Below are 55,394 nucleotides of genomic sequence, written 5' to 3' on the forward strand. Positions count from 1 at the left end.
CCGCCAGCGCCGAGCGCAGGGCGGTGCCGAGCGCCATCGGGCCGCGCAGCCCGCTGTCCTCGCGGGTGCCCGCGATCACGAGCAGGTTGTCGGCGGTGCGCCGCAGCCGGGTGGAGAGGTGGTCGAGCTGGTAGAGGCTGGCGAGCAGCCGCTCGTTCTGCTCGTCGCGCTCCAGCTCGTCGACGAGGGCGAGCTGCCTGCCGACGAGACTGCGCGTGCGCTTGGCGACGTTGGCGAACATCAGGCTCACGTTGTTCCGCGTGATCGCCTGCCGTTCCACGAGCTGCGCCGCGACGCCCTGCACGCGGTTGAACGCCTCGGCGAGCCTGCCCAGCTCGTTGCCGGACGACGCGTCGATCGCGCTGAGCCGCGGCACCTGCTCGTCGGGTCGCTCGGTGTCGGTGACGCGCACCAGCTCCCGGCCGGCGAGATCGGCCACCGCGCCCGCCGCGGCGGTGAGGTTGCGCAACGGGTTGGCGATCGAGCGGCGGACGGCGATCACGAGCCACACGACCAGGACGAACAGGGCGGCACCGCCGGCACCCACGATCCACGCGACGGCGTTGGCGCGGCTCGCCCGTGCCGCCGCCGCGGCGGCGATCTCGTCGGTGACCTCGTCCTGCGCGACCTTGCGCAGCTCGCCCTGCGCGGCCACCGCGCCGAGGGCCTCCGCCGCGAACGACGGGCTCGGTTCCTTCGGCAGCCGGGTGGCGAGCTCGTCGACCCGGCGAGCCTCCGTTCCCTCCTCCACCGTCACGACCAGTGCCGCGTGTTCCGCGTCGGCCTGCTGCACGAACCGCTCGGTGAACGCGCGGGCCTGCATGACGGCGTCGTTCAGCAGATCCTGTCCGGTCTGCCGTCTCGTCGCGGCGATGATCAGGGCGGTGTCGCCCAGCGAGTGCTGCTCGGTGGCGCGCAGCAGGGCTTCGAGCGCGGTGAGCTGTCGCGTGCCCTCCGCGTCGCCGGTCTGTTGCGGGACGAGACGCAGCGAGTCGATGACCGCGGTGATGACGGCGTGGTACGTCCGCGCGACGCCGTCGGACGACGCGCCGCCGCGCAGGGCGTTCTGCCGCAGTCCGGTCAGCGAACCCAGTCGCACCAACGCGTTCGTGAGCTCGTCGGACATGGCGGACTCGAGCGCGGCCCGCACGCCCTCCGCCGCCCGGTCCACCTCGCCGTGCTGGCGCTTCAGGCTCTCGGCGTCGTTGCCGGGAGACGCGAGGTGCGCGGCCGTGAGCACGCGTTCCTGTTGCAGTTCCCAGATCAGGTTCCCCAGCTCGCGCACCTGCCGTGCGGACTCCGCCGTCCCCGCGGCCGATCCGGCGGTCCCGGTCTGACCGAGGAGGAACGGCACCGCCACGAGCACCGCCGCGACCAGCGGCGGCACGATCAGCAGGTTGAGCTTCCGGCCGATGGAGTGCCCGTGGAGCAGCGTTCGCCTCACCTGGTCACCCCGCTGCGGTGCGATGCGCGGACCATGTCCTCAATGGACGCGCGCAGGTTGAGAAACGCGAGCGTGCGCTTGGTGGCGAGGCCCCTGTCGTCCGGTAGCGGGATCGAGGTCTCGGCGGCGACACGGCCGGGGTCGCTCGCGAGCACGACGACCCTGGTGCCGAGGAACACGGCCTCCTCGACGTCGTGGGTGACCATGAGCACGGTGGTGCCCGTGTCCCGCCAGATCTGCCTGATCAACAGCTGCATGTCCTCCTTGGTCTGCACGTCGAGAGCGCCGAACGGTTCGTCGAGCAGCAGCACGTCGGGTTCGCAGACCAGCGCCCTCGCGATCGCGACGCGCTGCTGCTGGCCGCCCGACAGCTGGCGCGGCAGCGACCGCCGCACGCCCGCGAGCCCGGTCTCGGCGAGGTACCAGTCGACCCTGCGGCCGCGTTCGGCGGTGTCCAGCGCGAGCAGCTCGAGTCCAAAAGCGACATTCCGTTCCACCGTGCGCCACGGGTAGAGCGATCCGGTCTGGAAGACCAGTCCGCGATCGGGTCCAGGCCCGGTGATCGGGTGACCGTCGAGGGTTATCTCGCCTCCGGTCGGCGTCGTGAGCCCGGCGACCAGCGACAGCAGCGTCGACTTCCCCGAGCCGCTCGCGCCGACGACGCAGAGGAACTCACCCGGAGACACCGTGAGGCTGACGCCGTCGAGCGCGCGCTTCTGCTGGCCGTGCAGGCGGTAGTCCATGGAGACGTCGACGAGTTCCAGCGTCATCCGGCCCACCGCCCCACCCGTGCGCGCACGAGGCGCAGAGCCACGTCGATCATCACGCCGATGACGCCGATCACGACGAGCACCGCGAAGATCTTGTCCGTCTGCAGGAAGCGTTGCGCGCGAACGATCCGGTAGCCGAGCCCGGCCGTGGAGTTGACCAGCTCCGCCACCACCACGAAGTTCCACGCCGCCGCCGCGTTGACGCGAACCGCGTCGATGATGCCCGGCAACGAGTGCGGCACCACGACCTTGCGCAGCACCTCGCCGCGGCGTGCGCCGAGCGTGTAGGAGACGTCGATGAGAGAACGCGGCACACCACGGACGACGTCGGCGGTCATCAGCGTGTTGAAGAAGACCGTGCCGATGAACAGGATCGCGATCTTGGAGGGTTCGCCGAGACCGAGCCAGATGATGAGCAACGGGATGAACGCGCTCGCGGGCAGATACCGCAGCAGCCCGATCAACGGCTCGAACGCCGCCTGCCCGGCGTGGAACGTGCCCATCAGGATGCCGAGCGGCACCGACACCAGCACGGCGAGCCCGAAGCCCTCCAGCACGCGCCGGGTGGTCGTCCACACGTCGACGGCCAGCTCGCCCGAACGCGCCATCTCCCAGCCGGCGGACAGCACGGCGCCCGGTGACGGCAGGAAGGTGGCGGGCACGGCACCGCTCGCGCTGAGCACCACCCAGGCGGTGAACGGGACGGCCAGGGAGAGGACGGTGAGCGTGGTCGCGGCGCGGCGGGAGATCGGGGTGCGGATGGTGAGGAGGGTGGGGCGGGGGCGGGTCCGGCGGGGGAGCGGTGGCCACGTGGCTCGGACGTCGGACGTGCGGTCGGCCAGGGCGGTCCTCATGTGTGCACCGCCCTGGGGAGCGGGTGGTGGAGCGGTGCGGGCACCGCCCTGGCGAGTACGTCCAGCGGGATATTCACCTGTGCACCACCTTGGGCCTGTGGGTGGTCGAGCAGTGCGTCCAGCGCGGTCCTCATTTCTGCACCGCCTTGACGAACCGATCGTCGAACAGCCCGTCCAGCGAGGGCCGGTTCGGCGTGAGACCGGTGCTCACCATGGAGTCCGCGATCTGGCCCGCCTGGTGGTTGAGGTGCGTGGGCGTGACCCCCGGCGTGAACGCGTCGATGTTCTGCCGCAAGGTGAAGATCGTGGTGCCCGCGTCGTAGCTCCGGTAGTCGCCGACGCTCACGCCACCGCGCTTGGCCATGATCTCGATGGCCTGACCGTTGTTCTCCTTGATCCAGTCGAGCGTGACGAACCACGTGTTCACCAATGCCTGCGCCGCCTCCGGGCGGTCCTTCGCGAGCGCGCGGGACACGACGAGGTGATCGGGGATGGCACCGGGGAACTCGGCGGAGGTCGCGATCGCACGGCTGCCGGCGCGCTGCAGCGCGGTGGTCGTGAACGGCGCGAAGGCTCCGACTGCGTCGACCTTGCCCGCGACGAACGCGGCGGCTGCGGCGTCGGTCGCGAGTGGCACCAGCTCGATGTCCTTCTGCGAGAGGCCGGCCTCTGTCAACGCGAGCAGCAGCAGGTAGTGGTCGACGGTGCCCTGCTCGACGGCGACCTTCTTGCCTTTCAGGTCGGCGATGCCCGAGATGCCCTCGCGGGCGATCACCTGGTCGTTGCCCGTGGAGTTGTCGTTGACGAGGATGATCGTCTGTTGCGCGCCACCGCTGACGGACGCGAGCGTGTCGTTGAGCGTCTGGCTGTTGGCGTCGATCGCACCGCTCGACAAGGCGTTGAGGCTGTCGGTGTAGCTGTCGAAGTACTTCAGCTCGACGTCGAGGCCGTTGCGGCGGAAGAGATCCTGTTCCTGCGCGACCTGCCAGGGAAACCAGCCGGGCCACGCGCTGAACCCCAGCGTCACCTTGCCCGCGGACGTCGGTGTCGAGGTGCACGCGGTGGCGCACAGCAACACGAGTGCGACCGAGAAACGGCTGATACGGCGGGAAATCAAACCGAACTCCTGTGAGATTCTGTTGTGGGGGAGGCCTAGTCGCCCGCGGATCGGGGCAGATGGCCCGCGCGGACGAGACAGCCGAGGGTGTCGCAAATGACCCTGGTGGCGATCAACGACGTGATCTCCGCGTGGTCGTACGGGGGAGAGCACTCGACGACCTCGATGCCGGCGAGCGGCTGAGCGGCCACCAGCTGGATGAACTTGAGCACCTCGCGCGGGAGGAACCCGCCGGGCTCCGGCCAGCCCGTGCCCGGCACGAACGCCGCGTCGAGGCAGTCGACGTCGAAGCTGAGCCAGACCGCCTCGGCGCCGTCCCACGCCACGTCCAGCGCCCGTTGCGCGGCGGCCTCGATGCCCATCTCCACGCAGTCGGTCACGGTCATGATCGTGGTGCCGCGCTCGCGACCGACCTTCACCCCTGGCCGAGGTGCCTGCCAGCCGCCGATGCCGATCTGGACGAGATTGCGTGGCGGCACGTTCGGGATGTCCGTCGCGTGGAACCACGGCGTGGTGTGCATCCGCTCGTCGAGGTCGGTTTCCTGGGTGTCGACGTGCCGGTCGAAGTGGATGATGCCGAGATTTCCCCGGAGATGCTCCGAAACACCGCGCACGGTGGGGTAACCGATCGAGTGGTCGCCCCCGAGCACGACCGGAAAGGCGCCCGACGCGTACACGTGACCGACGGCCTTGCTGATCTGGTCGAAGGTCTTCTCGATGTTGCCGGGAATGGTGAACACGTCGCCGACGTCCGCGATGGTGATGGACTCGCGGAGATCCACGCCGAGCTCGAAGTTGTACGGGCCGTACAGCGCGGAGATCTTCCGGATGCCCTGTGGTCCGAACCGGGTGCCCGGCCGGTAGGTGGTACCGCCGTCGAACGGCGCGCCGAGCACGACCACGTCGTACTCGCCGCAGGTGCGGACGTCCTCCACGAACGGCGCCTTCAGAAAGGTGTTGATGCCCGCGAAGTGCGGCAGCTCTCCGCGTGAGAACGTCGGGATGCGCCTGTCCACAATGGAGTCCGCGGCGGGGAGGCCGAGCTCCAGGCCGCGTGCGACCTCGCGTTCCCAGCCGGTCGTCGGCAGCTGGGCCTCGCGTTCAACGGCGTTGCGGGCCTCCGGGCCGTAATTGTCGTGCAACGGTCTGCCACCGGTCTCAGCCATCTTGTCTGCACGCTTCCTGTGCACATTCTTGATGTACCGAAATACGGAGGTCCCCGGAGACTCCGATGTTCTTTGTCATGCAACCCGGAAAGGGTGGTGAATCCAGGATCAATTGAGGTTGCCAAGCCTAGCCGTGTGCGCAACCCCTTCCTGTCCTGCGGGGGTTTGTCGAATGGAGCAATGAATTTCGGTACTTCACGTCCTCGTTGCGCGGCGCATCCTCGTGGCCTGCGTACTTGGCATACGAATGGTCCATGCCAATGTGGTTCCGGTTCGCAGAACTACGATGTTTGAGCCCAATCGGGTGATTTGACGAAGCCCCGCCCGACCAGGCATCTCGCTCGGCTGCATTGACCCTCGCCGACTGCCGGAGCTACCGTGTAACTAGTTACATGAAACTAGTTACAGCACAGGAGGCCGAGATGCGAGTCGTCGTGGTGGGTGCTGGTGTCTACGGAGCCGCGGTGGGGGCGGCACTGGTTCGTCGTGGCGCGACGGTCACGGTCGTCGACGCCGGTGCGCCGGGTGCGGGGACGTCCGGAGCGACGTTCTCGTGGGTCAACTCGCGCAACAAGCAACCGCTCGTCTACCACCAGCTCAACGTCGCGGGAATGGCGGCGCACCAGCGGCTCGCGGCCGAGTTCCCGCTCGGCGACTGGTACTTCGCTGGAGGTGGCATCGAATGGGGCGGTGACGAGGCGGCGTTGCGGGCGAAGGTCGACGCTCTCCTCGCGCTCGGCTACGACGCCAAGTGGCTGACCCCGGCCGAGACGCTGGACCTGGAACCGGGCATCGATCCGGACCGGCTTCCTCCCGGCGGGACAGCGTACTTCCCCGGCGAGGCGTGGGTGGAGCCGCGGCGGTTGATCGCACATCTGCTGTCGAGAAGCATCGACGTGGTGGCCGGCGACGCCGTGGCAGGGCTCGACATGAGCGGTGACGTGGTTCGAGCCGTGCGGCTGGAGTCCGGGCGGGTGCTCGTCGCGGACGCGGTCGTGAACTGCGCGGGCCCCGAGGCGGCCGGGGTGGCGGCGATGGCAGGACTCGCGCTGCCGATGCGCAACCTGCCCTGCGTGCTCGTGTACACGTCGCCTGTCGCGGTACCGCTGTCGAGGGTCGTGCACGCCCCGGACGTCCACTTGCGACCGGAGGGCGGCGGCCGGATCCTCCTGCACTCCAGCGAGGTCGACCGGGGTGGGCAGGAGGCGGTGGACAAGCTGGTGCGCGACGCCGCCTCGCTCTACCCGGGAATTCGGGCCGCGACCGTCGAGAGCGTGCGCACGGGGGAGCGGCCGATTCCCGGCGACGGGCTGCCCGTGCTCGGACGGGTCGCGGACGTGCGCAACTACTTCTTCGCCGTGTCGCACAGCGGGGTGACGTTGTGTCTGCACGCGGGCGAGCTCGTCGCCGACGAGGTGGTCGGTGAGGACCGCGAGGACGCGCTGGCGCCGTTCCGCTTCGAGCGGTTCGAGGAGTCGCGATGACGATCGTCGTGCGTGGCTGCGACCTGGTCGACGGCCGGGGCACCGAACCGCGGCGCGGGGTCGACGTCGTCGTCGAGGGCGACACGGTCCGGGAGATCGTCGAGCCGGGGAACGGAGCGTACCCGTCGGCGGAAGTCGTTGACGCAAAAGGGATGCTGGTGATCCCAGGGCTGATCAACAACCACACGCACGGCACCGCGTACGGCCCGCTGTTCCCTAGCGGCCACGAACCGCTGCCTCGCGAGCAGGTGAACGCGAACCTCGACCGGCATCTGCTGGAGGGCACGACCACGGTGCTCTGCGTCGACGGGTTCATCACCGCGGAAGCCGTTGCCGCGACCGACGAAGCGCATCCGGTCAACGTGAAGGCGTCCTCCTGCAACACACCCGCGTGCCTGGAGGCGGCGACCATCGCCGACGGCGGCGGGCTGACCGACGTGCACCGGGCGTTCAGCGCGCGTCAGGCGGTGGCCGAAGGCGCGGTCGCGCTGGGCGAGATCGGCGCGGGGCACACGCTCGGCGGTGGCGGGGCGAGCTACCTGTACATCCCCGAGCAGGTCGCGCGGCGCACCGGCGTGACGGTGACGGCGTTGCAGGCGAACGAGCTGAAGGTCGCGGTGCTGGGCAGGCACATCAGGACGTCGGCGTTCGACCGTGCCGCCGTCGAGGAGGCGCTGGCGGGCGCCGGCCTGACCGGGCTGCTGTCCGTCGACGAGGCGCGCGAGATCGTGTCGGGCGTGGTCCTGCCTGCGTTCGACGTCGCGCTGCGCGGCTTGGCGGAAGCGGCTGACCAGGCCCGGCAGCTGGACGTTCCGGTGCTCGTGCACAACGCGGCCGCATCGATGACGCAGGTTGCCGCCATCGCCAGGACGGACGTGCGGCTGATCGCCGGGCACTCCAACCACCCCAGCTTCACCACGCGGGAGGCTCTGGGCCACGCGGAGCGGCTGAAGGAGCGCGGAGTGGTGATCGACGTGTCCATTTTGGACAGTTTCCGTGGTCGGCGGCCGGACATGATCCCGCTGCTCTACGCCATGTTCGAGGCCGGGCTGGTGGACACCATCTCAACCGACTACGCGGCAGGCCACCACGACCCGATCCTGCTGGCGATCGACCGGGCCACCAGGGCGGGCGTGGTCGGCCTGCCCGCCGCGATCGCGATGGCCACGTCCACCGTCGCCGACACGTTCCCCGGGCTGGCACCCCGGCGTGGCCGGATCGTGCCGGGCGCGATCGCCGACCTGGTGGTGACCGACCCGGCGGCGCTGGAGAATGTCGGGACCGTCATGATCGGCGGCAGGATCGTCGTGCGGGAAGGCAGGCTGGTCGCGGATGAAGCGAGTCACGATCGGTGACGTCGCCGCACACGCGGGAGTGTCGACGGCAACGGTCTCCCGCGTGCTGAACGGCGGTCTCGTCGCCGAGTCGACGGCCGCCAGGGTGTGGGAAGCCGCCGAGAGTCTCGGCTACAGCCCGAACGCGTTGACCAGGAGCATCTTCGCCGGGCGGTCGAGCACCATCGGCGTGATCATCCGGGACCTGAGCAGCCCGTTCTACCTGGACCTCATCCGGGGCATCGACGAGGTCGCCGCGGCCAGCGACAGCCCGGTCATGCTGGCCAACACCTATCGCCGCGCCGACCGGGAAGCCGCCCAGGTGCGGGCGATGGACCAGCAACGGGTGCGCGGCCTGATCATCACCGCCGACGAGACCGCGGACAGCCAGGCACGGCGAATGGCGGAGAACGGCACGCCGTGCGTGATCGTCGCGCGCAACCCGCCAGGCCTGCACTCGGTCAGTCTTGACGACGTCGCGGCTGGTGAGTTGATGGCCGCGCATCTGGCGGACTGCGGCCGGTCACGAGTGGGAGTCGTGAGCGGACGAAATCGGCCGACGCAGGTCAAACGCGTGACAGGGCTGCGGCAGGGACTCGTCGAGCGTGGCCTTCCGGAACCCGAGGAAGTCCTCGTGGAGAACGAGGACGAGGTCGATGCCGCCGTCGGCTCACTGCTGCACCGCAACGACACCGTCGTGTGCACGACAGGCCGTCTGACCGTGTCCGTCCACACGGCACTGACCGCTCGTGGCCTGAAAATGCCCGACGACATCGGGTTCCTCACCATGGACGACTTCCCGTGGGCGAGCACGCTCGGCATCAGCGTGGTCGCCCAGCCCGCGTACGAGATGGGGCGCAGGGCCGCGGAGCTCGTCGTCGAGGAGCCGGCGGTCCCGGTCAGGATCGTCTTCCAACCCACGCTCATCGCCCGCGGCTCGTGCGGATCAGGTACCTGACCGGAGGTCCGTCCAGCCCACAACGGGTTCCAGTGCCGAGGCGAGCCGGATGAGGACGGCTTCGTCCCACGGCCCGGCCACGAGCTGGGCGCCGACCGGCAGACCGCCGGCGGAGGCGTGGACCGGCAGGGAGACGGCGGGAAGTCCGGTGATGTTGCAGAACGAGGTGAACGAGATCATCCGGGTCTCGGTCAGCAGCGGGCTGCTGCGGACCGTGCTCCGCACAAGCTGTTCCAGCGCCACGGCGAGACGGTGTGCGGGTACGTCCGCCGGCGGCGTCTGGACCGCATCCGCCGGGCACTGGCGGATCCCGGCGTGGCCCACCGCCCGGTGCCGAGCGTCGCGGCTCAGTGGGGATTCGCGCAGGCGAGCCACTGCGGCAAGCTGTTCCGCGCCGAGTTCGGCGTCTCGCCGAGGGAGTTCCGCGAAGCCGCGCTCGGAAGGAACTCGTGAAACCCGAAGCGCGTTGCCGGCATCTGCGTCATAGTTGATTCGTTCGGTGACGTGAAGAAAGCGGTGGACGGCCGTCTGGCCACGCTCGTCGCGACACTCGCCGGTGCTAAAGAATTCTCTTCCCTTTTAGCAGTCCAAACATTTTCGCGGCATCTTGACCGCAGGGAGATCGTCCTTCAGAGTTTTGATGGATGCGACCGGCACCCCGCGACGGTGGCATCTGACTGCGCGCGCCCGTCTTCGGTTCCCCTCATTGTTCAAAAGGGCGCGCAATAGGTCGCTCCGATTTCCCACCTCAACGAAGAGGAGCACACCCATGGCCGGATCGGGTCATCATCCGCCCACCGCCGTCCAACGAACCCGTAGACGTCGTACGGCCGGTATCGCCGCTGCCGTCGCCGTGCTGCTCGGCGGGCTGGTCACGGCGTTCAGCGCGGCCCCGGTGTCGGCGGCGACCGTCGACACCAACGCCTGGTACGTGTTGGTCAACCGCAACAGCGGCAAAGCCCTGGACGTCTACAACCTCGCCACGAACGACGGTGCGCGCATCACCCAGTGGACCCGCAACGACGGCAACCAGCAGCAGTGGCAGTTCGTCGACTCCGGTGGCGGTTACTACCGGCTGAAGTCACGGCTGTCGGGCAAGGTCCTCGACGTCTACAACTTCTCCACCGCTAATGGCGCGAGCATCGTCCAGTGGTCCGACGCCAACGGCACCAACCAGCAGTTCCGCCTCGCGGACTCCGACGGCGGCCACGTGCGCCTGATCAACCGCAACAGCAACAAGGCCGTCGAGGTCCAGGGCGCCTCCACCGCCGACGGCGGCAACGTCGTCCAGTACAGCGACTGGGGCGGCGCCAACCAGCAGTGGCAGCTCGTCCGCGTCGGCGGGACGGGCCCCACCACGACGACGACCACCCCGCCCGGCACGTGTTCGCTGCCCTCGACGTACCGCTGGTCGTCGACGGGCCCGCTGGCGCAACCGAAGCAGGGCTGGGTCTCGCTCAAGGACTTCACCCACGTCATGCACAACGGCAAGCACGTGGTCTACGCGACGACGCACGACAGGGGCACGACCTGGGGCTCGATGAACTTCACGCCCTTCACGAACTGGTCCGACATGGCCACGGCCGGCCAGAACGCGATGAACCCCGGCGCGGTCGCGTCCACGCTGTTCTACTTCGCACCGAAGAACATCTGGGTGCTCGCCTACCAGTGGGGCCCGACCTCGTTCAGCTACCGGACGTCGAACGACCCCACCAACGCCAACGGCTGGTCGGCGGCACAGACGCTCTTCACCGGGCGCATCCCGAACTCCGGAACGGGCCCCATCGACCAGACGCTCATCGGTGACGACCAGAACATGTACCTGTTCTTCGCCGGTGACAACGGCAAGATCTACCGGTCCACCATGCCGATCGGGAACTTCCCCGGCAGCTTCGGCTCGGCCTGGACCGAGATCATGAGCGACACGCAGGCCAACCTGTTCGAAGGCGTCGAGGTCTACAAGGTCCAGGGCCAGAACCAGTACCTCATGATCGTCGAGGCGATGGGCCGCAACGGGCGCTTCTTCCGCTCGTTCACGTCCAGCAGCCTGAGCGGTTCGTGGACCCCGCAGGCCGCCACCGAGAGCAACCCGTTCGCCGGCAAGGCCAACAGCGGCGCCACCTGGACCAACGACATCAGCCACGGCGACCTGATCCGCAGCAACCCCGACCAGACCAAGACCATCGACCCCTGCAACCTGCAACTGCTGTACCAGGGACGTGATCCCAACTCGGGCGGCGACTACGGCCTCCTGCCGTACCGGCCGGGTCTGCTGACACTGCAACGCTGATCAGCGGAAGCGGACTCTTCTCGTCCTGTCAGGGGCAGGGCGAGAAGAGTTTGCGGGTGCCGGGACCGTTGTAGGCGGCGCGATCGGAGAACCGGCAGCCGAACGCGGGCGCGGCCACCGTGTCGCGGTCACCGATAACGTCACCGGCCGGCTTCGTGCCGCGGCTGGTCCACGTCACGAGGTCGTTCCACGCGGCGCCCACCTCCGCCGCCGAGAACTCGCAGTGGTCCACCGTGCGGATCGCTCGCTGCACCAACCACTTCGACTGGCCGTTGCGGACGACATCGGCCCGGTAGTCCTGTTCCATCGAGAACGGCACGAACAGGTCGCCGAGACCGTGCAGGGAAAGCACCGGGGTTCTCGGCTTGCCCGCGATCCTCGGCACCTCGGTGAGCGTGGGGGAGAGCCGCGACCGCCAGTCGCGCGGCGCCACCCGCTGCACCTCGCGGTTGAGGTCGACCGGCGAGTTCGGCTGGTAACGGGTGCCGAAATTGGTCGCCAACCGGCCGGGATCACGCGAGAGCGGGGCGTCCTCGTCCGGCGGCGTGGCGAGGCTGAACAGGAAGTCCTTCCAGAACGCGAAAGCGGGCGCCGCACCGGGACGCGGTCCGCCGCTGCGTTCGACGACCACCGAGCGGAACTGGGCGCCCCGGTCCGTCACGGTGTCGGGGCCGCCGGGAACGAGCGTTGTCAGCCCCAGCTTCTCCTGGATCTGCGGCACCACGGTGGTGAGGTAGTCGGCGGGCACCGGGTAGGCGCGAATCCCGGCGAGTGCCTGCGCCGTCAACTGGTAGTCGAGGAAGAAGTCGAACAGCTCGTGATCACCGAGCACGCCGCACATCGGCAGCGCGCCGTCGTAGAAGCCGGGGTACTGCTCCAGCGAGCGGCCGATGACGTGGCCGCCCATCGACACTCCCGCGATGAGGACCTGCTTCGGCTTGGCGACCAGGGTGCCGAAGTGCTTCGCCAGATCGTGTGTGGCCAGGACGCCGGCGCGAACGTCGTAACCGTTGCTGTAGTAGGAGGACGCGGCCCACGCATAGCCCTGGCCGAGCATCCGGGCACGCAGGCCGTAGGCAGGCGGGTCCACGGTGAGCACCGTGCCGGTGCCGCGGTAGCCGTGTGCCCACATGGCCAGACGGCCGTTCCACTTCGCGGGCACCTCGACGATGTACGCGGAGTGCCGGTGGATGCCCTGCAACACCCTCGTCGGCTGTCCGTCGACGATCTCCGGCTTCAGCGGCGGGTTGTGGACGGTGTAGCCGGGCAACGGCTGGTCACCGGGGACACCCGGAGTGGCGGCCAGTGCCGGCGCACCACCGGCGAAGAGCACGAGCCCCAGCAACGACACCACGAGCCGTGTTCGCATGCCACACCTCCGTCGGCCTTTCACGCCGGTTCATTCCACCCCGGCGGAGTCGTTCCGTCACCCTCTCAACGGGTGATCACCGTCAGTGCTCCGCGGCGGGCCGGGGCCGGCGGTTCGAGCACCCGCCGGCCCGGTGGCTCACCGCGTCACGTCACCTGAGCCCGCGAGGACCGGGAGGGGGATCTCGAAATGCACCGTCTGGTGGCGGTCGGGGTCGCCGTCCCTGGCGTCACACACCTCGACCGCGACCGAGCGCCAGAACGCCTCGGCGCCGGGCGTGCGGGTGTCGGTGTGCAGGTAGATCTGTTCGTAGCCGGGGGTTTCCGCGACGAACCGGACCGCGGCGTCGACCAGTGCCCTGGCCAGCCCCCTGCGCCTGTGGTCGGGCCGGACGTACACGCGGAACAGCTGTGCGGTCCGGTCACCGGAGTAGCGCTCGGCGAGCCACGCCGGGTGGGGCGGGCTGGCGGGACCCTGCGCCCGCACGGCCGTGGTGCCGACGACCTCGTCGCCGTCGACGGCGACGAACAGCGCGTGCCTGGGAGTGTCCAGGTACGTGGCGGCCAGGTCGATCACGTCGCCGTGCCACTGGGGGCGGTAGCCGTGGCCGAACTCGTGGTAGAAGGTGTCCAGCATGACGCTGCGGGCTCCCGGCAGGTCGGCGTGCGTCGCCAACCGGACCTCGTGGCGTCCCGCTGCCTGGTGGTGCGTGTTCACTTCATCCTTTCCTTCGCGCCGTCCAAGGTCGTCTCGACCGGACCGTGCAGGACGACGCGTCCCTCGTGGAGTACGACTACCCGGTCGGCCAGCCGCGCCACGACGTCGAGGTCGTGGCTGATCAGCACGAGCGCGCACGGCACGCTCGCGAGCAGGTCGAGCAACCCGGCGCGGGTCACCGCGTCCAGGCCCGAGGTGATCTCGTCGCACACGAGCACCTCGGGTTCGGCGAGCAGAGCGCGCACGAGCGCCGCTCGTTGGAGCTCACCGCCGGACAGGCCGCGCGGCAGGCGTCGCACCATGTCCTCGTCCAGACCGACACGGGCCAAAGCCGCGAGCGCTGCCGCACGAGCGTCGGCGGGGCGCACGCCCCGCAGCCGCACGGCCGTCCTGGCGACCTGGTCCAGCACGGCGCGGTGCTCGTCGAACGATCCGCGCGCGTCCTGGAACACGTACTGCACCGCGGCGAGGGCGGTGCGCGACCGCCGGCGCAGCGACCGGGCCAGCGGCCGGTCGTGGAGCAGCACCTCGCCGGTGACCTGCTGGTGCAGGCCGGCCAGGCACCGGCCGAGAGTGGTCTTGCCGCTGCCGGAGCGGCCGACGACCGCCACGCGTTCGCCGATCTCCAGGTCCACGTCGTGCAGCACGGTGGCGTTGCGGTACCGGGCGGTCAGGCCGCGGACCCGCAGCCGTGGCGCCCGTTCTGGTACGTCGATGGACATCGGCGGCACGGCGTCGAGCAGCGCGCGCGTGTAGCTCTCGCGAGGATTGGTCAGCAGCTCGTCCGCGGGTCCGGCTTCGACGACGCGTCCTGCGCGCAGCACCACGATCTCGTCGGCGAGCGCCCGCACCACCTCCACGTCGTGCGTCAGCAGCACGAGTGCGACACCCTGCGCGACGACGGCGGCGAGCTCGTCCACGACCTCGGCACGGGTGAGGGCGTCCTGCCCCGTCGTGGGTTCGTCGGCCACGAGCACCGCCGGGGCGCCGACCAGCGCCTGGGCGAGCACGACCCGCTGCTGCTGGCCTCCGGAGAGCTGGTGCGGAAAGCGGCGCAGCAGGTCGGCCGGCACCCGCGCCCGCTGCAGAGCCACCCGCACCAGCTCGTCGGGATCACCGTCGTGCAGTGCCGCGATCTCGCGGAACACCGCACCCAGCCTGCGCACGGGGTTGAGCGCGGACGCCGGCTGCTGGGGCACGAACCCGACGCGCCCGTGCACCTCCAGGCGCCCGCTGACGGTCACTCCGGGAGCGTGTTCGCCGAGCAGGGCGAGACCGGTGGTGGTCTTGCCGCTGCCGGAGGCACCGACCAGCGCGAGGACTCTGCCCGCGGACAGGGCGAAGCTGACGCCGTCGAGCAGCACCTGGGCGCCCGCCTCGGCACGCAGGTCCTCGACGTGCACGACGGGGGTCACGTGCGCACCTGCCGCAGGGCGCGGTCGAACACGAGGTTCACACCGACGGACAGCGCGACGATCAGCAGTGCGGGCACGACCACGGTCAACGGCTGCAGGAACAGCCCGCCCCGGTTGCGGTCCACCATCACGGCCCAGTCCGCGGCGTCGGGCGGGACACCGACACCGAGGAAGCTGGCGGACGCGACCAGGTAGAGCGCGGCGGTGAGCCGGACACCGAGGTCGGCTGCGAGCGTGCGGAGCATCGACCGTCCCGTGTAGACGATCGAGGTCTGCCACCACGACTCGCCCTGCATGCGCATCGCTTCCAACGCGGGCCTTCCGGCGATCTCGAGAGCCGCCGCACGCGAAAGGCGTGCGACGTCGGGGAAGTTGACGAGCGTGACCACGCCGACGAGCACCAGGAGCCCCGGCCCGGAGATGGCGGCCACGAGGATCAGCACCAGCAACGACGGCACCGCCAGCAGCACGTCGAGCGGCCTCATCAGCACCTCGTCCACGAGCCGCAGCCGGGTGGTCGCGGCGACGACGCCGTAGGGCACACCGGCCACGTAGGACAAGGCGGTGGCGAGCAACGCCACCAGCACGACCGTCTGGCCGCCCGCGAGCACCTGGTGCCAGGCGTCGCGGCCCACGAAGTCGGTGCCCAGCAACCCCTGCGGCATGAACGGCGCGCTGCGGGTCTGCTGCTCCGGTACGAACAGCGGGCCCAGCAACGCCAGTGCCAGCGGCACCACGATCAGCAGCCCGCCGATGCCCGCCCGTTTCACGCGACCACCTCCGTACGCGGCGCCAGGCGGAACGCCACCAGGTCCGCCACAAGGTTCACGGCCACCGTGCTCACCGCGAACACCACCGCCAGGCCCTGCACCACGGGCAGGTCGCGGCCGGCCACGGCGTCGACCAGCACGGTCCCCAGGCCGGGGATCACGAACACCGCCTCGACGACGATCACGCCGCCCAGCAACCAGTCCGTGGTGCGCGCGACCTGCTGCACGGCCGGCGCGAGCGCGTTCGGCAGCGCGTGGGCGAACCGGATCCGCGTCTCGCCGAGGCCGAGGCGGCGGGCGTGGCGCACGTAGTCCGACGCGAGCGCGTCCACCATGCCCGCGCGCACCAGGCGGCTGATCGAGCAGATCGGCCTGGCCAGCAGCACCACCAGCGGCAGCACCAGCACGGCGGGCTGCGAGAGCAGGTCCGCGCCGACCGCTGTCGGCGGCAGCCACGCCAGCTGCACGCCGAACACCGCGATCAGCACGACGGCCAGCGCGAACTCGGGAATGGAGTGCAGCGCCACGCTGATCGACGTCAGCGCCCGGTCCAGCAGGCTGCCCTCGCGCAGTGCGGCCAGCACGCCGGCCATGACCGAGATCGGCAGCAGCAGCACCAGGGTCAGCGTCGCCAGCACCGCGGTCGGGCCGATCGCGCCGAACAGGAACTCGGAGACCGGCCGGCCCGACACCAGCGACACACCGAAGTCCAGCCGTGGCAACCCGGCCAGCCACTCCACGAACCGTTCGAGCACCGGGCGGTCGAGTCCCATGGCCGCACGGATCTGGGCGATGCGCGCGGGGTCGGGGTTGTCGCCCGCCAGGGCCACCGCCGCGTCTCCCGGCAGAGCCTGCACCAGGACGAACACGAGGGTGACCACGGCGAGCACCTGCACCAGCCCGAGCGCGGCGCGCCGGGCCGTGTAGGAGGCGAGGTTCACCCGATCCACACCTTGTCGAAGCGGGCCCAGTCGAGCGTGTTGGCGGGTGCGGTGGAGATCCCGCCGACCTTCGGCGTCGTGCCCACGATCCAGTCGGCGAAGCCCCACATCAGGTAGCCGCCCTCGGCGTGCAGCACCCGTTGCATCTCCCGGTACGTCTCGGTGCGCACGGCTTCGTCCGAAGTGGACACCGCCTTCTCGTAGAGCGCGTCGAACTCCGGCCGGGCCCACTTGGTCACGTTGGTGCCGGAGCCGGTGAGCAGGCGTTGCGCGATGTGGGTCTCGATGGGCATGGCACCGGAGCGGAAGCTCGACAGCGAGCCGTTCTTGAGCGTGTCGGCCCAGTAGCTGTCCTTGTTGCCCACCGCGACCTCGATGGTGAGGCCGGAACCCTTGGCCTGGTCGGCGAACACGGTGGCGGCCTCGACCATCCCCGCCGCTGCCGTGGAGGTGTCGAGCTTGATCACCATGCCCTCGGCGCCCGCCTTGCGGATGAGGAACTTCGCCTTGTCCAGGTCGCGCTGCCGCTGGCCGATCTCGTCGGCGTAGTGCTGGTAGCCCTTGCCGAACAGGTCGTTGCCGACCTGGCCGCTGCCCGCGAGCACCGACTCCACCAGCTGCGGGCGGTCGGCGAGCAGGAACAGCGCCTCGCGCAGGTCCCGGTTGTCGAACGGTGCCCGGTCCAGCTTCATCGCGAACGCCTGCACGGCGCTGTTGGGCGAGCGGTGGATCGTCATCCGGTCGCCGGACGCGTGACTGCGCGCCGTGGTCGGGGTCAGGTCGTGCGCGTACTCGACCTGGCCGCCCAGCAAGGCGTTGGTGCGCGCCGACTCCTCGTTGGCGATCACGAACTCCAGCTCGTCCAGCAGCGGCGCGCCCTCCCAGTACTCGGGGTTGCGCTTGAGCAGCACGGACCTGCCCGGCTCGAACGACACGAAGCTGAACGCCCCCGACCCGACGGGTTTGGTGAAGTCCTCGGCGCCCTCGGGCACGATGTACGCGCCGAACGCCGCGAGGGCGTTGGGGAACTCGACGAACGGCCGCTTCAGCGCGAACTCCACGGTGCGGTCGTCCACGGCACGGCTGTTCGGCAGGTCGATCAGCGTGAGGCTCGACTTGGCGCGGAACGCCCGGTTCGGGTCGAGGATGCGCGCGTAGCTGGCGAGCACGTCCTGGGCGCGCACCGGTCTGCCGTCGTGGAACACCGCCTTGCGCAGGGTGATCCGCCAGCGGGTCAGGTCCGCGCTCGGCTCCCACTTCTCCGCCAGGCGCGGCCGCGGCGACACGTCGTCGCCGAGGTCCGCGAGCTTGTCGAACATCGCCTTGGACCGGGCGGCTTCGACGAAGAGGTTGGCGAGGTGCGGATCGAGGACCTCCTTGGCACCGCCACCCGCGAAGGCGGCGCGCAGCCTGCCGCCGGCGCGGGGGGTGGAAGCAGGGGCGGCACCGCTGCCGCACCCGGCGAGGGTGGCGACCGTCAGGCCGGAGGTGAGGCCGAGGAAACCGCGGCGGTTCAGGGACATGCTGGTTCCTTTCGGGGTTGCCCGTCTCGGCGGAGGCGGGCCACGACGTGGAGGCGGTCGCCGGACAGCGCGCCGCTCAGCGGGGCGTCGGCGGACCACGGCTGATCGGTGCGCGGGCCGGGGGAGTCGAACAGGGCCAGGACCTCGAACCCGGCGAGGTCGAGCAGATGACGCAGCTCCTGGGGGAACAGCAGCCGCCAGGCCGACCGCTGCACGAGCGGCTCGGCGCGGCCGGCCCACTCCCACGTCCGGCGGCGGCGCAACAACTGGGCGGCGTGGTCGATCCACAGCTCGGTGTGCGAGGTGTAGTCGGTGCCCCGCCAGGTCACCGAGCGGGTGCGCACGCCGTCGAGCAGTTCGGTGTTGCCGAGGAAGAACGCGCCGTTGCGCATCTCCGCGACGAACAGCCCGCCGGGCTCGAGGTGCGTGCGGCACCGGCTCAGGAAGGCCTCGATGTCGGCGTTGGTGTGGCAGTACAGCATCGCGCTGTCCAGGCAGGTGACGACGTCGAAGCGTCGCCCCAGCCCGAAGTCGCGCATGTCGGCCAGCGTCACGTCGACCGCCGGGTGGTGCGCGCGCACGTGCGCCAGCATGTTCTCCGAGCTGTCGATCCCGGCGACGCGATAACCGTTGCGGGACAACCACCCCGCGTCCCGGCCGGTACCGCACCCGACGTCGAGCAGCTCCCGCCCGCCCCCGAACCGGGTCACCACGTCGTGCACGAACCGTGCCGCGACGTGCTCCGGATCGGGGAACTGGTGCTCGTACAGCTCCGGGTTGTCGGTGAGCAGGTTCATCGGACGACCCCCTGTGGTTGTGCCGGTGTGAGTGCCCCGCGGCGGTGCAGCCAGGCCACGCCCGCGGCGCAGACGAGCCCGACCGCGAGGCACAGCAACGACGCGAGCCTTTGGCCGAACCCGCTGACCCAGCCGATCGCGGTGTTGCCCAGCGCGGCGGCCAGCCCGGAACCGAGGTAGAACACCCCGAAGTGCGTGCCTGCCAAGCTGTCCGGGCCGAACGAGGGAATGAGGTCGTAGACCAGCGGATGCGCGATCATCACCCCGACCGCGAGCGCGAGCGTGGCGACCAGCACCGCCACGAGCCCCGGCCACAACGCCGGCACCGCGAACCCCGCACCCATGACGGCCAGCCCTGCCGCGATCACCGGCCCCCGCGCCCGTTTCGAGAGCAGGCGGGTGATGCGCACCTGCAACAGCAGCGTGGCAACCGTGGAGACGACGAACAGCACGGCCACCACGCCGGCCGACCCGGTGGCTTGCTGGGCCTGGATCGGCAGCAGCAGGTAGAGCTGGTTCTGCAGCACGAACATCCCGCTCAACACACAGGTGAACGCCACGAACCGCCGGTTCGCCAGGCACTCGCGCCAGTCACCCAGCACCGATCCACCTCGGCGAGCGGCCGGCCGCGCGGGCAGCACCACGGCCTGCGCGACGGTCAGCACCGCGAAGATCCCCGCCGCCACCACCGCCGAGACCCGGAAGTCCCACAACAGCAACACACTGCCTAGCACCGGCCCGAACAGCGCACCCGCCTGCGCGTAAACGTTGAACCGCGCGAACGCCTCCGTGCGCGCCGCACCCGCCTCCAACGCGATGTACGCCCGAACCGCCGGGTTGAACAGCGCCCCGGCCAGCCCGCTGAGCACCGAAGCGGCCAGCACCACCGCGAGCGAGTCGCCCATCGCGAACAGCCCGAACCCCACCGCCCGCAGACCGCAGCCCGCGAGGATGGCTGCCCGCGGGCCCAGCCGGTCCGACACCGTGCCGCCCACCAGGAACAGGCCCTGCTGGCTCAGGGTCCGCACGCCGAGCACCACACCGATCACCGCGGCGGACATGCCGAGGGCGCCCAGGTGCGTGGCGAGGTAGGGGATGAGGAGGTAGAAGCCGGTGTTCACGGCGAACTGGTTGACCAGCAGCAGTCGGACCGGCAGGGCGAACCGGTTCACGGCCGCACCACGTCCAGAGGGCGGCGGTTCATCGGCGCACCACTCCGAGCCCGGGCTCGCCGGACAGCCGCAGAACGCCGTCCTCACCCCCGATACCCGCCCAAGGGTCGTGGGCCAGCAACAGATGCCCGTCCAGATCCACCCACCTGGCATGCCCGGCAAGGTGAACCGCCGGAGCGATCCCGAGCGAACTGGCCACCAAGCACCCGAGCATCACGTCCAGCCCGCCATCACGCGCCGCCGAGACGATCTCCAGCGCCGGCCTCAGCCCACCGCACTTGGCGAGCTTGACGTTGACGCCGTCCACCGCGCCCGCCAGCCTGCGCACGTCGTCGACCGTGGCGGCGTCCTCGTCGGCGACCAGCGGCGCCGGGCACCGCTCCCGAACCCATGCCAGCCCGTCCGGATCACCGGGCGGGATCGGCTGTTCCACCGCGGCGAGCACGACATCCGCGGCGGTGATCCGGTCGATCACCCGCACGGCCTCGCCGGGACTCCAGCCACCGTTGGGGTCGAGCACGATCCGGGCGTCCGGCGCGGCGGCACGGACAGCGGCCGCGGTCGCGACGTCCTGATCCGCATCGGTGCCCGCCTTGACCTTGAGCACGGAGAACCCGCGCCCGGCCAGTGCCGCGGCCCTGATCGCCGCGTCGTCCGGTGTGGTGATCCCGATGGTGTAGGCGGTCGGGGTGTCGTGCCAGTCCGGCAGCCCGGTGAGGGCGTGCACCGGAAGACCGCGACGCAGGCCGATCAGGTCGTGCAGCGCCGCGTCCACGGCCGCCCGCACTCCCGCCGGGATCGGGTCCGCGTGCAGCGCGTCGAGCGCGGTCTCCGGTGAGTCCGCGGCGGCGAGAACCGGTCGCAGCCGGTCCAGCAACGACGTGATCGCCTCCACGTCGAGCCGGTAGTAGGTGCTGGTCACCACCTCCCCGTGCCCACGCTGCCCGTCGTGCTCCACGACGACCCGCACGGCATCTCGCCGCGACATCACCGACCTGGAGATCTGCAGTGGCGTGTCCAGTTCGAGGCCGTAGACCTCCCAATCGATCTTCACGCGAACACCGCCGCCGCTTGAGGCGCGACGACCGACCGGCACCGCGTCCAGCCCGTCGCCTCGACGCTGTGCGGGTCACCGATCTCCACCGGCCGGTCGGCCGCACGGCCGAAGAGGCCGCGGGCGTGGCAGAAGTCGTCGTCGAAGATCGTGCCGAGGTACCGGTGCGGGCCGTCGGGGAAGATGGTCGCCACCACCGCGCCGGGTTCGACCCGAGCCGCCCACGCCGCGACGAGTGCGACGGCGCCGGTGCTCCAGCCGCCGGTGACGAAGGCGTCTCTCGCGAGCCTGCGGCACGCCTCCACCACCTCGACCGGGCCGAGCCAGTGCACCTCGTCGAACTCGGCGTAGGCGACGTTGCGCGGGTGGATGCTGCTGCCCAGCCCGCGCATGACCCTGGCTCGCGCGGGCTGACCGAAGATCGTGGAGCCGACGGTGTCCACGCCGACCAGCCGCACTCCCGGCCAGTAACGGCGCAGCTCCCGCACGATGCCCGCGCTGTGCCCGCCGGTGCCCACGCTGCACACGAGCACGTCGACCCGGTCGAGCTGCTCGACCATCTCCTTGGCGAGCCCCACGTACCCCTTGGGGTTGTCGGGGTTGTTGTACTGGTCGGGCCAGTAGGCGCCGGGCAGCTCGCGCAGCACCGCCTGGAGCCGGTCGAGGCGGGCCTGCTGCCAGCCGCCCACCGGGTGCGGCTGGTCCACCACCTCCAGCCGGGCACCGTGCGCGCGCAGCAGTGCGCGCATCGACGGCTCCAGCTCGCTGTCGGCCACCAGCACGACCGGGTGGCCGAAGACCTGACCGGCGAACGCGAGACCCAGACCCAGCGTGCCGCTGGTCGACTCCACGACCACCGCGCCGGGACGGAGGTCGCCGCGTTCCCTGGCGGCACGCAGCATGGACACGGCCGGCCGCGCTTTCATGCCGCCGGCGCTCAGGCACTCCAGCTTGGCCCAGAAACCGTTGTGCGGGTGGGGAAGCGGCGTGTCGATGCGGGCGACCGGGCTCTGGCCGAGGAGCCCGAGCAGGTGCCGGTTCTGGCGCGGGATCAGCACGACGGGCGCTCCGTGTAGTGGTGGATCGTCGTCGGACCGCCGTCGAGCCAGAAGAACGGGTACGGCTCGGCCGAGACGGCCCGCACCCCGTGCCCGATGAACCACGGCAGGACCGCGCCCGCCGTCTGCGCGAACATCACGACCGGCTTGCGCGCGCCGGCGGCGTGGCGGAGCAGCGGCTCGAAGGTGCCGTTGCCGACGGTCATCCCGGAGGCCAGGACGAGGTCGCACTCGTCGAGCGCGCTCCCAGCGTCGGTCGTGATCGGCTCGTCCCACTCCGTCCGGCCGCCCTTGAGGTCGCACGGCACGTAGGTCGCGCCCCGCTCGCGCAGGTGGTGCAGCAGCGAGTTGACCACACCGACGACCAGCACCCGGTCGCCCGGCGCGGGATCCAGCAGGTCCACCACGGCCTCCGCGCGAGCCATGGACTTGGCCAGGGAGCTGCCGGGGCCGATGGTGATGGATTTGGTGGCGGACAGGTGATGCGGGCGGACGTGCGCCAGGTACGCGTCCAGCGCGGCGGTGCGGATGGCCGGGTTCGGGTGGTCGAGCAGGTCGAGCACCGTCGCGCCGACACAGCCGTGCACCTCGTCGTCGGCGATGTCCTCCACCGCGCAGGAGCCGACCACCTCCTCCACGCGCAGACTGACCACGGTGTTGCGGTAGGACTGCCCTCGCGTGGCGTGCCGGGCGCCCTGCCTGGTGACGAACCCGACGCTCACGGAGCACAGCGCGGGGGAGGGTCCCAGCGCCGCGCCGCGGACGAGTTCGACGAGGTCGGTGAGGGTCACTCGGACTCCTCGGCGTAGTCGACGGACAGACCGCCGACGAGCCGCTCGGCCCGCGCACGCGCGCCAAGACCGGCGGGATCCGTCACCACGACGTGGCCGAGGTAGCTGTTGTTGCTGGTCGGATCGCCCGCACGATGGCCGGCCCCCTTGACCTTCCACTCCACCACGTCCGGCGCGGTGCCGAGCGTCTCGGTGCCGTGGACAGCGGCCACCAGGCCGGAGCGCGGGGGCAGCAGGAAGCAGATCGCGGCGCTGCGCACACCGGTGTCCGCCGGCCGCAGTTCCGGTCGTTCGCCCACGGCCAGCTGCGCGTACGCCGACGGCAGGTCGATGCCGGTGACGCGACGCACCAGCTCGGTGATCTGGTTGCCTGCCGGGCGGGGGTTGACCTCGACGAGCTTCGGGCCGTCCGGGGTCAGCTTCACCTCCGTGTGCGCGACGCCGTGGTCCAGGCCCAGCGCCTCGATCGCGGCGACGGCGACCGCGGCGGCCTCGTCGGTGGGCAGGTCTGCGGGGAACATGTGCCCGCTCTCGACGAACCAAGGGTCGCCCGCGATGCTCTTGTCGGTCACGCCGACGACGTGCGTCGCACCGTCCGTCGTGACGGTCTCGACGCTCACCTCCGGCCCGGTGAGCAGCTCCTCCAGCAGCACGGTCCGGACCCTGGGCTGGTTGCGCGCGTTGACCGGGAACGCCTCCAGCGCGGCGAACGCCTCACGTAGTTCCGACTCGCCGGCCACCTTGCGCACGTGCATCCCGGCGCACAGGTCGACCGGCTTGACCACCAGCGGGTAACCCAGTTCCGCGGCGGCCTTGGCGAGCGCGGGCCAGTCGTCGGCGAGGGCGAAGCGGGGACCGGGCACACCAGCGTCGCGCAGCGCCGTGCGGGTGAGGTCCTTGCGGCAGGCCCGTTCGACGGCGTGCGGGTCGGGACCGGGCAGGCCGAGGTGGGCGGCGACCCTCGCGACCGTCGGGAGGTAGTAGTCGCAGGAGGAGATCACGCCGTCGAAGCGCAGCACCGCGTGCAGCCGCTCGACGTGGTCGAGCAGGGTGGCCACGTCGTTGGTGTCCGCGGTGAGCACGTTGTCGGCGGCCAGCAGCGGATGGGGATGGGCAGGGGCGGCGCGCAGGTAGTGGTGCAGGTCGCGGGTCAGAAAGGTGAAGCGGTGCCCTGACTCGTTGATCGCCCTGGGCAGCAGCGAGCTCATCGCACCGACCCAGCTCTCGATCATCAACAGGTGGGCCACATGTCCTCCTCCTCGGCCGCTCAGCGCGGCGGAATGTGAGGAACATGGTAATCATTGTCGGTAGAGGTGCGACAGCGCCTCTCGGGTCGAGTTCGGCGAGGCGCTGTCGCATGCCGGGCTCGGGCCGGTGACCCGGTGTGAACGCAGCCCTCGACCCGCAAAGTCCACGGTAGACCATGCGGCTAATCTTGTAGTGGCGTAAGGAAAAACCAAGAAACCTGCACCTTAGTCGAGGTGTGTAGACCATTACGCGTGAGCCGAGGGTGAACCTGAAGGCCGCCACCCCGGACGTGTCCGCCGGCGAGTCACTGGGGCGCCTCGACGCGCTGCGCACCTGGGCGGAGTCCCCGCTGTTCGACGCGCGGGAGAAGGCGGCTCTCGCGCTGGCCGAGGCGATCACCCTCGTGCACGACGGCCGGGTACCCGACGAGGTGTACCGGGCCGGCGCCACCGAATACGACGCGGCAGGCGCAGCCGTTCGACCCGCTCCCGCCACCGCGCGAAGTGCCCGTCGCTGCCAGGGGTGGCGTCGCAGCCGGTCCACCCGGTCACCAGGCGGATGCCGTGCAGCGCGTTGAGCAGCCACACCTCCCTGCCGGTCAGCTCCTCGGCACGACGACGACGCGCCGTCCGGACCCCCTGGCCGTGGCCCTGCCCCGCACCAGCGCCAGTTCCGCGCGGGAACCACGCGCCCGTGCGGGGCAGGGCGGAGATCGCCTCGCGCCAGAACCTGTCCAGCTCCTCCGGCGCGACGAGACCCGTTTCAGGCACGATCGGGTGAACCTGAGTGCATCACGCGCTCCAGGCTCGGTGTGCCGCCGGGTTCGTCGGCGACGTCGACGACCACGTGGAACCCTTCCGCGGCATGGCCTTCCAGCGAGGCGCCCGTCCGCTTGCGCACGGTCGACCTGGCGCCGTCGGCTCCGACGACGTGGCTTCCCGGCCAGGTCGCGCCATCGGCGGTGACCACGGTGACGCGGCCGGAGTGCGCGACGACCTCGGTGACGGTGGAATGAGTCCAGGAGGCGAGTCCGTGCTGGAAAGAATGTGTGCCGATTGATCGCCCGTTGTGTTGGTGGATGAGCTTGTAGTACATGTCGTGGATCCGGACGAATGGCGGCTCGCGTGTTCCCGACGAGTTCGCGCTGACCCGGCGCTACACCTCGTTGTGCGATCCGCGGCTCAACAACGGACAAGCCGCGCTCGTGGCCGAGAGCCTGCTCTGTCCGGCGCCTCAGCTGTCCCGGTGCACAACGGCTACCGGGCACGGAGCGCGGTAGAGCACGCCGTGGCTGACCGACCCGAGCAGTGCCCGCCGCACAGCGCCGCGGCCGTGGCTGCCGACGACCAGGAGCGCCGCGTCGTCGGCGACGTCGAGCAGCGCCTGTGCCGGGCTGTGGAAGGACACGCGCCGCTCCACGCGGACGTCCGGATGGTTCTTCTGATGCCCGGCCAGGCATCGGGCGATCACCGCTTCGGACTCCGCGCGCAGCTGGTTCCGGTTGTGGTCCCAGCGCCGCACCGGAGCGAGCGCCTCGATCGGCATGTCCGCCCACGCGTGCACGGCGAGCAGTTCGCGATCACGGCGCCGCGCGAACTCGAAGGCGAAGTCGATCGCGGCCGCGCTGGTTTCGGACCCGTCGATGCCCATCACGACACGGCCGTCGGCCGCTTTCGCCTCTCGGACAACGACAACCGGGCGTTCGTGGTTGCCGGCGAGGTCGGCGGCGGTGGAGCCGAGCAGTGCGCGGGACAGGCCGGACGAACCGACGACCAGCATGTCGGCGTCACGGCCGATCTCTCTCATCACGTCCGAGGGATGGCCGTGATCGAGGCGAGTGGTGATGCCGAGGCCTGGAGCCGATCGACCGCACTCGGCGGCGAGATCGGTCAGTTCGTTCTCGGCGTGTGAACGCGCCGCCTGCTCGCTCGCGGCCTCGGGCAACGGTGTCGACATCGGGGTGAAGACGAACTGCGGCAGCGGTCCCGCACCACGTGCACGAGCAGCAGTTCACACTCACGGCTCGACGCTTCGTCGGCGGCCCACAGAGCGGCGCTGCGTGCGGCCAGCGCCCCGTCGACGCCCACTACGACCGTGCGCTTTCCGGACTCGGTTCGGGGCATCTCCTGTCACCTCCACCGTGCCGCCTCGGCTACCCGGACCGTCCTCCTGGGAAAGTCCGGTCACAGCGTCGGTGTGATGGGGCGGATCGTGCCGTCCGAGTTGAAGTGCAGGCGGTCGATCGTGGTCTCCCGGTTGATGCCGTTGCCGCCGGGCACCGCGAACCGGTGATAGGCCACGTACCACGTGTCGGTACCGGGTTCCCGGACGACCGAGTGGTGGCCGGTGCCGAGAATGCCCTGGTCCGTGCGCTTCTGCAGCACGACACCGCGTTTGGTCCACGGGCCGAACGGCGAGTTCCCGGTGGCGTAGGCGACCTGGTAGTCCTCGCTGCGCGTGTCGTTCTCCGACCACATCAAGTAGTAGGTGCCGTTGCGCTTCAACACGAACGGTGCCTCGTTGTAGCCGGACGGTTTGGACGAGCGCACCTGGGCCGGGTCGAACGAGATCATGTCGCTGTTCAGCCGCACCGCGTGCACGGAACCCTGTCCCCAGTACAAATAGGACTGACCGTCGTCATCGGTGAACACCATCGAGTCGATGGCCTGCCCGGAGAACTGGCCGCCGCGCACCAACGGCCGCCCGAGCGCGTCCCGGAACGGGCCGGTCGGCGAGTCGGCCACCGCGACGCCCAGCTGTTTGGCGGTGTCCCCGCTCGCCGTCCCGCCGCTGAAGTAGAAGTAGTACTTGCCGTTGCGCTCGGCGATGGACGGCGCCCAGGCCGAGTTGTCCGCCCAGGACACTCCCGGGCCGAGGTCGAGGATCACGCCGTGGTCGGTCCAGTTCACCAGGTCGGTGGAGGAGAACGCCTTGAACTGGGTACCGCTCCACGACGCGAAGCCGTCGGTGGTGGGGTAGAGGTAGTAGCGCCCGCCGAAGTTGACGATGTGCGGGTCGGCGTACAGCCCGGGAAGCACCGGGCCCTTGTTCGTCTTCGGTGCCCACGGTGCGGTGATGCGGAACGAGCTGTCGGCGCGGAAGCCGGCGGTGTCCTGGTACGGGTCGAGCCACAACTGGTGGTCGCGGTGCCGGATCCGGTGATCCGGATAGTTGTACGCGGCCAACGAGATCGACCCCGCGACCGAGCCGTCCACCGCGCAGAAGGTGGCGTCCTGACGGAACGCCGGTGTGCCGGCGTTGACGTCCAGTCGCAGCCGGAAGCCGTAGTGCCGCAGGAACATTCCACCGACCTGGAAGGAGTGGCACGACGGTGAGGCGAGCCCGGGCAGGACGGTGAAGGTGGCGTCCCGTTTCGCCGCCGCGGTGCTGCCGGAGGTCACCGGGTCGATCCTGCCCGCAGCGGTGACGAACCGGCCGGGGAAGTTGACGGACTCGAGCGAGCGGGCGCCGGTCGCGATCGTGGCGGCGTGGGCGCTGGGCACCACGATCACAGCGCCGAGGGTCAGTCCGACGAGAGCAGCGACAAGCCGGTTCATCACGCGTCGTCCTTGTTCGTCAGGTCAGTTCGTGACTCGGAAGGTGGCGTCGCCGCGCCCGGTCGCGTCGGTGATGGGATCGAGCCTGAGCAGGTAGTTCTGGTGCCGGATGTACCGATCGGGGAAGTTGTAGGACTGGAAGGACGTCCACGACGAGTCGGCGAGGCCGGCCACGCGGCGGAACGTGGCGTCCGCGCGGAAGACGGTGGACCCGTCATCGGGTGCCAGCACGAAGTCGTAACCGTAGTGCCGCAGGAAGTGGCCGGGGTAGTTCACGGACTCGAACGACACGTAGCCGGAGTTGTTCGCCAGCCCCGGAACGAGCCTGAACTGGGCGTCCTGCGCCGGGCTCACGTTGGCGTCGATGCGGACGTCCATGTTCACGTGCCGCACGTACCGGTCCTGGACGTTGTAGGACTGGATCCTGTTGACAGGCACCGAGTTTCCCCACCGTGCGAGGACGCGGTTCTCCTCGGCGGCCGTGATGTTGAGGATCGACCCGTGCCGCTTGCGGCTCGTGCCCGTGCTGTAGTCCGACCGCGTGCGGAAGTTGCCGGTGCTGCCGAGGTTCGCCGACGTGATCGGCATGTACCCGCGGCCGGTGGCGAACTGGTCGAGCCACAGGTTCCACTCGTTGCGGCCGTTGAACTGCGCCCACATCGGGCCTTCGACGACGTTGCCGCCACCCGTGCCGTTGGAGATGCCCATGTGCGACAGGTTCCCGATGTTGGTCCACGAGCCGAGGATCGAGTTGGCGCCCTCGATCGTGATGTGGCCGTCCGCCGAGGCCCGGTAGTAGCGGTAACCGCCGACGCTGCCGGGCACCTCGACGATCTGCGTGTCGATGATCCCCTGGCGGCCCGAGCGTTCGATGAACACCTGCGGCGTGGTCACACTGCGGAAGTCCCGCGTGCGGGAGTAGTAGATGCGGTGCTTGTAGGCCCCGTTCACCATGGTGTTCGTCGCCCAGTAGAGGACGTAGTCGCCGGTCGCCGGGTTGTAGATCGCTTCGGGAGCCCAGGCGTTGCCCGCACCGGAGATCGCGCCCGCGACGTTGACCAGCCACGGCGCCGACCAGTTCACCAGGTCCCGCGACTCCCACACCACCAGCGACTTGCTTCCTCGCTCGGCGGCGTCGCTCCACGACGTCCCGCTGGCGATCCGCAGGTCCGTCGCGATGATCCAGTACCGGTCACCGGCGGGGGAGCGCACGATCGCGGGATCCCTGACACCACGAGTGCCCACAGTGGACACCAGCACCGGCGACCCGTTGTTCAGGTCGTTCCAGCGCAGACCGTCCTTGCTGTGCGCCAGGTAGATCTGTTCACCGGTGGCCGACTCCCCGGTGAAGTGGGCCATCAGATAGCCCGTGAACGGGTCGGCGGCGGCCGCAGGCATCGGCAGCCAGACGGAGAGCAGCGAGACGATGACGGCGAACACTGCGGTCGCCTTCGAGACAGCTCTGGACATCTGCGGCTTCTCCTCGTTGACAAGCACGGCAGGGATGTTAGCGCTAACACCGTGGGTCCATCTTGACGACCGCCCGTGGTGGAGTCAACGACTGCGAACGGTATTTGCGTGCAGAAGCGGTGTTAGCGCCAACAATTCGAGCCGATCGGCGTCGAACGCCGTCGAATTCAGAACGCGCCCGGTCGCACTGTCCTCATGGCGTCGTCGAGGAATCCGGCCAGTGGCTCGGTGCCGTCGACGCGCAGCCAGGCCGCGTTCGCGACCACCAGGCAGGCGAGTGCGGCCGCGGTGAGCGCAGTGGGGCCCAGGTCGCCGCCGGCGGGTTGCTGCATGCGCCGGGCGACGAGGGGCGCCAGCAGTTCCTGCCAGTTCGTCTGCTCTTCCAGGACGCGCGCCCGCAGCGCCGGGGCCTGGCTCGTGATCCGCAGCAGGACCAGGCCGTGCCGGGGGTCTCGTTCAGTCGGTCCCACGATCACGTCGAACGCTCGGCGCAGTGCCGTCCACGCGTCCTCCTCCGCCGGCCTGTTCGCGAGCACGTCGGCCAGCATCGCGCCGACCGCCTCGAACTTCACCAGGACTACGTCCTCTTTGGAGCTGAAATAGCGGAAGAAGCTGCGCTGGGACATGCCGACCGCGGCGGCGATCTCGTCCACCGTCGTGGCGTCGTACCCCTGCTCGACGAAGAGGCCCCAGGCGACGGCCATCAGCTGGGTGCGGACCGCCTGGCGGGTCCGTTCGCGAAGTCCCGGCTTCTCGGTGGTCACGGCATCACTGTAGCGCCTGTCGAAATTGACAGGTACTGACGACTTGTCAGTCGCTGTCATGTTTGACGTACGCTGTCGACAACGCGCCTACGAACCGAGGAGACAGATGCGCACTCGCAGTGCCACGTCGAGGAAGGTCGCAGCCGTCGTGCTGGCCGCGGTGACGGTGAGCGGCATGGCCGGAACCGCGCCGGCGGCGGCATCGAGTCCGCCGACGGCCCACACCTGGCAGACGGGAAACCTCGGCCTGCACAAGGCCATCGTCGTGAAGGTGCTCAAGCGGCTCTTCGAGGACGGCGACCTCTCGGTGGTGGACCGGTACATCCGCTCGGAATACATCCAGCACAACCCGCTGGCCCCGAACGGCACGGCGGCCCTCAAAGCCTTCGCCGGCCCGCTGGTCACCCAGTTCCCCGACCTGAAGTACGACGTCAAGCGCGTGATCACCGAGGGCGACCTGGTCCTGGTGCACTCCAACGTGGTCCTCACGCCAGGCACCAGGGGTACGGCGGTGGTCGACATCTTCCGCTTCGACCGCGACGGCATGATCGCCGAGCACTGGGACGTGGTCCAGGAGGTGCCCGAGACGTCGGTCAGCGGCAACGACATGTTCTCCACGGTGAGCGCACCGCGGACGAACCAGCCGGGGCCGCGGCGGTGGACCGCGTCGAGCAAGGCGGTCGTGACCGGCTACTTCGACCAGCTCCTGGTCCGCAAGGACACCGACGCGGTCGGGTACCTGGCGCCGGAGTACCACCAGCACAACCCCGCCATCCCGAGCGGCTCCGCCGGGCTGCGGGAGATGTTCGCCGCGTTCTTCAGCCAGTTCCCTCAGATGATCGTGGAACGCAAGCGCGTGGTCGCGGAAGGCGACCTCATCGCCGTCCACTCGCACTACCGGATGAGCCCGACCGATCGCGGTCAGGCCGTCGTGGACATCTTCCGGGTGCGTCCCGACGGGAAGATCGTCGAGCATTGGGACGTGGTCCAGGACGTGCCGGAGACCTCCGCGAACGACAACACGATGTTCTGACCCGCGAGCTCAGGTCGCCGCCCTGGCGAGGTGGTCGCGCAGATAGCGGCCGGTGACGCTGTCCGGCACACCGGCGATCCGGCCAGGGCTCCCGGTGGCGATGATGCGGCCGCCCGCCGCGCCGTCACCGGGGCCCAGGTCGATCACGTGGTCGGCGTTGGCGATCAGGTCGAGGTCGTGCTCGATGACCACGACGGTGGCGCCGTTGCCGGTGAGGCGCTGGAGAACGCCGAGCAGGGCGCCAGCGACGACTTCCCCGAGCCGGACACGCCCACGACCGCGACCAACTGTCGCAAGGGGACGGACACGTCGACGTCCCGGAGGTTGTGCACGCGCGCGCCGCGCACCTCGATCGCGACCGGGTCGGGGCGCTTGTTCATGGCGTTCAAAAGGTTCCTCGAGGTGTGCGGTGGTGGCCGCCCCCAGAGTCGCATCAGGCCGCGCCGGTTACCTCAACGTAACCGACGGGTGTGTCTTCAGCTGACGGTGCACGAGTGACCGTTGAGGGTGAAGGACTTCGGAGCCGGGTTGTCCGACATCTGCATCGCGGTGAACACGAACGAGCGCGTGGCGCCGGTGGGAATCGCCGCGAACTCCGGGAGGTTGATGGCGCTCACGTCCGAACCGGACTGACTGATCTTCGCGTGCCGCACCTGCGCCACGACCTGCCCGCTGGTGAACCTCCACCGCAGGGTCCAGCCCGTGACCGCGACGTTCCCGGTGTTGGTGATCACGACCTCGGCGCGGAAGCCGTTCGTCGCCTGGTGGGTGACGCGGTAGCTGACGTCGCATCCGTGCCGGGGAGCAGGAGTGCCGGGCGGGGGTGTGGTGGCCGGTGGTGGTGCGGGTGTCGTCGCCTGGCCGCGGCAGGGCGGACCCCAGAGGCCCAGCCCGGCCTTCGCTGCCGCTGCCTCCGCATCGGCGAACGCGGCGTCGTTCGGCGAGTCGGTGCGCAGGATGCCTTGGCGCACAGCCAACAGCGCGTACTCGGTACCGTCCTGGAGCCGCAGGGGAGACACGCCGCCCGGCACCCGCTCGATCCGCACGGGCTTGTCCAGCAGGAGCCCTTTGGCGAAGGTGGTGGCGGCGGTGGCCCAGCACTCCTCTGGCGCGGCGAGTCCCTCGATCTGGATCCGGGTCGTGTCCGACAGCAGAACGGTGCGTCCGTCGGCGACTCCTCGCACGGTCAGGGTGTCCGTGAGGGTGGGTAGGGCGACGGGTGGCTCCGCGGCCGGTTCGGTGCTGCGGACCGGAGGGGCCGGTTCGCTGACGCAAGCCGCGGTGAGGAGTGCCGCGGTGAGCACCACGGCCTTCCATCGCCTGCCATTCATCGTTCCCCCGTGCGGCTGGCACGCAATACGCGGATGCGAGCAGTGCTCGGGAAAGTAGACGCAACTTCATTGGTGGTCAATGCACATGGGCGGTCGTTCGACGCTCCACGAGTCGAATTGAGTCGAATCGCCAGATCACGGCAGGCAGGCGCGATTCGACGCTGGTTCAGCGACGAGCGGAGTCGTAGGCCTCCCGCGCCGCGAGCACCTGTGCGGCGTGTTCCGCCGCCCAGATGCCCAGTGTCTGCAGCGGCGGGTGCAGCGTGCGCCCCAGCTCGGTCAGCTCGTACTCGACCCGGGGTGGCATCTCGGCGTACTCGTGCCGCGCGACGAGTCCGTGGCGTTCCAGATGCCGCAGCGTCTCGGTGAGCACCTTCGCGCTGATGCCCTCGACCGTGGCGCGCAGGTCGCGGAACCGCAGGCCGTCACTGCGGCCGAGCGCGATCATCACCATCGTCGACCACTTGTTGTCCATGCGCGCCAACGAAGTGCGCGTCGACCGGATCGCCGCCGAAGCGGTCCACTCGGATTTTGCGACAAGAGGCCAAATCCACTCACGGCTACCTCGAGCTGGCTGAACCGGGCACAGCTCAGGGGCAGGTGCGAACCCGCAAGCTCGGGCTGGGCGTACCGGACAGCCGGTGGATCAACGTGGGCGTGGTCAGCGCGGAGGGACCGGGCGCCGGCGCGGTGGCGGCAACGGCTGGGTCATCCTGTCCGGCCATGACGCCGACGGTGCCGCGGGTATCAACGGCCCGATGAACCGTTGGTACGGCGGGATGGTGCACGAGCTCGGGCACGCGTTCGGCCTCCCCGACTCGACGTACACCGACGGCACGCCAATGTCCGCGTCGTTCTACAACTATCCGAACACCCACTTCAACGAGCAGCAGAAGGCCGCTGTCCGCAACGGCCGGTACGGCGGCTTTCTGTCCCGACCAGACGGTCCGGCGTGCCGAAGTCCTTGGCCAGCATGCCGAACAGGAGGTCGTCCGTCCACTCACCCTTGATCCAGGTGTGCTCGACCCGATGGCCCTCCCGGCGAAAACCCAGCCGTGCCAGCAGTTTCGCCGAACGCTCGTTGCGGGCGTCGCACTCGGCCGACACGCGGTGCAGCCCGCGGTCGAGGAACAGGTGCTGCAACATGCGCTGCAGGGCTTCGGTGGCGTAGCCGCGGCCCTGATGCGCCGGGGCGATCGTGTAGCCGATGTCGGCCTGCATGAGGTTCTCGTGCGTGTTGACGCCGATGTCACCGATCAGGGTTCCGTCGAGGTCGACCGCGTACTGGAACCAGCCCGGCTCGGCGGGATCGGTCAACTCCGCGATCAGCCGCGCCGCCGTCTCGACCGGGAACGGCGTGCTCCAGCCCTGGTAGCGCGCCACGTCCGGATCCGACCGGTAGCCCGCCAACGTCTGCGCGTCCTCGGCGGCGAACGGCCGGATCGAGAGACGGGCGCTGGTGAGAATCACGCCGACAGGCTACCGAGGATCGCCCGGCCGGTCGCTGACCAGCCGGGCGATCAACCGCGTTGCCGAGCTACGAGGCGAGCGGGACGTCCCCGCCGACGCCCCACTGGGTCGTGCTGATGCCGCGCACGTACCAGTTGCCTTCCCACGGGCGCCACACGGCGAGGTCGGTCACGCCGTCGCCGTTGTAGTCGCCGGGAACCGGGATGTCCCCGCCGACGCCCCACTGGGTCGTGCTGATGCCGCGCACGTACCAGTTGCCTTCCGACGGCCGCCACACCGCGAGATCCGCGACGGCGTCACCGTTGTAGTCACCCACAACAGGAACGTCACCGCCAACGCCCCACTGCGTGGTGCTGATCCCGCGCACGTACCAGTTGCCTTCGGAAGGCCGCCAGACCGCGAGATCCGTGCTGCCGTCACCGTTGTAGTCGGCCGCGACAGGGATGTCACCGCCGACGCCCCACTGGGTCGTGCTGATCCCGCGCACGTACCAGTTGCCCTCGGACGGCCTCCACACGGCGAAGTCCGTGACGCCGTCGCCGTTGTAGTCGCCGGGAACCGGGATGTCCCCGCCGACGCCCCACTGGACCGTGCCGATGCCGCGCACGTACCAGTTGCCTTCAGAAGGCCTCCACACCGCGAAATCGGTCACGCCGTCACCGTTGTAGTCACCGGGAACGGGGATGTCGGCACCGACTCCCCACTGCGTGGTGCTGATTCCGCGTACGTACCAGTTGCCCTCCCACGGCCGCCAGACCGTCAGATCCGTTGTGCCGTCACCGTTGTAGTCGCCTTCCGGACCCCACTGGGTGAACAGCGAGTACAGCAGCCGGTTCGGTGAACCCGCGCCGGGACCGCCGACCACGCCGGCCGTCGCGGTGCGGAGGACGGCGTCGTGCACTCGCTGGGCAGGGGCCGCGGGATGCCGCTGGAGGTACAGCGCCGCCACGCCGGCCACGTGCGGAGTGGCCATCGAGGTGCCGCTGATCGAGTTGGTCGCCGTGTCGCTCGTGTTCCACGACGACGTGATGCCGACGCCCGGTGCGAACAGGTCGGTGCAGCCACCGAAGTTCGAGAACGACGCCCTGGCGTCGTTGGTGCCCGTGGCGTTCACCGTCAGGGCTTGCGCAACCCTGGCAGGCGAGGTCTGGCAGGCGTCGGTGTTGGAGTTGCCCGACGCCACGGCGTAGGTGATGCCCGACGCGATCGAGTTGCGGACCGCGGTGTCCAGCGGGTCGAACGCGCCACCGCCCAGGCTCATGTTCGCCACCGCCGGCCTGACCGCGTTGGCGGTCACCCAGTCCACTCCGCTGATCACGCCGGCGAAGCTGCCGCTGCCGCCGCAGTTCAGCACCTTCACGGCGACGAGGCGCACCGCCTTCGCCACGCCGTACTCCTGGCCGCCGATCGTGCCCGCCACGTGCGTGCCGTGGCCGTTGCAGTCGGTGTTGTTGCCGTCTCCCGTGGTGTTGGTGCCCCAGCTCGCGCGTCCGCCGAACGTCGTGTGGGACACGCGGATACCCGTGTCGATCACGTAGGCGTGCACGCCCGGCGCGGTCGGCCCGTAGTGGTAACGCTGGTCCAGCGGCAGGTTCCGCTGGTCGATCCGGTCGAGACCCCACGACGGCGGGTTCACCTGAACGCCGTCCACCTTGACCACGGCGTCCTGGTACACCGCCGCCACACGCGGATCACGCGCCAGCGCCTTGGCGTTGGCGGCGTTGGCGTTGACCGCGAAACCCTGCAGCGCGTGCTGCCAGCTCGCCGTCACCTTCCCGTTGTACTGCCTGGCCAGCGAGCCCGCGCTCGCCGCCGCCACGCCGTCGCGGAGCACGACCACGTACTGATCCGCGATCGCTTTCCCCGCCGGTGCGGCGATGACGACCCCTTCTGCCGCCGAGGCCGTCGCCACGACGGTCGTCAGCCCTGTCGCGGCCACCACGATCCCTGCAAGCGCGCGTCGTACGACGCGTCTGCCCGAGGTTTTCACAAACGCCCCTCTCATCCGAGACAAGCCTTGTGCAGGCGCACGGTGCGCCCGTCAGGAAGTCGTCGCAGAAGGCGTTTCATAACTGGAAAAAGTGGGTATCGGCCCAAATGACTCCGTCGGGACCACCCGGCTACGCGAGGTGCTCGCCACGTCCCGGCGCAGACAGCAGCGACGGATCTGGTCCTTTCGCGGCACGGCGTGCATTGCGATGATGTCCTCAATAACTTCAGTGTTGACCAAAATCAATCGTTGCGGAAACGGTCGAGCAATACCGCCTTGATCGCCGGCCGGGACCCGAACACGAGCAGGAACCCGGCCTCGCGCAGAAGCCGCTGTCCGTGCTCCTGGGCCAGCACCGCCCGGCTTCCGTCGTGCACGACGAGCGCGGCCGCCATCCGCAACGCCAGCTCCGCCGCGGCCGCTCGCGCGAGGGGAACGGCGTCATGAGCGGCGCTGTGCAGGTGCTCCCGGACGGCGTCGAGCTCGGTGTGGCCGAAGCCGGCCAGCCGGATCGCCCGGTTTGCCACTCCAAGTGCGAGCGAGCCGGTGAACCGCACCGACTCCGGGTCGCCCGCCAGGTGCTCTGCTCGGGGCATCGTGGACGTGACACGGTCATGCGGTACGAACAGCCGCTCGGCTTTCATCGTCACCGTCCGGCTGGCCTGCACCGCGACCATCTCCACCGGCGTCGTGGTGACGCCCGCGCTCTCGACGGCGTCGACCAGTGCCCACACGAGGACGTCGTTGTCGTCGCGAGCCGCGATGTGCAGCAGGTCGACCATGCCCCACCCGGTCACCCACGGCGCCGTGCCGTCGAAGATCCAGCCACCGTCGACCGGCGTGGCACGCAGCAGCGGCGGTCCCGGCCGGACTGCGGCACCGGCGGCGAGTCCGGCGCGAACCCGGCCCGCGGTGAGATCGGCCAGGTACTTCGACCGGAGAGCCTCGTTGCCGGACTTCGCAACCGCCATCACCGCACCGTGGTGCTGCACCCACACGAACGCCGTGGTGAGACATCCTCCGGCGAGGATCTCCACGATCCGTTGCACCGCGGCGTGGTCCGGTACGTCCAAAGTGGTCTCAGGAGACACCAGGCCGTAGAAACCCCGCTCTGCCAGCAGGTCGAGGTGGCCACGTGGAACCCGGTCGGCGGTGTCGACGGAGGGTGCGGCGGGGAACAGGACCTCGTCGGCGATCCGCCGGGCGGCGGCCAGTGCCTCACTCACGGTCGAGCGCCTTGCGGGCGCGGGCGGGCGCCTTGAGCCGCCACGCCTGCTCGACCAGCTCGGCCAGCTGGCCGGTGTCGACCTTCGCCAGGTCGACCAGGATCGCCCCGTACCCGTCGTAGTGCGCTGTGGTGTAGAAGGCGGGGTCGCCGGACGCGAGCAGCGCCGCCTTCTCGTCCAGGTCGCAGATGAGCACGAGCCCGCCCTCGGCCTCCTCCCGCAGCCGCGCGAACCCCTTGCCCGCCACCTTCAGCGAAGGCGTCCGGAACCACGTCGACTGCTCGACTTCCGGCAGCCGCGACGCCATCGTCACCACGTCATCCCACGTAGCCATGGACGTCATCGTGGCAGTGGTCCGCATCACCCGCCTTGGACGAATGGAAACTCGGATGTGCCAGGTCCGGTACCCGTCGACGAGCACCGGGCCCTGCCGAGCCCGGGGCATGGGAAACTGGTGATCGCACGACGTGGCGTCGTGGCTGTGCCCGGCGGAGACGGTGGTGAAATGGCTGAGGCCAGGAGTTCGTCGATCCGGGAGCGGGTGCTCGACGCTGTCACGGACGGGACGCTCAAGGAGCTCGATCTCGACAAACTCCTGACGTTCCTGCTCGAGCGCTCCCGTGAGCTGTTCATGGTCGACACCGTCACCGTCCTGCTGCTGGATCGCAGCGGCACGCAGCTGGTGGCGAAGGCCACCTCGGGCCTCGAGGAGGAGGTCTTCCAGGGAGTCCGCGTGCCGGTCGGCAAGGGCTTCGCGGGCCGCGTGGCCCAGTCCCGGGCACCACTGCAGATCGAGCACGTCGACGAGTCCACAGTGGTCAACCCGCTGCTGTGGGAGCACGGTCTGCAGGTGCTGCTCGGCGTGCCGATGATCGCCGAGGGTGAGCTGACAGGGGTGGTCCACGTCGGCAGCACCACGTCCCGCCGGTTCACCGGCGAGGAGATCGAGGCGCTGCAGCTCGTGGCCGATCGTCTCGCCATCGCGGTAACCATGGACCGGACGCGGTCCGAACGCGCCGCGGCCACGATGCTGCAGGAGAGCCTGCTCCCCGCACGCCTGCCGAGCAGAGAGGGCTGGGAGCTGGCGGCCCGTTACGTCGCGGGCGCGGAAAGCGGTGTCGGTGGCGACTGGTACGACGTGTTCGAGCTGCCCGGTGAGCGCATGGGCGTGGTGATCGGCGACGTCGTCGGCAACGGACTGCGTGCCGCGGTCGTCATGGGACGGTTGAGGAGCGCGTTGCGCGCCTATGCGCTGGACTATCCCGATCCGGCCGAGGTCCTGGGCAAGCTCGACCGGAAGGCCAGCCACTTCGAGCACGAGACCATGGCCACCGTCGCCTACGCGGTCATCGACACGGGGGCCCACCGGATGAGTCTCGCCGTGGCCGGGCACCTGCCTCCGGTCGTGGCGCTGCCGGGAGGTGAAGCCCGGTTCGCCGACGTCCGCGTCGATCCGCCCATCGGTTTCGATCTCAGCAGCACCGGCCGCCGAAGCACGACCGTCGAACTGCCGCCGGGTGCGCTGGTCGTCCTCTACACCGACGGGCTCGTGGAACGCCGGGGGCAGGACCTCGACGCCGGTCTCGAGCGGCTGCGTGGCGTCGTCACCCCGACGGGCGCGGAGGCGGTCTGCATCCAGGTCATGGCCGCGATGGTCGGCGACCGGCCGGCGACTGATGACATCGCGTTGGTGGCGATCTGCCACAACGAGAATGCTGAGCAACGCGTTGCGGAGCCACATGACCAGGCGTGACTTCACAAATGGGCGGCGGTGCTGCCACCAAGCGGAAGCGCGGGCAGGCCGAGCTTGCGGTGATCCCACGACCGGGTCCTGGTGACGTCGACCCGCACAGCGACACGTTTGGCGAGCATGAGCTCCACCATCGGCCGGGCTTCCTCGGTGTAGGGCCCGGTGTAGCGCTCCCACACGCTCACGCCGACCGCCCACAGCGCGTCGGGGTCGTCGACGATCGTGGCGTGTCCTTCCAGTGCGACGCCGCGCAACGTGTCGTAGGTGTGACCGGTCTCGATCATCACGGTGACTCTGTCGTCACGGCGCAGGTTCACGGCCTTCTGCGACTTGGCCTTGGTCTCGAACCACAGCACGCCGTCGATCACCGCGTACCACATCGCGACGAGATGGGGCTGTCCGGAAGGGGCGATCGTGGCGAGGGTGGCGACCCGCTGTTCGGTGAGGAACTGGGCGATCTCGTCGGTGGACATCACGATCTGCCCGCGCTGGTTCACTCCCATGTGAGCCCCTCTTTTGCCACAATATGAGACTTAGTCCAGAATGAGACTATGTCTCATAGTGAAGCGGACGGTCTCGCTGTTCGCAAGAGACGGGCGACCTACGCGCGCATCGCCGCTTCGGCGGCGCGGCTCGCCGGCGAGCAAGGGGTCGGCAACACCACGGTCGACCAGATCGCGCAGGACGCCGAAGTCGCGCGGGCGACGTTCTTCCGCTACTTCGACTCGAAGGAAAGCGCTGTCGCGGAAGGGGTTGCCGGTCCCTGGCTCACCCTGGTGACCGAGGCGATCGCCCGTCAGCCCGGTCACCTGCCCGCGAAGGAGGCGCTGGTGGCCGCCTTCACCGAGCTCGCGGACCAGTTCCCCGCGCACGCGGGTCAGATCCGGGAACTGGCCGGGCTCACGCGCGGGTCACCCGCACTCGCCGCCTGGACCGCGCGGGCGTACCAGCGCTACGAGCACGCCATCGCCGAACTGCTCGTACCGCGCATTCCCGATGCCACCGAACGCGATCCGCGACCACATCTGCTCGCGGCGCTGGCGATGGCCTCGGTCCGCGTCTCCCTGGACGAGTGGGTTCGTCACGAGGGTGACCTTCCCGCCCTGATCCACCGCGCCCTCGGCTCGATCTCGATCGAGCCGGTGTGACGCTCAGGCGTCGAAACGTGCCCGGATGGCGGCGACCTTCTCCTCGGTGAACACGCCGGTGTCGAGGAGGGGCAGAACGGACAGCGTTCGACGAAGTGCACCTGGAAGCCGGGCCGCGCGGCCCGGGCGAACTGGCCGACCTCGGGGGCCAGGACCACGTCCCGGGACGCAACGTCGCGTCGGTGGCGCACATGTGCATCAACGGCACCCGCGTGCCGAGGCAGGGTAGTACCCGACGGCGGTGCACACGCCGCCGGGAGCCGGGGCGCGGAGGTCACGGCGCAGTCCGGACGCGCTGGAGGTCGCCTCCACCGCGACGTCCCGGACCTGCTCAGCGGCTACTTCGCGGGGCCGAAGGCGTGGTCGAGGACGTCGCGGGCAACCCCGGCGCCGAGCCGATGCCCGTCCTCGGAAGCGAAGCGGTAGTGCACCCCGGCCCAGACCCTGGCCTGCTTCAGCTCGGCCATGGCCTTGGAAAGGCTGCGGTAGTGACGAGTGGTGCCGGAGTCGGCGCTGTGCGCGCTGAAGTACAGGTCGTCGCGTCCGAAGAACGTGCGCAGGGCGGTCGTGGTGGCGGCGGTGAAGCAGGCGTGCCCTGACGGGTACTCCGGCGACGGCGCGGTGGTCCGCAGCGGGGTCCAGGCCGGATCGCCGTCGGTGGCGGGATTGCCGTCGGTGTCGGCGAGCGGGACCGCCGTCACCGGACGCCAGAAGCTCCAGCGCTTCTTCTCCTGGTAGCAGGCGATGAGCGCGTCGGCGGTGGCGGTGTCCACCATCGCGAACAGGCGGGCGGTCTGCAGGGCGCCGAGCCGGTGGGTCGTGGCGAGCTGACGTTTGATCGACCACTCCACCAGCCGTGGGTCGTCCCACCAGATCGCCGCTTCGGTCTGTTCGGGCGTGCGCGTCGTGCTGGTGGCCGAGCCGAGAGCCTTGACCTCGTTCAGGTCGCGCGCGTAGGCGGCGCTGGTCAGGGCCGGCGGTCCAGGGGTGCGGTGGGGCCTGGGGTCGGTGACGAACGGCTTCAGCGTGGCGAACCAGGCGCCGACCTGGAGGAACTCCGGCGGCGTCGGCCGCCACTGGCCAGGCGCGGTGCCCACTGGCCAGGTGGCGTTGGAGAACGCGCCGTCGTTGCGACGGGCGTTGATCATGGCCGTGGACGTCGCCTCGCCGACAGCGATGCCGCCGCGCTCGGAAGGACCGTCGGGGATCGCGGCGAGCGACTCCTCGTACTTCGTGCGCAGGAAGTCGGCCTGGGCGGGGAAGAGCCAGACGAGCGTGCGGTAGGCCGCGGTGGCGACGGCTGCCGGGACCGAGTCGCCCGGCCGGCTGCGGGGCGCGACCAGGTACGGCTCGTACGGGGCGCCGGCGATCGCGTTGACCGCGTCGTACACCGCGGCCTGCGTCATCGCGAAACTGCGGGTGGTGGCGGTCGGCGACTGCCGGGCGACCTCGAAGGCGGCGGTCTGGGCATGGAGGTTCCAGGTGATGACGGCGTTCGGCCGGGGTGCCGCTTGTGCCGCGGCGGCCGTGAACACCATCGGCACGGTCAGAGAAAACACGGTCAGCAGAACTGCTCCGCGCAATTTTCCAGGCTCTCGAATACGACGTGCCATGGAATCCCCCCCAGAGGTGACAGTACCCGCCGAAGTCCCAGTATCCAGCGGCGATGAGGCACGGGCAACGAGCCTTGCTGAGCAAGCATTTACTCCGAACGCCGTTTCCCTGAATTCCACCTCATTCCTTCAGGTACGGCGGCGCCTCACCCCAGCCCCATTTCGGCACGGGTGCCCCGTGAAAGGGCTTGGCGTCCGGTGCGGAGTTCTCCACCGCCAGTCGCGTGCCCCACTCCAGATAGGAGACGAACGCGGCACGGAACTCGGGATCGTCCGGCAGCGCCACCTCGTCCGCCGCATCCATGATCAGGTTCAACCACCGCCGGCGTTGCTCCTCGGGTGATGGCCCGGCCGAGGTGCTTGGCCAGCATGAACTCGTAGCCGCCCCGCTCGGCGGTGTAGGCGGCGGGTCCGCCGAACACCTCACCCAGCCACAGCGCCACGTAGCGGGCATGACCGGGATCCATGCCGGCGAACACCGGCGCGAGCACCGCGTCGTCCGCGACGCGCCGGTAGAACGCCTCGGTCAGCCGCAACAACGCCTCGGCACCACCGGCCCAGGTGCAAAGAGAAGGTGTTGACTGGTCCTTGATCATGATCCCCACTCCAGCATCACGCGGAACGCCCCAGCAAGTACGCACTTTTTGGTGAGGAGCGCCCATGTACCACTGTCCTGTCGAGCTTGCCCTCGACGTCATCGGCGGCAAATGGCGGACGGTCATCCTCGCCCACCTCAAGGAACGCCCGCACCACTACGGCGAGCTGCGCCGCAAGGTGCCCGGCATCAGCGAGAAGATGTTCGTGCAGCGGCTGCGCGAGCTGCAGGACGCGGGCCTGGTGGCGCGGGCCGAGGTGCCTCCGCACGTCGAGTACTCGCTCACCGAGGAGGGCCGGAGCCTGGGGCCGGCTCTTCAGGCCCTCTACGACTGGGGTGTGCTGCGCGCCGCCCGCACCGGTGTGGCGATCGCGCAGGCGTGAACCGCCGTCAGCGGTTCGTAACAACTGATCACCGGCTGGTGCGGCAGGATCGGCGCATGTTCGGAATTCGCGTCACGGCCGGTTTGCTCGTCCTGCTGGCCGCTCTGACCGCGTGTGGCGGTCCGGCCGGCTCACCAGGTCCCACCTCCGGTCCACCGGCCGCGACCTCCACGAGCACCAGCACGTCCCCTAGCGGCACGTCCGCCGGCGCCGCGCCGGAGCAGCTGAAGTTCACCGCCAAGACCGTCGACGGCAAGGACCTCAACGGCGCCGAACTGGCCGGCAAGCCGGTCGTGTTGTGGTTCTGGGCGCCGTGGTGTCCCAAGTGCCAGCGCGAGGCGCCGGGCATGGCGGCGGCGCAGAAGGAGCACGGCGAGAAGGTGACTTTCCTCGGTATCGCCGCGCTCGACCAGGTGCCCGCGATGCAGCAGTTCGTGCAGAAGTACGGCCTGCAGTCGTTCCAGCACGTCGCCGACGTGGACAGCGCGGTGTGGAAGCGGTTCGGTGTGACCGCTCAACCCGCCTACGCGTTCGTCGGCAGCTCCGGCCAGGTCGAGGTCGTGACCAGCCAGCTGTCCGAGCAGGACCTGAAGCAGCGGCTGAGCAAGCTGGCATGACGCAGACGCTGCTGGTGGCCGTGGTGGCCGGCATGGTCGCCACGGTCAACCCGTGCGGGTTCGCGATGCTGCCCGCCTACCTGGCGCTGGTCGTGACCGGTGCGAGCGAACAGTCCCGTGCGCGGTTGCTGACCCGTGCCATGGTGTCCAGCGCGATGATGACGCTCGGGTTCGTCACGGTGTTCGGCCTGTTCGGCCTGGCGTTCTCGGTGGTCGCGTCGTCGGTGCAGCGCTACCTGCCGTTCGTGACCGTGGTGATCGGCCTCGCGCTCGTCGTGCTGGGCGTGCTGATGCTGGCAGGCCGGGAGATCACGCTGCTGCTGCCCAAACCGGCCAGGGGAGCGCCGAACCGGCATGTCGGGTCGATGTTCGGCTACGGCGTGGCGTACGCGATCGCGTCGTTGTCGTGCACGATCGGCCCGTTCCTCGCTGTCGCCGGGTCGACGTTGCGCAGCGGTGATCTGCTGGAGGGCGTCACGGCGTTCCTCGCCTACGCGGTGGGCATGGGTCTGGTGGTGACGGTGCTCGCGATCGCCACCGCGCTGGCCAGCGACGTGGTGACGCGACGGGCTCGCTCGTTGCTGCCGCACGTGTCCCGGCTCGGCGGCGTGCTGCTCGTGCTCGTCGGGTTGTACGTGGCCTATTACGGCGTCTACGAGTTGCGGTTGTTCTTGGGCGACGCCGATGCCGCCGACCCGGTGGTCGACGCGGCGGGACGGCTGCAGGGACTTCTCGTCGACTGGTTCACCGCGATCGGGCCGGTCCCGTTCGTCATCGTGCTCGGCGCGCTGCTGGCCGGTGCTGTCCTGCTGATCCGGCGGCGCAGCAGGACGCGGTGACCCGGCACGGATCAGTTCTGGTGCCAGGGGCGCAGCCGAGGCCACGACCTGGGGACAGCGGCCCGGTAGGAGTCGTACTGGGTGCCGAAATCGCGTCGCAGGACGGGTTCCTCGTGGAAGCGGACCATCACGGCGAAACGCCAGGCTCACGATCGCGGCGTAGGGCAGCAGGATCCACTGTCCGAAGAGGAGCGTCTGCCCCAGGGATCAGCGAGAGCACCGCCAGGTACATCGGATTGCGCACGAGCCGGTAGAGGCCACCGACCACGAGCCGGTCCGGCGGGGCCACGGGTGCGGGAGTGCCGAAGCCCTCGGTGACGAACCGGGCGAACGCGGAGATCAGCACCGCGAGTGCGAGCACCAGCACGGCCACGCCGAGAATCCGCAACGGCAGCCAGAACGGCTCCATCCGCCAGTGGGTGAGCAGCCAGGGGATCACCCCCGCGACGCCACCCGGCGCAGGCGCGAAGAGCCCGGCGGAACCACACGCGGTAGCGTCTGTTCCCGTTCCGGCACCGATTCTCACCCGGATGGACTACCGGCTGCCGCGTTGATGCTCACTCACCGCTTGTACGGTGACCTTCACCGGGTACACGGAGGTCACGGCGGCGCCGATTGCGATCAGCGGCCAGGACGAGAGCGTGGCGCCCGTGGCCAAGAGCACGAGGCCGGTCACGTAGGTCGTCAGCAGGCCCAGGATGAACAGCGCGGTGCCGGACAGCCGCATGTGCCACGACGGCGTGTTCAGCTTCGTCACGAACGCGGGATCGTCTTCCGCGAGGTGTTGTTCTATCGCGCTCAGCTCTCGCTTCTCGTGCTCGGTGAGTCCCACGTAGCCTCCTCGAGTACCGGCCCGCGTACGCCACCCGTCCTGGCGCAGCGTGCGCTCCTACCATCTCCCAGCCTCATCCTCGGCGGGGCAGATGTCCAGTGGGTCGTCAAGCCGCTCGCCGCCACCCGTCGCGAGCGAAAGTCCCTGGCGGTGTCCCCGCTCACCGTCCACACGTGACACCAGATCGGGCGTTACCGCCGGGCCGTCGCCGCGATGAGGGTTGAGGAGATGTGCGCGCCGGTACTCCGCCTGGCTGGGACACCTCGTGCAGACCGGCAACGCCTGTCAAGCCGTGCTCATCCTGTTCCGCGACGACAACGACCGTTCCGGTGAAGCGGCCACTTTGGACAGTCTGGGCAACCTCGCCCGGCACGCCGGCGACCACCGCGGGGCTCGCGCGCACTACCGGCAGGCCTCGACCTCTGCAGCGACCTCGGTGAGATCTACTGGAGAGCCGACATCCTCGACCACCTCGGTCAGACGCGCGCCCTCGCCGACGAGCCGCAGGCCCGCGCCGCGTGGCATCGCGCACCGCGAGGGCTAAATCTTTAGCTCGCACAAAACGACAGAAAGCCTTCCCGCCAAAGGGTTTCGAAACATCTCGGCAACCTTACGGAGTCGCCTCGGCACTGCTAGTGTCGATAACGGTTCGGCCACGGTCGACGTGGGTCCCGCCGCATCCGGGCTGACCGTCGTAACCGCACCGCCGGCCTGCTCGGCGAGTGGGCCGGCACCGACGGCGGCCTTCATCACGATCACCATTTGCGTTCACCGGTCGCATCGCGCTGCCTGGCTGCCGTGCCAACCTCAATGACGAGGAGTACCGCATATGGGTGAAGCCAATTTTCGGCGGTCGAGCCGCGAACGCGGCCGTGTCGCACTGCTCCTCCGCGGTGTCTGCGCCGCGCTGGTCATGGCGTTGACGCCCGGCGTCGCCGGCGCTGATGTGGGTATCACCGCCACGTGCTCGAGCCAGACCGGCAACAACGGCGGCTACTACTACTCGTTCTGGACCGATGGTGGCGGCAGGGTCTGCATGGAGTTCGGCTCCGGCGGCAACTACAGCACCTCGTGGAGCAATGTCGGCAACTTCGTCGGTGGCAAGGGCTGGAGCAACGGTTCGCGGCGAACCGTGAACTATTCCGGCAGCTTCAACCCGTCAGGCAATGCGTATCTGACCCTGTACGGATGGACGTCGAACCCGCTCGTCGAGTACTACATCGTCGACAACTGGGGTACCTATCGGCCCACCGGCACCTACAAGGGCACGGTCACCAGTGACGGTGGCACGTACGACATTTACCAGACGATGCGCTACAACGCGCCCTCCGTCGAAGGCAACAAGACCTTCCCGCAGTTCTGGAGCGTCCGGCAGCAGAAGCGGACCGGCGGATCCATCACCACCGGCAACCACTTCGACGCGTGGAACCGCGCCGGCATGCGGCTGGGCAACTTCAGCTACTACATGATCATGGCGACCGAGGGATACCGGAGCAGTGGCAACTCCAACATCACGGTGAGGTGACCAACCCCCGGTTCCGGACCGGCTGCGCCACGCCGGCGCACGGCGCAGCCGGTCCACCTTCGCGCGTGAGTCCACAAAGGACTGTCAAGGGCTCGGTACCGCGGCCGCGGACGGCTTGACGTGGGCCTGGCGCGTCCCGGCGCCATCGCGACCGGCTGCTTCGCCGGTACCACGACCAAGATCAACCCGGCGCCGCCGTCCTTCCCGCCACCATCGCGCGAAGGACGCTCGACGACTACGCCGGCGACGCGCAGTGTCCTGTCCGAGCCGGGTTCAACCGCGCGATGACGTGGGCCGCGCGCCTGCTTCCTCGCACCGCTGTCGCCCGAGCCGTCGGTGCGCTGAACCGGCGGCTGCGCCTGCACGAGGTGGTCGACCTCGTCTGAGGGGCGTCACTGCGCGGTCGGCACCGGGTGACCTTCCGACGCCTGCACGACGACGATGCCCTGACCCGAGAGCGCGAGCTGGTACGCCTCGCCCGAGCCGCGCCCGATGACAGCGCCGAGCTTGGCCGTCTTGCGGATCGACGACTGCAGCGAGGTGGACCAGAGAACAGCGGACTGCATGTCGACGTACGTCGGCACGTCCACGTTCAGCACGACCGGCGTCCCGTACGCGGTCACGGCCAGCGCGCCGGTTCCCGTGAACGTGGTGTTGAACAGGCCGCCGCTGAGCATCGACGCACCTTCGGTGCGGTTGATGTCCCACTTGAGCGTGCTGTCGAAGGCGAGCACGTTCTTGCCGTTCACGGTGACGGCCTCATCCTCCAGGTACAGCACGAAGATCTCGTCGGCGTCCTGGGCGAGGAACACGTCGCCGCTGCCCGACACCTTCATCAGTGACATGCCTTCACCGGTGAAGGCCTTCTTGAACAGCTTGCCGAGGCCGCCGGCGCCTTCGTAGGCGAAGTCGACGTCACCCTGGTAGGCGACCATCGATCCCTGCTTGGCGAAGAAGAAGCCGCCGCTGCCGGTGAGATCCACCTTGAGCATGCGCTCGTTCTGCAGCTGGAAGCTTCCCGGCTCGACGGACCGTTCTTCGTGGTTGAACAGTGAGCTGCGCATGCCCAGATGATGCAGGTGATCACGAGCCGGTGCATCGCCGGGGCTGTGCCAGTCGTCCTGATCGAACCCTGACCCGGCAGATCAGGCGGAGGTCAGGGGGAAACCCTGATGGCAGATCGCCCGAATGCGGGCAGGCTGGAGTCGTCAGGGGAAATCCGCAGTTCGAGGAGAGCAATGAGCGAATCCAGGCCTGAGTCCGCCCGTACCGCTGTCGACTCGGTGGTCGACGCCGTTCGCGGGCTGGTCAGCGAGGGCATGAACCGTCGCGTGGTCGTGCGTGACAGCAAGGACGACGTGGTGCTGGAGGTGCCGGTGGCTCTCGGGCTGGTGGCGGCGCTGGCCGCTCCGGTGGCCACGACGATCGGCGCGGGTGTCGCGCTGGCCGGCAAGTGTGGAATCACGCTGGAGGACCGCCGGCAGCCCGGTAGCGAGCCCGCGACGACGGTCGAGGCCGAGCGGGTGTAGCCGCGGCAGGGGGTGTCGCGCAGGGGATGCGGCAGGCTGGTGCCGTCGCCAGTGGTGGCGACGGCACCAGCCTGGGCGCGGCAGATGTGAACTGCTCGATCGGTGGCGGAGGACGAGCCTGCGGGTGCCCGCGTCGCCCGACTCCTGTGTGGACGCTCCGACCGCGCTGCATCTCGCGGCACGGTTGCCGGACTCGCGTCGCGCTGAAGCTCTACCTGCCCGCGTGGCCGACGTCCTCGAGCAGCGCACGAACCTGAGTGAATTTCACGTCGGCATTCCTTGTGTGCCAACGGATTCGCTACCGACGAGTAACTCGGCGGCCGTCACGTGATGAACCGCACCAGGCACGCCTGCCCCCGTCCGGCTCGGGTACTTTCTCGCTTGGTTCCATCCACATGCTGAGAAGAGACGACCCGTTGACCGAGCACGCCCTGCGCCCGATTCCCGTCCTGGAAGCCGTAGCGGGCTGCGTGCCACCCAGGGTGGTGTCGAACGACGACCTGCCGTCCCACTGGGAGACCAGCGACACCTGGGTGCGCAGGCGCACCGGGATCGGCACCCGGCACTGGGCCGACGAGGGCACGTCGACGGGCGACCTGGCGCTGACCGCGGCCGAAGCCGTGCTGGCCAAGTGCGCGACCAGGTCGGTGGACCTGGTGCTCGTGGCGACGTCCACGCCGGACCACCCGATTCCGGCGATGGCACCCGCGCTGGCCGCGAAGCTGGGGCTGGCCGGAGTCGCGGCGTTCGACGTCGCGGCGGTGTGCACGGGTTTCGTGTACGGGCTGGCCACCGCGAGCGGAATGATCGCGTCGGGAGTCGCCCGGCGGGTGCTGCTGGTCGCGGCCGACGTCTACTCGACGCTGATCGGCCCGGACGACCGCGGCGCCGGTGTCGTGTTCGGCGACGGGGCCGGTGCGGTGGTCGTGCGCGCGGGTGAGCGGGGCGAGCCGGGCGAGATCCTCGGCTTCGACCTGGGCAGTGACGGCGATGGCCACGACCTCATCACCGTGCCGGGCGGCGGTGCGCGGGACCGGGCGGAGCCGGGCCGGTACGGAGAGCTGGACCGTCATTTCCGCATGAGCGGGCGCGAGGTCTACCAGCACGCCGTCACCCGGATGACCGAGTCTTCGCTGGCTGTGCTGAAAACCGCGGGCTGGGCGACGACGGACGTCGATCGCGTGGTCGCACATCAGGCCAACGCCCGGATTCTCTCGCTGGTAGGCAGCCGACTGTCCATTCCGGACGAGAGGATCCTCGGCAACATCGAAAGGGTCGGCAACACCGGTGCCGCGTCCATCCCGCTCGCACTCGCCGACGCGGTGGCACGCCGGGAGATCCACGCGGGGGAGAGGGTGCTGCTGACCGCGTTCGGTGGCGGTCTCACCTGGGGATCCGCCGTGCTGGTGTGGCCGGAAGTCGCATAGCGGCATCCAGGTAGTTCGTCACTCTCTTGACGGTCGACAAGATTGTGCCTAACTTCTTGGTGATGAAGACCGTCCGACGACTGTTCGCCGCCACGATGGTCACGGTGCTGGCCGTGCTGGGCCTGATGCCCGCCGCAGCACAAGCCGCACCGGCGACCCGGTACGACGGAGTCCTGCCGAACGGCGCGACCTGGATCGCGGACGTGCCGGCGAACTGGAACGGCACGCTGCTGCTCTACAGCCACGGCTACAACCCGACGCCGATCAACCCGCCGGTCAACAGCCCCGACCCGGCCGTCGCGGAGGCTCTGCTCGCCCGTGGCTACGCGCTGGCCGGCTCCTCGTACTCCCGCCCGGGATGGGTCGCCGACACCGCCGCGCAGGACGGGCTCGACACGCTTCAGGCGGTCACCGAGATCATCGGCCGGCCACGCCGCGCCATCGCGCTCGGTACGTCTTTCGGCGGCATGGTCACCGGACAGCTCGCGGAACGAGGAGGTCGGCGGCTGGACGGCGCCGTCGCCACCTGCGGTCTGATGGGTGGCGGGATCGACCTGCACAACTACCAGCTGGACGGGTCGCACGCGATCGCGCAGCTGCTCCTCGCGGGGCAGCAGGTCAAGCTCGTCGAGTTCACCGGCCCCGCCGAGGCCGCCGCCACGGCGGAGCGGATGATCGCCGCCCTGGACCAGGCGCAGGCCAGCCCGGCCGGTCGCGCCCGGACCGCCCTGATCGCGGCCCTGTACCAGGAGCCGGCCTGGGTTCCGGGGCAGCCGAAACCCGCACCGGGCGACATCGACGCGCAGGTGGTGGGCCAGTATCAGAACCTGCGCGCGATCCTGCCGTTCATCCTGCTCGGCCGTGCTGACATGGAGCGGAGTGCGGGCGGCAACCCGACGTCGAACAAGGGCGTGGACTACTGGCGGCAACTCGCCGAGTCCGAACGCCTTCCCCAGGTGGCACAGCTCTACCGGCGCGCCGGTGCGGATCTGCGGGCCGACCTGAACCTGCTGACGCGTACGGCGAATGTGACCGCCGACCCCGCGGCGCACCGCTGGATGACCCGAACCTCCACGCTGAGCGGACGGTTGGACATGCCGGTGCTCACGATGCACACCACCGACGACGGTCTCGTCCCGGTGCAGCACGTGGAGGAGTACGCCGACGACGTCCGCGCCAGTGGTTCCGCCGCACTGCTTCGGCAGGCGTACACGGATCATGCGGGGCACTGCGCCTTCACGACCGCCGAACTGGTCGCGGCGGTGGTCACCGTGGACAAGCGCATCGAGACCGGGCGCTGGGACGGACTGGCCGATCCGCGCCGGATGCAGGCCCTCGCCGGCTCGCTCGGGCTCGGCCCGGCCGCCTTCGTCGGGTTCCGCCCACCGGAGTTCCTCGGCGACCGCTAGACCGTTTGTGTCCCTCCGATCGGCTCTGCCCGCCACCGGTCAACCCTGGGACCGTGCTGAGGCATGGGTAAACGAAGAGTCCTGGTCTTCACCATCGCCCTGGCGACGTTCGCCACCCCGTCGGTCGCGGCACCTGCCGAGACCGGTACAGCCGCCTACGCCGTGAGCGGCGTGCGCACTGTCGAGCAACGCAGCCAGATCGCCCGCATCGGTGCTGCCATCGATGAAGTCGAGGAGCACGGAACAGTCGTGGTCACCGCGACCAAGGCCGAGATCCGTGCGATGAGAGCACAGGGGTTCAGCGTCGAGGAGGTGCCCAAGCGCACCGAGGAAGGCGCTGCGGCCGGACCGTTCGACTTCCCCGCCAGGGACGCGAACTACCACAACTACGCGGAGATGACTGCTGAGATCGACCAGGCGGTCGCCCGGTACCCGAGCTTGATCACCAAGCGGGTCATCGGGCGGTCGTACCAGAACCGCGAGATCGTCGCGCTCAAGATCAGTGACAACGTCGGCGTCGACGAGAACGAGCCCGAGGTGTTGTTCACCGCGCACCAGCACGCGCGGGAGCACCTGACCGTCGAAATGGCGCTGTACCTGGTGAAGCTGTTCACCGAGCAGGCCGAGCCGCGGGTGAAGGCGCTGGTCGACTCGCGGGAGATCTGGATCGTGCCGGACGTCAACCCTGATGGCGGCGAGTACGACATCGCGACCGGCAGCTACCGGAGCTGGCGCAAGAACCGGCAGCCCAACGCCGGTTCCACGGCCATCGGCACGGACCTCAACCGCAACTGGTCCTTCAAGTGGGGCTGCTGCGGCGGTTCGTCCGGAAGCCCGAGCAGCGACACCTACCGCGGCGCGCGGGCCGAGTCAGCGCCGGAGGTGAAGGTCGTCGCGGACTTCGTGCGCAGCCGTGTCGTCGACGGCAAGCAGCAGATCAAGGCGTCGATCGACTTCCACACCTACAGCGAGCTCGTGATGTGGCCGTTCGGCTGGACCTACGACGACGTCGCGCCCGGCATGACGAAGGACCAGCGGGACACGTTCGCCACGATCGGGCAGTCCATGGCCGCTACCAACGGGTACACGCCCCAGCAGGCCAGCGATCTCTACATCACGGACGGCTCGATCCGGGACTGGCTGTGGGGTTCGCAGGGCGTGTTCTCCTACACGTTCGAGATGTATCCGGGCTCTTCCGGCAGCGGCGGCGGTTTCTACCCGCCGGACGAGGTGATTCCGGCGCAGACGGCCCGCAACAAGGAAGCGGTGCTGCAACTGCTCGACCGCGCAGACTGCCCGTACGAGGCCATCGGCAAGGAGGCGCAGTACTGCTGACGTACGGCGCGAGCGTCTGTCCGTTCAACGGATGCTCGCGCCGACCCGTTGCCGCCTAGACCGCGGCCCAGCCGTTGTCCACGGGCAGCACGACACCGTTGATGTTGGCGGCGGCGTCGGAGGCGAGGAAGACGATGGCGGCGGCCTGCTCGTCGGCCTCGGCGAGGCGTCCGACGTTGCCCATGTACCGGGCGAGCACCTGAGGGCCGTGCCCGGCGGGGTCGGCGTTCACGGTGATCCCGGTCTTGGTGCCGCCGGGCGCGATGGCGTTGGCGCGGATTCCGGAGTCGCGGTACATGGCCGCCACCGAGCGGCGGTGTGGCTGGAGGCGGATCGCCAGGCAGAACCGGTCTTCGCCGAGGCACTCGCCCGGCGCAGCGGACTGGCCGCTCCCGACCTGGCCGTGGTCGTGCAGGCGGCGATGATCAACGCCGCTCTGCGGGCGGCGGTGGAGCACCACGCGTTCCATGCCGATCCTGCCGCCGACGACGCGGCGGATGGTGCGGAGGCGGGGGTCAGCGAGGCGTTGCTGCTCGCGGCGCGCGTGTTCTCCGGCTGACGTTCTGTTCCGGCGAGTCTTGTGTCCACATTGGACTGAGCCGTGCCGCCACGTCCCCCCGGGGTCATTCGCCGCACGTCGGTGTTGCTCAGCGTCTCAACAGGGGTATCCGCCGAAAATCTGCCCGTTACATCTTGACGGGATAGATGTTATCGCTCACAGTCCTCGTTGCGTGATCAATCGCATCGGTACTCGCTCCTACCTCGTAACTCCTCCATATTCCTGCCCGGATCGTTCTCGAAAGATGTTAGCGCTAACACGATGAATTCCCGGGCCCGTCGCCCGTGCGCGGGTGTCGTCGGGTCTGCGCGCCGATACGGCCCGTCTCATGTCGGCGGTCTTCAACGACGAAGGGAAAGATGCTATGTCGGTTGGGTTTGCGCGCACCGCGAGGTGGCGTCGTCGGTTGCGGTCCGGATTTGCCGCCGCGGCAGTCGCGGCGGTCGTGGGCGGGCTGCTCACGGTGGTTCCCATGTCGGCGTCGGCCGCCACTGTGGACACCACCGCCTGGTACGTACTGGTGAACCGCAGCAGTGGCAAGGCTCTCGACGTCAACGGCGCGTCCACCGCCGACGGTGCCAACCTCATCCAGTGGTCCCGCACCAACGCCAACAACCAGCAGTTCCAGTTCGTCGACTCCGGCAGCGGCTACTACCGGCTGCGCGCACGGCACTCCGGCAAGGTCGCCGACGTCTTCAACTGGTCGTCGGCAGACGGTGCCGCGGTCGTGCAGTGGGCCGACGGCAACAGTGCCAACCAGCAGTTCCGGCTGGCCGACTCCGACAGCGGTTACGTCCGCCTGGTCAACCGCAACAGCGGCAAGGTGGTCGAGGTGCAGGGGTCTTCGGCCGCCGACGGCGCCGGCGTCGTGCAGTTCAGCGACAGGAACGGCAGCAACCAGCAGTGGCAACTCGTCCGGGTTGACGGGGGTAGCGGCGCATGTGCGCTGCCGTCGTCGTACCGCTGGACATCGACCGGCCCGCTGGCGAACCCCAAGCCGGGGTGGGTCTCGCTCAAGGACTTCACCGCCGTCGTCCACAACGGCCAGAACCTCGTCTACGGCACGACACACGACACCGGGACGAACTGGAGGTCGATGAGCTTCAGCCCCTTCACGAACTGGTCGGACATGGGCACCGCCACCCAGAACGTGCCCTTGTCCATCGGTGCCATCGCGCCGACGCTGCTGTACTTCGCCCCGAAGAACATCTGGGTGCTCGCCTACCAGTGGGGCGGCCCGGCCTTCTCCTACCGCACCTCGAGCAACCCCGCCGACCCCAACAGCTGGTCGGCACCGCAGACCCTCTTCACTGGCACCCTCCCCACCGGGGCACCCATCGACCAGACCCTCATCGCCGACGGTACGAACATGTACCTGTTCTTCGCCGACGACCTCGGCAACATCTACCGTGCCAGCATGCCGATCGGGAACTTCCCCGGCAGCTTCGGCTCGTCGTACACGAGGATCATGAGCGACACGAAGGAGAACCTGTTCGAGGCCGTCGAGGTCTACAAGGTCAAGGACCAGAACCAGTACCTCATGATCGTCGAGGCGATGGGGGCCGGCGGACGCTACTTCCGCTCGTTCACCGCCTCCAGCCTGGGCGGGTCGTGGACGCCGCAGGCCGCGACCGAGAGCAATCCCTTTGCCGGCAAGGCCAACAGCGGCGCCACGTGGACCAACGACATCAGCCACGGCGATCTGGTTCGTACCAACCCCGATCAGACCAAGACCGTTGACCCGTGCAATCTTCAGTTCCTCTACCAGGGACGCGACCCGCGCTCGGACGGCATGGACTACGGTCTCCTGCCTTACCGGCCGGGTGTGCTGACCCTGCAGCGCTAGCCACTGCTGGAGGGGCGGGCTCGGTGAAGGCCGAGCCCGCCCGCAGAAGTACGGTCAGCTCACCGGCTGCGTGATCTTCGTGAGCATCAGCGGCCCGCCGGCCGGAGCGGACCACGCCGCGGTCAGCTCGCTCTCGGGAGCGGTGGGCACGTTGAAGGTCATGCTGCCGATGGGCATGCCGCCGTTGCCCGGAGGTGCCGACACGTAGACGACAGCGCGGCGGAAGTCATCCACCCACACGTCCTCGAACGGCGCCACGGCGAACTTGTCGCTGAACCGCACGTCCAACGGCCGTTCGGACGTGTCGTAGCACCGGATGCAGTCCAGGGCGCCGCTGAGCAGGCAGCTCACGCCTTCGTTGCCCTTGAGCGAGATGGTGAACAGCCTGCTGGTGCTGGGATTCGGGGAGCGGCCCTCTCCGATCTCGGCGGAGATCTCACCGGCGGCGCACGGCCGGGTGGGTCGTACGTCGGCCCCGGCAGGCACTACAGCGGTCAGCACTGCGGCACCGGCCAACGCAGCCGTCGTCACTGCACGCCACAAACCTGGCTTCTTCAAGGGTTGTCTCCTTCGAGTTGCTTTCTCTTACGCACCAAGGAGACGACTGCCGTTGCGGAAAGTCTGCCCGCATCCGCTCGGTGTGACCGTCCTGGCTCATCTTCTGGTTGGCGGCGTCGAGCGTCTCGCCGTAGAGCTGCGCAACGCCGGTCACCACGGGGTCGAGCAGCGACAGCAGCCCGGTGAACCCGGACGTGTCCCCACCCTTGACGATCGCGTGCTCCCGGATCGTCAGGAAGTGCTCGGCCTGACGTTCCAGCAGCCCGCTGCAGCCGCGCAGCTCATTCGGCACGACGTGGAACTTCTCTCCCATGGC

Annotated in this window: 62 protein-coding genes and 1 pseudogene (2 of these 63 running past the window's edge); 19 read left to right on the plus strand and 44 right to left on the minus strand. The window is 69.5% G+C overall.

The annotated features are described in order from the left end of the window. The 5 genes from C8D87_RS17235 to C8D87_RS17255 all read right to left on the minus strand — a co-directional run. Window positions 1-1,444, minus strand: partial view of a sensor histidine kinase gene (locus C8D87_RS17235; RefSeq protein ID WP_233442140.1) — the 5' portion only. 851 nt of this gene lie to the left of the window's left edge; only the first 1,444 of its 2,295 coding nucleotides appear in the window; the start codon lies at window positions 1,442-1,444; its stop codon lies off the left edge, out of view. Further along, the gene (locus tag C8D87_RS17240; protein ID WP_112227720.1) at window positions 1,441-2,214 is read right to left on the minus strand and encodes an ABC transporter ATP-binding protein; all 774 of its coding nucleotides are present in this window, start codon (window positions 2,212-2,214) and stop codon (window positions 1,441-1,443) included. Before C8D87_RS17240 ends, C8D87_RS17235 begins: the two co-directional genes overlap by 4 nt. Then, on the minus strand, window positions 2,211-3,068 hold the full coding sequence (locus C8D87_RS17245) for an ABC transporter permease (protein WP_112227421.1): 858 nt from the start codon (window positions 3,066-3,068) through the stop codon (window positions 2,211-2,213). Before C8D87_RS17245 ends, C8D87_RS17240 begins: the two co-directional genes overlap by 4 nt. A 130-nt stretch (window positions 3,069-3,198) precedes the next feature. Beyond that, on the minus strand, window positions 3,199-4,185 hold the full coding sequence (locus C8D87_RS17250; RefSeq protein ID WP_112227422.1) for an ABC transporter substrate-binding protein: 987 nt from the start codon (window positions 4,183-4,185) through the stop codon (window positions 3,199-3,201). Between the two features lie 35 nt (window positions 4,186-4,220). Continuing rightward, window positions 4,221-5,351, minus strand: coding sequence for an agmatinase family protein (locus C8D87_RS17255; RefSeq protein ID WP_112227423.1), 1,131 nt, complete (start codon window positions 5,349-5,351; stop codon window positions 4,221-4,223). A 422-nt stretch (window positions 5,352-5,773) separates the two neighbouring features. On the opposite strand from C8D87_RS17255, the gene C8D87_RS17260 reads away from it, so the two are divergent. From C8D87_RS17260 to C8D87_RS17270, 3 genes are read left to right on the plus strand one after another with little or no spacing between them, the layout of a single operon-like run. Then, the gene (locus tag C8D87_RS17260) at window positions 5,774-6,835 is read left to right on the plus strand and encodes an NAD(P)/FAD-dependent oxidoreductase (protein WP_112227424.1); all 1,062 of its coding nucleotides are present in this window, start codon (window positions 5,774-5,776) and stop codon (window positions 6,833-6,835) included. After that, complete coding sequence (locus tag C8D87_RS17265) at window positions 6,832-8,190, plus strand: amidohydrolase family protein (RefSeq protein WP_112227425.1); 1,359 nt, start codon at window positions 6,832-6,834, stop codon at window positions 8,188-8,190. Before C8D87_RS17260 ends, C8D87_RS17265 begins: the two co-directional genes overlap by 4 nt. Further along, the gene (locus C8D87_RS17270; RefSeq protein ID WP_112227426.1) at window positions 8,168-9,127 is read left to right on the plus strand and encodes a LacI family DNA-binding transcriptional regulator; all 960 of its coding nucleotides are present in this window, start codon (window positions 8,168-8,170) and stop codon (window positions 9,125-9,127) included. The genes C8D87_RS17265 and C8D87_RS17270 overlap by 23 nt, the downstream gene beginning before the upstream one ends. Here the strand turns inward: C8D87_RS17270 and C8D87_RS47685 are convergent. Next, window positions 9,116-9,370, minus strand: coding sequence for an amidase family protein (locus tag C8D87_RS47685; RefSeq protein ID WP_233442141.1), 255 nt, complete (start codon window positions 9,368-9,370; stop codon window positions 9,116-9,118). The two genes, C8D87_RS17270 and C8D87_RS47685, sit on opposite strands and share 12 nt — an antisense overlap. A 9-nt stretch (window positions 9,371-9,379) precedes the next feature. Between C8D87_RS47685 and C8D87_RS47690 the strand changes: the two genes are divergently transcribed. Next, window positions 9,380-9,580: a helix-turn-helix domain-containing protein gene (locus C8D87_RS47690; RefSeq protein WP_233442142.1), complete on the plus strand. Its 201-nt coding sequence runs from the start codon at window positions 9,380-9,382 to the stop codon at window positions 9,578-9,580. A 316-nt stretch (window positions 9,581-9,896) separates the two neighbouring features. After that, a complete protein-coding gene (locus tag C8D87_RS17280) occupies window positions 9,897-11,417 on the plus strand; it encodes a non-reducing end alpha-L-arabinofuranosidase family hydrolase (protein WP_109641481.1) in 1,521 nt (506 codons plus the stop codon). Window positions 11,418-11,445: 28 nt separating this feature from the next. Here C8D87_RS17280 and C8D87_RS17285 read toward each other — a convergent pair whose 3' ends face one another. The 19 genes from C8D87_RS17285 to C8D87_RS17380 all read right to left on the minus strand — a co-directional run bounded on the left by C8D87_RS17285 (window position 11,446) and on the right by C8D87_RS17380 (window position 30,063). Continuing rightward, on the minus strand, window positions 11,446-12,786 hold the full coding sequence (locus C8D87_RS17285; protein ID WP_112227428.1) for an alpha/beta hydrolase family protein: 1,341 nt from the start codon (window positions 12,784-12,786) through the stop codon (window positions 11,446-11,448). Between the two features lie 138 nt (window positions 12,787-12,924). Next, window positions 12,925-13,503 carry a GNAT family N-acetyltransferase gene (locus tag C8D87_RS17290; RefSeq protein WP_233442143.1) on the minus strand — a complete coding sequence of 193 codons (579 nt, stop codon included), beginning with the start codon at window positions 13,501-13,503 and terminating at the stop codon, window positions 12,925-12,927. After that, window positions 13,500-14,918: an ABC transporter ATP-binding protein gene (locus C8D87_RS17295; protein WP_170166460.1), complete on the minus strand. Its 1,419-nt coding sequence runs from the start codon at window positions 14,916-14,918 to the stop codon at window positions 13,500-13,502. The genes C8D87_RS17290 and C8D87_RS17295 overlap by 4 nt, the downstream gene beginning before the upstream one ends. Continuing rightward, entirely contained in the window at window positions 14,915-15,688 is a 774-nt protein-coding gene (locus tag C8D87_RS17300; RefSeq protein WP_109641483.1) for an ABC transporter permease, read from the minus strand. The genes C8D87_RS17295 and C8D87_RS17300 overlap by 4 nt, the downstream gene beginning before the upstream one ends. After that, complete coding sequence (locus tag C8D87_RS17305; protein ID WP_112227429.1) at window positions 15,685-16,629, minus strand: ABC transporter permease; 945 nt, start codon at window positions 16,627-16,629, stop codon at window positions 15,685-15,687. Before C8D87_RS17305 ends, C8D87_RS17300 begins: the two co-directional genes overlap by 4 nt. After that, window positions 16,626-18,152 (minus strand): ABC transporter substrate-binding protein, encoded by a 1,527-nt coding sequence (locus C8D87_RS17310; protein WP_112227430.1) that lies wholly within the window; start codon window positions 18,150-18,152, stop codon window positions 16,626-16,628. The genes C8D87_RS17305 and C8D87_RS17310 overlap by 4 nt, the downstream gene beginning before the upstream one ends. Further along, complete coding sequence (locus C8D87_RS17315) at window positions 18,143-18,949, minus strand: class I SAM-dependent methyltransferase (RefSeq protein ID WP_112227431.1); 807 nt, start codon at window positions 18,947-18,949, stop codon at window positions 18,143-18,145. Before C8D87_RS17315 ends, C8D87_RS17310 begins: the two co-directional genes overlap by 10 nt. Beyond that, a complete protein-coding gene (locus tag C8D87_RS17320; RefSeq protein WP_170166431.1) occupies window positions 18,946-20,121 on the minus strand; it encodes an MFS transporter in 1,176 nt (391 codons plus the stop codon). Before C8D87_RS17320 ends, C8D87_RS17315 begins: the two co-directional genes overlap by 4 nt. Window positions 20,122-20,149: 28 nt before the next feature. After that, entirely contained in the window at window positions 20,150-21,175 is a 1,026-nt protein-coding gene (locus C8D87_RS17325) for a dipeptide epimerase (protein WP_233442144.1), read from the minus strand. Further along, the gene (locus tag C8D87_RS17330; RefSeq protein ID WP_112227433.1) at window positions 21,172-22,233 is read right to left on the minus strand and encodes a PLP-dependent cysteine synthase family protein; all 1,062 of its coding nucleotides are present in this window, start codon (window positions 22,231-22,233) and stop codon (window positions 21,172-21,174) included. Before C8D87_RS17330 ends, C8D87_RS17325 begins: the two co-directional genes overlap by 4 nt. Then, on the minus strand, window positions 22,227-23,024 hold the full coding sequence (locus tag C8D87_RS17335) for a Rossmann-like domain-containing protein (RefSeq protein WP_112227434.1): 798 nt from the start codon (window positions 23,022-23,024) through the stop codon (window positions 22,227-22,229). Before C8D87_RS17335 ends, C8D87_RS17330 begins: the two co-directional genes overlap by 7 nt. Beyond that, window positions 23,021-24,271, minus strand: coding sequence for an ATP-grasp domain-containing protein (locus C8D87_RS17340; protein ID WP_112227435.1), 1,251 nt, complete (start codon window positions 24,269-24,271; stop codon window positions 23,021-23,023). The genes C8D87_RS17335 and C8D87_RS17340 overlap by 4 nt, the downstream gene beginning before the upstream one ends. 396 nt (window positions 24,272-24,667) lie before the next feature. Further along, window positions 24,668-25,042, minus strand: a complete 375-nt coding sequence (locus C8D87_RS46905) for a hypothetical protein (RefSeq protein WP_215732346.1) — start codon at window positions 25,040-25,042, stop codon at window positions 24,668-24,670. Then, window positions 25,035-25,367 (minus strand): FAD-dependent oxidoreductase, encoded by a 333-nt coding sequence (locus C8D87_RS17350; protein ID WP_112227436.1) that lies wholly within the window; start codon window positions 25,365-25,367, stop codon window positions 25,035-25,037. Before C8D87_RS17350 ends, C8D87_RS46905 begins: the two co-directional genes overlap by 8 nt. 138 nt (window positions 25,368-25,505) lie before the next feature. Beyond that, window positions 25,506-26,228, minus strand: a complete 723-nt coding sequence (locus tag C8D87_RS48580) for a universal stress protein (protein ID WP_112227438.1) — start codon at window positions 26,226-26,228, stop codon at window positions 25,506-25,508. After that, window positions 26,162-26,395, minus strand: a complete 234-nt coding sequence (locus tag C8D87_RS49160) for a universal stress protein (protein ID WP_112227439.1) — start codon at window positions 26,393-26,395, stop codon at window positions 26,162-26,164. Before C8D87_RS49160 ends, C8D87_RS48580 begins: the two co-directional genes overlap by 67 nt. A gap of 60 nt (window positions 26,396-26,455) precedes the next feature. Beyond that, window positions 26,456-27,829 (minus strand): family 43 glycosylhydrolase, encoded by a 1,374-nt coding sequence (locus tag C8D87_RS17370; protein ID WP_233442145.1) that lies wholly within the window; start codon window positions 27,827-27,829, stop codon window positions 26,456-26,458. 24 nt (window positions 27,830-27,853) lie between these two features. Beyond that, entirely contained in the window at window positions 27,854-29,326 is a 1,473-nt protein-coding gene (locus C8D87_RS17375; RefSeq protein ID WP_215732347.1) for a glycoside hydrolase family 43 protein, read from the minus strand. Window positions 29,327-29,466: 140 nt separating this feature from the next. Continuing rightward, on the minus strand, window positions 29,467-30,063 hold the full coding sequence (locus C8D87_RS17380) for a TetR/AcrR family transcriptional regulator (protein ID WP_215732348.1): 597 nt from the start codon (window positions 30,061-30,063) through the stop codon (window positions 29,467-29,469). Window positions 30,064-30,169: 106 nt separating this feature from the next. On the opposite strand from C8D87_RS17380, the gene C8D87_RS17385 reads away from it, so the two are divergent. Continuing rightward, on the plus strand, window positions 30,170-31,096 hold the full coding sequence (locus C8D87_RS17385) for a nuclear transport factor 2 family protein (protein ID WP_112227440.1): 927 nt from the start codon (window positions 30,170-30,172) through the stop codon (window positions 31,094-31,096). A gap of 9 nt (window positions 31,097-31,105) precedes the next feature. Here C8D87_RS17385 and C8D87_RS17390 read toward each other — a convergent pair whose 3' ends face one another. From C8D87_RS17390 to C8D87_RS17430, 9 genes are all read right to left on the minus strand, one after another. Beyond that, a complete protein-coding gene (locus C8D87_RS17390; protein WP_215732349.1) occupies window positions 31,106-31,288 on the minus strand; it encodes a hypothetical protein in 183 nt (60 codons plus the stop codon). Continuing rightward, window positions 31,261-31,476, minus strand: a complete 216-nt coding sequence (locus C8D87_RS17395; protein ID WP_112227441.1) for a hypothetical protein — start codon at window positions 31,474-31,476, stop codon at window positions 31,261-31,263. Before C8D87_RS17395 ends, C8D87_RS17390 begins: the two co-directional genes overlap by 28 nt. A gap of 96 nt (window positions 31,477-31,572) precedes the next feature. Beyond that, complete coding sequence (locus C8D87_RS17400) at window positions 31,573-32,427, minus strand: cellulose binding domain-containing protein (RefSeq protein WP_146771733.1); 855 nt, start codon at window positions 32,425-32,427, stop codon at window positions 31,573-31,575. 166 nt (window positions 32,428-32,593) lie between these two features. Continuing rightward, window positions 32,594-32,902, minus strand: coding sequence for a winged helix-turn-helix transcriptional regulator (locus C8D87_RS17405; protein ID WP_112227443.1), 309 nt, complete (start codon window positions 32,900-32,902; stop codon window positions 32,594-32,596). 115 nt (window positions 32,903-33,017) lie between these two features. After that, complete coding sequence (locus C8D87_RS48585) at window positions 33,018-33,152, minus strand: hypothetical protein (protein WP_267899866.1); 135 nt, start codon at window positions 33,150-33,152, stop codon at window positions 33,018-33,020. A gap of 154 nt (window positions 33,153-33,306) precedes the next feature. Beyond that, entirely contained in the window at window positions 33,307-33,897 is a 591-nt protein-coding gene (locus tag C8D87_RS17415; RefSeq protein ID WP_112227444.1) for a GNAT family N-acetyltransferase, read from the minus strand. 67 nt (window positions 33,898-33,964) lie between these two features. Continuing rightward, a complete protein-coding gene (locus C8D87_RS47705; protein ID WP_233442146.1) occupies window positions 33,965-35,836 on the minus strand; it encodes a S8 family serine peptidase in 1,872 nt (623 codons plus the stop codon). A gap of 293 nt (window positions 35,837-36,129) precedes the next feature. Further along, complete coding sequence (locus C8D87_RS17425) at window positions 36,130-37,113, minus strand: acyl-CoA dehydrogenase family protein (RefSeq protein WP_112227446.1); 984 nt, start codon at window positions 37,111-37,113, stop codon at window positions 36,130-36,132. Further along, entirely contained in the window at window positions 37,106-37,447 is a 342-nt protein-coding gene (locus C8D87_RS17430; protein WP_112227447.1) for an MmcQ/YjbR family DNA-binding protein, read from the minus strand. Before C8D87_RS17430 ends, C8D87_RS17425 begins: the two co-directional genes overlap by 8 nt. 171 nt (window positions 37,448-37,618) lie before the next feature. Here C8D87_RS17430 and C8D87_RS17435 point away from each other — a divergent pair, with 171 nt between their 5' ends. Further along, complete coding sequence (locus C8D87_RS17435; protein ID WP_112227448.1) at window positions 37,619-38,866, plus strand: PP2C family protein-serine/threonine phosphatase; 1,248 nt, start codon at window positions 37,619-37,621, stop codon at window positions 38,864-38,866. Between the two features lie 2 nt (window positions 38,867-38,868). Here C8D87_RS17435 and C8D87_RS17440 read toward each other — a convergent pair whose 3' ends face one another. Continuing rightward, window positions 38,869-39,366: a pyridoxamine 5'-phosphate oxidase family protein gene (locus C8D87_RS17440; protein WP_112227449.1), complete on the minus strand. Its 498-nt coding sequence runs from the start codon at window positions 39,364-39,366 to the stop codon at window positions 38,869-38,871. A gap of 48 nt (window positions 39,367-39,414) precedes the next feature. Here C8D87_RS17440 and C8D87_RS17445 point away from each other — a divergent pair, with 48 nt between their 5' ends. After that, window positions 39,415-40,011, plus strand: a complete 597-nt coding sequence (locus C8D87_RS17445) for a TetR family transcriptional regulator (RefSeq protein WP_112227450.1) — start codon at window positions 39,415-39,417, stop codon at window positions 40,009-40,011. Between the two features lie 338 nt (window positions 40,012-40,349). Here C8D87_RS17445 and C8D87_RS17460 read toward each other — a convergent pair whose 3' ends face one another. The 3 genes and pseudogenes from C8D87_RS17460 to C8D87_RS48890 all read right to left on the minus strand — a co-directional run. After that, window positions 40,350-41,594, minus strand: a complete 1,245-nt coding sequence (locus C8D87_RS17460) for a vanadium-dependent haloperoxidase (protein ID WP_215732350.1) — start codon at window positions 41,592-41,594, stop codon at window positions 40,350-40,352. A gap of 151 nt (window positions 41,595-41,745) precedes the next feature. After that, a complete protein-coding gene (locus C8D87_RS47710) occupies window positions 41,746-41,928 on the minus strand; it encodes a globin family protein (protein ID WP_233442195.1) in 183 nt (60 codons plus the stop codon). Between the two features lie 82 nt (window positions 41,929-42,010). After that, window positions 42,011-42,346: pseudogene (locus tag C8D87_RS48890) on the minus strand (globin domain-containing protein); the annotation flags it as partial. Between C8D87_RS48890 and C8D87_RS17470 the strand changes: the two are divergent. From C8D87_RS17470 to C8D87_RS17480, 3 genes are read left to right on the plus strand one after another with little or no spacing between them, the layout of a single operon-like run. Next, complete coding sequence (locus C8D87_RS17470; RefSeq protein ID WP_112227452.1) at window positions 42,285-42,602, plus strand: winged helix-turn-helix transcriptional regulator; 318 nt, start codon at window positions 42,285-42,287, stop codon at window positions 42,600-42,602. The pseudogene C8D87_RS48890 and the gene C8D87_RS17470 overlap by 62 nt on opposite strands. A 56-nt stretch (window positions 42,603-42,658) precedes the next feature. Then, window positions 42,659-43,219, plus strand: a complete 561-nt coding sequence (locus tag C8D87_RS17475; RefSeq protein ID WP_112227453.1) for a redoxin domain-containing protein — start codon at window positions 42,659-42,661, stop codon at window positions 43,217-43,219. Next, window positions 43,216-44,058: a cytochrome c biogenesis CcdA family protein gene (locus C8D87_RS17480; protein ID WP_112227454.1), complete on the plus strand. Its 843-nt coding sequence runs from the start codon at window positions 43,216-43,218 to the stop codon at window positions 44,056-44,058. The genes C8D87_RS17475 and C8D87_RS17480 overlap by 4 nt, the downstream gene beginning before the upstream one ends. A gap of 127 nt (window positions 44,059-44,185) precedes the next feature. Here C8D87_RS17480 and C8D87_RS17485 read toward each other — a convergent pair whose 3' ends face one another. Further along, the gene (locus tag C8D87_RS17485; RefSeq protein ID WP_215732351.1) at window positions 44,186-44,497 is read right to left on the minus strand and encodes a methyltransferase; all 312 of its coding nucleotides are present in this window, start codon (window positions 44,495-44,497) and stop codon (window positions 44,186-44,188) included. A gap of 96 nt (window positions 44,498-44,593) precedes the next feature. Next, window positions 44,594-44,890 (minus strand): DUF3040 domain-containing protein, encoded by a 297-nt coding sequence (locus tag C8D87_RS17490; RefSeq protein WP_170166461.1) that lies wholly within the window; start codon window positions 44,888-44,890, stop codon window positions 44,594-44,596. A 265-nt stretch (window positions 44,891-45,155) separates the two neighbouring features. Between C8D87_RS17490 and C8D87_RS45130 the strand changes: the two genes are divergently transcribed. Both C8D87_RS45130 and C8D87_RS17495 read left to right on the plus strand, forming a co-directional pair. Then, window positions 45,156-45,434, plus strand: coding sequence for a hypothetical protein (locus C8D87_RS45130; RefSeq protein WP_215732352.1), 279 nt, complete (start codon window positions 45,156-45,158; stop codon window positions 45,432-45,434). A gap of 285 nt (window positions 45,435-45,719) precedes the next feature. After that, a complete protein-coding gene (locus C8D87_RS17495; RefSeq protein WP_112227456.1) occupies window positions 45,720-46,415 on the plus strand; it encodes a glycoside hydrolase family 11 protein in 696 nt (231 codons plus the stop codon). 392 nt (window positions 46,416-46,807) lie between these two features. On the opposite strand, the gene C8D87_RS17500 is transcribed toward C8D87_RS17495, so the two are convergent. After that, window positions 46,808-47,479 carry an AIM24 family protein gene (locus C8D87_RS17500; RefSeq protein WP_112227457.1) on the minus strand — a complete coding sequence of 224 codons (672 nt, stop codon included), beginning with the start codon at window positions 47,477-47,479 and terminating at the stop codon, window positions 46,808-46,810. A 174-nt stretch (window positions 47,480-47,653) separates the two neighbouring features. Between C8D87_RS17500 and C8D87_RS17505 the strand changes: the two genes are divergently transcribed. From C8D87_RS17505 to C8D87_RS17520, 4 genes are all read left to right on the plus strand, one after another. Continuing rightward, entirely contained in the window at window positions 47,654-47,944 is a 291-nt protein-coding gene (locus C8D87_RS17505) for a DUF4342 domain-containing protein (RefSeq protein ID WP_112227458.1), read from the plus strand. Between the two features lie 395 nt (window positions 47,945-48,339). Next, on the plus strand, window positions 48,340-49,371 hold the full coding sequence (locus C8D87_RS17510) for a beta-ketoacyl-ACP synthase III (protein ID WP_112227459.1): 1,032 nt from the start codon (window positions 48,340-48,342) through the stop codon (window positions 49,369-49,371). Between the two features lie 62 nt (window positions 49,372-49,433). Further along, window positions 49,434-50,780 (plus strand): alpha/beta fold hydrolase, encoded by a 1,347-nt coding sequence (locus C8D87_RS17515; RefSeq protein WP_233442147.1) that lies wholly within the window; start codon window positions 49,434-49,436, stop codon window positions 50,778-50,780. A 63-nt stretch (window positions 50,781-50,843) separates the two neighbouring features. Next, window positions 50,844-52,115 (plus strand): M14 family metallopeptidase, encoded by a 1,272-nt coding sequence (locus C8D87_RS17520; RefSeq protein WP_112227460.1) that lies wholly within the window; start codon window positions 50,844-50,846, stop codon window positions 52,113-52,115. 55 nt (window positions 52,116-52,170) lie between these two features. On the opposite strand, the gene C8D87_RS47720 is transcribed toward C8D87_RS17520, so the two are convergent. Beyond that, a complete protein-coding gene (locus C8D87_RS47720) occupies window positions 52,171-52,422 on the minus strand; it encodes an SDR family oxidoreductase (RefSeq protein WP_267899867.1) in 252 nt (83 codons plus the stop codon). A gap of 9 nt (window positions 52,423-52,431) precedes the next feature. On the opposite strand from C8D87_RS47720, the gene C8D87_RS47725 reads away from it, so the two are divergent. Then, window positions 52,432-52,674, plus strand: a complete 243-nt coding sequence (locus tag C8D87_RS47725) for a hypothetical protein (protein ID WP_112227461.1) — start codon at window positions 52,432-52,434, stop codon at window positions 52,672-52,674. A gap of 364 nt (window positions 52,675-53,038) precedes the next feature. After that, the gene (locus tag C8D87_RS17535; protein WP_112227462.1) at window positions 53,039-54,520 is read left to right on the plus strand and encodes a non-reducing end alpha-L-arabinofuranosidase family hydrolase; all 1,482 of its coding nucleotides are present in this window, start codon (window positions 53,039-53,041) and stop codon (window positions 54,518-54,520) included. Between the two features lie 54 nt (window positions 54,521-54,574). On the opposite strand, the gene C8D87_RS17540 is transcribed toward C8D87_RS17535, so the two are convergent. Next, a complete protein-coding gene (locus C8D87_RS17540) occupies window positions 54,575-55,021 on the minus strand; it encodes a hypothetical protein (protein WP_146771735.1) in 447 nt (148 codons plus the stop codon). Continuing rightward, on the minus strand, window positions 54,957-55,394 hold the 3' portion of the coding sequence (locus C8D87_RS48895) for a hypothetical protein (RefSeq protein WP_215732354.1). Its footprint extends 6 nt past the window's final position; 438 of the gene's 444 nt are visible here — the last part of the coding sequence; the start codon falls outside the window, past its right edge — the gene reads right to left on this strand; the stop codon is at window positions 54,957-54,959. The genes C8D87_RS17540 and C8D87_RS48895 overlap by 65 nt, the downstream gene beginning before the upstream one ends.

Origin of the sequence: Lentzea atacamensis, assembly GCF_003269295.1 — a bacterium.
Lineage (GTDB): Bacteria > Actinomycetota > Actinomycetes > Mycobacteriales > Pseudonocardiaceae > Lentzea > Lentzea atacamensis.

Excerpts from the sequence above, each read along its gene's own strand:
- C8D87_RS17315 (WP_112227431.1), bottom strand. The coding sequence starts at position 18,949 with ATGAACCTGCTCACCGACAACCCGGAGCTGTACGAGCACCAGTTCCCC.
- C8D87_RS17500 (WP_112227457.1), bottom strand. The coding sequence starts at position 47,479 with ATGCGCAGCTCACTGTTCAACCACGAAGAACGGTCCGTCGAGCCGGGA.
- C8D87_RS17430 (WP_112227447.1), bottom strand. The coding sequence starts at position 37,447 with ATGGCTACGTGGGATGACGTGGTGACGATGGCGTCGCGGCTGCCGGAA.
- C8D87_RS17310 (WP_112227430.1), bottom strand. The coding sequence starts at position 18,152 with ATGTCCCTGAACCGCCGCGGTTTCCTCGGCCTCACCTCCGGCCTGACG.
- C8D87_RS17470 (WP_112227452.1), top strand. The coding sequence starts at position 42,285 with ATGTACCACTGTCCTGTCGAGCTTGCCCTCGACGTCATCGGCGGCAAA.
- C8D87_RS17385 (WP_112227440.1), top strand. The coding sequence starts at position 30,170 with ATGCGCACTCGCAGTGCCACGTCGAGGAAGGTCGCAGCCGTCGTGCTG.
- C8D87_RS17260 (WP_112227424.1), top strand. The coding sequence starts at position 5,774 with ATGCGAGTCGTCGTGGTGGGTGCTGGTGTCTACGGAGCCGCGGTGGGG.
- C8D87_RS17480 (WP_112227454.1), top strand. The coding sequence starts at position 43,216 with ATGACGCAGACGCTGCTGGTGGCCGTGGTGGCCGGCATGGTCGCCACG.
- C8D87_RS17405 (WP_112227443.1), bottom strand. The coding sequence starts at position 32,902 with ATGGACAACAAGTGGTCGACGATGGTGATGATCGCGCTCGGCCGCAGT.
- C8D87_RS17475 (WP_112227453.1), top strand. The coding sequence starts at position 42,659 with ATGTTCGGAATTCGCGTCACGGCCGGTTTGCTCGTCCTGCTGGCCGCT.
- C8D87_RS17395 (WP_112227441.1), bottom strand. The coding sequence starts at position 31,476 with ATGAACAAGCGCCCCGACCCGGTCGCGATCGAGGTGCGCGGCGCGCGC.
- C8D87_RS17270 (WP_112227426.1), top strand. The coding sequence starts at position 8,168 with ATGAAGCGAGTCACGATCGGTGACGTCGCCGCACACGCGGGAGTGTCG.
- C8D87_RS17445 (WP_112227450.1), top strand. The coding sequence starts at position 39,415 with ATGTCTCATAGTGAAGCGGACGGTCTCGCTGTTCGCAAGAGACGGGCG.
- C8D87_RS17245 (WP_112227421.1), bottom strand. The coding sequence starts at position 3,068 with ATGAGGACCGCCCTGGCCGACCGCACGTCCGACGTCCGAGCCACGTGG.
- C8D87_RS17280 (WP_109641481.1), top strand. The coding sequence starts at position 9,897 with ATGGCCGGATCGGGTCATCATCCGCCCACCGCCGTCCAACGAACCCGT.
- C8D87_RS48580 (WP_112227438.1), bottom strand. The coding sequence starts at position 26,228 with ATGTCGACACCGTTGCCCGAGGCCGCGAGCGAGCAGGCGGCGCGTTCA.
- C8D87_RS17505 (WP_112227458.1), top strand. The coding sequence starts at position 47,654 with ATGAGCGAATCCAGGCCTGAGTCCGCCCGTACCGCTGTCGACTCGGTG.
- C8D87_RS17370 (WP_233442145.1), bottom strand. The coding sequence starts at position 27,829 with ATGAACCGGCTTGTCGCTGCTCTCGTCGGACTGACCCTCGGCGCTGTG.
- C8D87_RS17535 (WP_112227462.1), top strand. The coding sequence starts at position 53,039 with ATGTCGGTTGGGTTTGCGCGCACCGCGAGGTGGCGTCGTCGGTTGCGG.
- C8D87_RS17515 (WP_233442147.1), top strand. The coding sequence starts at position 49,434 with ATGAAGACCGTCCGACGACTGTTCGCCGCCACGATGGTCACGGTGCTG.
- C8D87_RS17350 (WP_112227436.1), bottom strand. The coding sequence starts at position 25,367 with ATGTACTACAAGCTCATCCACCAACACAACGGGCGATCAATCGGCACA.
- C8D87_RS17255 (WP_112227423.1), bottom strand. The coding sequence starts at position 5,351 with ATGGCTGAGACCGGTGGCAGACCGTTGCACGACAATTACGGCCCGGAG.
- C8D87_RS17285 (WP_112227428.1), bottom strand. The coding sequence starts at position 12,786 with ATGCGAACACGGCTCGTGGTGTCGTTGCTGGGGCTCGTGCTCTTCGCC.
- C8D87_RS17240 (WP_112227720.1), bottom strand. The coding sequence starts at position 2,214 with ATGACGCTGGAACTCGTCGACGTCTCCATGGACTACCGCCTGCACGGC.
- C8D87_RS48585 (WP_267899866.1), bottom strand. The coding sequence starts at position 33,152 with ATGGCCGGACAGGATGACCCAGCCGTTGCCGCCACCGCGCCGGCGCCC.
- C8D87_RS47710 (WP_233442195.1), bottom strand. The coding sequence starts at position 41,928 with ATGGATGCGGCGGACGAGGTGGCGCTGCCGGACGATCCCGAGTTCCGT.
- C8D87_RS17400 (WP_146771733.1), bottom strand. The coding sequence starts at position 32,427 with ATGAATGGCAGGCGATGGAAGGCCGTGGTGCTCACCGCGGCACTCCTC.
- C8D87_RS17440 (WP_112227449.1), bottom strand. The coding sequence starts at position 39,366 with ATGGGAGTGAACCAGCGCGGGCAGATCGTGATGTCCACCGACGAGATC.
- C8D87_RS17435 (WP_112227448.1), top strand. The coding sequence starts at position 37,619 with ATGGCTGAGGCCAGGAGTTCGTCGATCCGGGAGCGGGTGCTCGACGCT.
- C8D87_RS17265 (WP_112227425.1), top strand. The coding sequence starts at position 6,832 with ATGACGATCGTCGTGCGTGGCTGCGACCTGGTCGACGGCCGGGGCACC.
- C8D87_RS17495 (WP_112227456.1), top strand. The coding sequence starts at position 45,720 with ATGGGTGAAGCCAATTTTCGGCGGTCGAGCCGCGAACGCGGCCGTGTC.
- C8D87_RS17510 (WP_112227459.1), top strand. The coding sequence starts at position 48,340 with ATGCTGAGAAGAGACGACCCGTTGACCGAGCACGCCCTGCGCCCGATT.
- C8D87_RS49160 (WP_112227439.1), bottom strand. The coding sequence starts at position 26,395 with ATGCCCCGAACCGAGTCCGGAAAGCGCACGGTCGTAGTGGGCGTCGAC.
- C8D87_RS17520 (WP_112227460.1), top strand. The coding sequence starts at position 50,844 with ATGGGTAAACGAAGAGTCCTGGTCTTCACCATCGCCCTGGCGACGTTC.